The sequence below is a fragment of the Geobacillus thermopakistaniensis genome (assembly GCF_000498995.1).
Classification (GTDB): Bacteria; Bacillota; Bacilli; order Bacillales; family Anoxybacillaceae; genus Geobacillus; species Geobacillus thermoleovorans.
On the sequence record NZ_AYSF01000050.1, the window covers coordinates 1 to 52,140 of the forward strand.

A 52,140-nucleotide genomic window follows, 5' to 3' on the forward strand; every position below is an offset into this window, starting at 1 on the left:
TTCCCTACACGACGCTCTTCCGATCTCGATGAATCGATCGCCAAGCGACCGATGGGGCGGGTGACGAAACCGCTTCGCGAAATGGGAGCGCGTATTGACGGGCGTGAGGGCGGCAATTATACGCCGCTTTCCATCCGCGGCGGCGCGCTTCGCCCGCTTCGCTACACTTCGCCGGTGGCGAGCGCGCAAGTAAAATCGGCCATTTTGCTCGCCGGCTTATTCGCTGACGGCGTGACGTCTGTTGCTGAGCCGCACCGCTCGCGCGATCATACCGAGCGGATGGTTCGGTTGTTTGGCGGTGAAGTGAATGTGGATGGCTTGACCGTCTCGGTGGCCGGTCCGCAACGCTTGCGCGGGACGCACATTTACGTTCCCGGCGATATTTCGTCAGCCGCCTTTTTCCTTGTCGCCGGCGCCATTGTGCCAAACAGCGAAATTACGCTGAAAAACGTCGGCTTAAATCCAACGCGGACCGGCATCATCGATGTGCTTACACAAATGGGGGCGGATATTGCGATTGACAACGTCCGCAACGAGGAAACCGAGCCGGTCGGTGATATTACGGTCCGCACGTCGACGCTTCGGGCGGTCGAAATCGGCGGGGATCTGATTCCAAGATTGATCGACGAAATTCCGATCATTGCCTTGCTCGCGACGCAGGCGGAAGGAACGACCGTCATCAAAGACGCGAGCGAACTGAAGGTGAAAGAGACGAATCGGATCCATACGGTCGTCACCGAGTTGAAAAAACTCGGCGCTGACATCGAAGCAACCGACGACGGCATGATGATCCGCGGCAAAACGCCGCTTTATGCCGACGGGATTGTTGTCGACAGCCATGGCGACCACCGCATCGGCATGATGCTCGCCGTTGCTGCCTGCATCGCCAAAGGGACGGTCCGCCTCGAGCGTTCGGAAGCGGTCGCCGTTTCCTATCCGGCGTTTTTTGCCGACCTCCGTTCGCTGCTGTAAAAGGCCTCCCGCCCCAAGCGGGCGGGCGGTCATATTTTGCGTTGTTCGTTCATATATTGTCAGTGAGAGGAAGGGCTCCGTATTTTTTGAAAGCGGATACATTTCCTGTTTCTAGATGAAAAAACGACGCACCTTCCAGACGGCGAGCGGTTTGGTTGCGGAAACGGCCATGATCGATTATCATCATTCATGTTCCCATTGTAACAGTACATAACGATTTGAATGGCAAAGGCGGATGGCCGCCTGCCGCAAGAGAGGGCTGACGAAACGATGACACGCGTCGAACAAATCATTCGCTTAGTGGAAAACGGAAACGTCGACCAAGCGTTGGCGCTCGTGCCGAAAGTGAAAAAATATGGAAGTGATGAAGAAAAATACGCGCTTGCCGACTGCTTGTACGGATGGGGAATGCCGGAAGAGGCGAAGGAGCTGCTTGAGGAGCTGGCTGCCCGCTATCCGGATGACGGCGACATTCGCCTGTTTTTGGCGGAAGTGTATACGGAGCTTGAAGCCGAAGAGGAAGCGCTCGCCATTTTGTCGGAGATCGACGAAGACGATCCGCAGTTTGTCCGCGCGTGCCTTCTTGCCGCCGATTTGTACGAAATGCAAGGGCTGGCGGAAGTGAGCGAGCGGAAGCTGCGTCAAGCGTACGAGAAAGCTCCAGATGAGCCGATCGTGCAGTTTGCGTTGGCTGAGTTGTATTTTTCGCACGGGGAATACTCAAAAAGCGTGCCGCTTTATGAACAGGTGCGGAAGACGAATAAGGAGATGGCCGGCGTCTTGATCACTGAGCGGATCGCTGAGGCGCTCAGCCGTTCCGGGGAATTCGAGGCGGCGCTTCCGTATTATGAGGAGGCGCTCAATGAAAAAATGGACAGTCGGACGCTGTTCGCCTACGGATTCACCGCGTTGCAGGCCGGCTATACACAAACGGCCATCGATAAGCTCAGCGCTTTAAAAGAGCTCGATCCGGACTACACTCCGCTTTACCTTTATTTGGCGAAAGCGTATGAACAAGAAGGACGGCTCGTGCAAAGCTATGAGACGGCGCTTGAGGGCATCGGCGTCGACGAATGGAACAAAGAGCTCCGTCTTTACGCAGGCAAGCTGGCGCTCAAGCTGAACAAGCCGGAGGAGGCAGAGGAACATTTGAAAAAAGCGCTTGAGATCGATGGCGGGTACATCGAGGCGCTCACGGTTTTATCGGCGCTTTGGCTAAACGAACAGCGCTATGAGGATGTCGTGGCGCTTCTTGAGCAGGCGATGGCCGATGGCGAGTACGATCCGCAGTTTGAATGGGACCTTGGGCGCGCCAAACATCGGCTTGAGATGTACGACGATGCATTAAATCATTACAGCGAGGCATATAATTTCTTTAAGCACAATGTCGAGTTCCTCGAAGAGTACGGATATTTTCTCATCGAGGAAGGAAATCGGGCGGCGGCGAAAGAAATATTTCAACAGATCGTCCGTCTCGACCCAACCCATACGGAGGCGGCGGAGATGCTGCTTGAGCTCGAAGAGTAGGGGAGAAGCGGTGGCCCAACCTCTTTCTTGGAAACCGATCGAGGGGGAAGCGCACAATGACGCACGTATCCGTCAATGAGAAAAAAGAGTTTATCCGTTGGTTTTTAAGCCACTATCAGTTGAAGCGGCGCGAGTGTGTCTGGATTTTAAACTATTTGATGAGCCATGACCAGCTCATGCAAAAGGTGCATTTTGTCGAGAATGCCCAATATTGCCCGCGCGGCATCATTATGTCGACTCACTGCGTCGACGATGTGCCGTTCCGTTTTTACAAAGGCAATGTGATGACAACCGATGCAGAGAAATCGTTCCATGACATCCGTTTAAACCGCGACGAAGATATTTACATTCAACTGAATTTCCGCGCTTCTTTTCACTCGCCACAATATGTCGCTGTGCTTGAGGAAAACCCGTATGCGCCGAAGCAGGCGCAAGTGAGCGAAAACGACCAGCGCCTCGCCGAGCAGTTTTTGGAACGCTCCATTTACGAATTCCGGCGCGGGCGGCTCATGAAGCTGATCGATGAGGCGCTTGACCGCCATGATGAAGAGGCGTTCCGCCGCCTGACCGATGAATTAAACAAATTGTAAAAACCTTGCCGCCGGCAAGGTTTTTCTTTTGCCGAAAAATATGGTATGGTGATGAAGGGAAGAAACTTTGAGGAAAAGGAGAGTACGAATGAAGTGGACAGGCGAGGACGTCGCCCTCTATGAACGAGAGCGCGACTACATCGACACGGCGCTCCTTCCGCTTTTGCCGGTGGCTTTCGGCCAAGGAGCGAAGCGGCTCGCTTCCGGCGGGGAGCTTGTCGGGCTCATCGCGGCCGAGGTCGAGCGGCAGCTGAAGGGCCGGTTGTTTTTGATGCCGTCGTTTGTGTATTTTGCCGATGAGCCGCGGGCGCTGCTTACCGAAAGGCTGGCGGATTGGACCAACCGGCTTAAGCGGGAAGGAATGAAGCATCTGTTTTATGTGACGTGCGACCGTGCGTGGCAAGAGGGCGAAGAAGCTGACCGCGTTTGGTTCGTTCCGGTTGTTCCGCTCGAGAGCATGGGTGAATCGTACAAGCACGAGCTTGTCAGAGAGCAGGCCGCCGAGCTGCTCCGCTTTCTCATCGGTCGATGGGCGCAAGAGTAGACGCGGCAAAGTCCGACGTTTTGCCGCCTGCGATATTGACCTTGTCCAGCAATTGAGCTATCATTAGAATGTCCTAGTTTTCCATATGTGTTATACATACAATCGTCCGGTGCGGACTTGATTTTGCATAGAGGGGGGAAGACGATGAGCGACAACAAACATCGTGTAACGAGACGTCAGTTTTTAAACTACACGCTGACCGGCGTCGGCGGTTTTATGGCGGCAGGAATGCTGATGCCGATGCTCCGTTTTGCTTTCGATCCGATCTTGAAGGATGAAGCAGGGACGGAGATGGTCGCGGTAGCAGACGTCAAAGAGATTACGACCGAACCGAAGCGCTTCGACTTTAAAGTGAAGGTGAAAGACGCTTGGTACGAGTCGGAAGAGCCAAAATCAGCATGGGTGTATAAAACGGACAAAGGGGAGATCATCGCCCTGTCGCCGATCTGCAAACACCTTGGCTGTACGGTCGACTGGAACACGGACAAAGAGCATCCGAACCAGTTTTTCTGCCCATGCCACTATGGGCGCTATGAGAAGGACGGCACGAACGTTCCGGGGACGCCGCCGCAAGCTCCGCTTGACCGTTACGAGTACAAAGTGAAAGACGGCAAGCTGTATTTAGGCAAGGCGAAACCAAGAAAGGAGGCGTAATGCGTGTTAAACAAGCTGTATGACTGGGTCGATGAACGCTTAGATATTACGCCTTTATGGCGGGATATCGCCGATCACGAAGTTCCGGAGCACGTCAACCCCGCCCACCATTTTTCCGCCTTTGTCTATTGTTTCGGCGGGCTGACGTTTTTTGTCACGGTCATTCAAATTTTGTCAGGCATGTTTTTGACGATGTACTACGTCCCGGATATTAAAAACGCGTGGGAATCGGTGTATTACTTGCAAAACGAAGTGGCGTTCGGCCAAATTGTGCGCGGCATGCACCATTGGGGGGCGAGCTTGGTCATCGTCATGATGTTTTTACATACGCTGCGCGTCTTTTTCCAAGGGGCTTATAAAAAGCCGCGCGAAATGAACTGGATCGTCGGCGTATTGATCTTTATGGTGATGATGGGTCTTGGCTTCACCGGCTACTTGTTGCCGTGGGATATGAAAGCGCTGTTTGCGACGAAAGTTGGTTTGCAAATCGCGGAAGCGACGCCGCTCATTGGCCCGGCCATTAAGACGCTGTTAGCTGGGGACCCGGAAATTGTCGGCGCGCAAACGTTGACGCGCTTTTTTGCCATTCACGTCTTCTTCTTGCCGGCCGCTTTGCTCGGCTTAATGGCAGCGCACTTTTTAATGATTCGCAGACAAGGCATTTCCGGTCCGCTATGATCGGTCGGCCCGCGTTTAGAGGCGATAGAAAAAAGGAGGGAACCACGCAATGCATCGCGGAAAAGGAATGAAATTCGTCGGCGATTCCCGTGTTCCCGCGGTGAGAAAACCGAATATTCCAAAGGACTATTCGGAATATCCCGGGAAAACGGAAGTGTTTTGGCCGAACTTCCTGCTCAAGGAATGGTTGGTCGGATCGGTCTTTCTCGTCGGTTTCTTATGCTTGACGGTCGCCCATCCGTCGCCGCTTGAGCGGATCGCCGACCCGACGGACACGACGTACGTGCCGCTGCCTGACTGGTATTTCTTGTTCTTATACCAATTGCTCAAATATTCGTATGCGTCTGGTCCGTATACGGTCGTCGGCGCGATCATCATCCCGGGGTTGGCGTTCGGCGCGCTCTTATTGGCGCCGTTTTTGGACCGCGGCCCAGAGCGCCGTCCTTGGAAGCGTCCGGTCGCGACCGGGATGATGCTGTTGGCGCTTGCGGCGATGATTTATTTGACATGGGAAGCGGTCGTCACACACGACTGGAAAAAAGCGGCTGAACAAGGGAAAATTCGGGCGGAAGTGAAAATTGACACGAACGCGGAAGGCTATAAAATCGCCCAAGCGAACACATGTACATCGTGCCACGGACAAAACTTGTCCGGCGGTGCTGGTCCGTCGCTCATCGGCACCGGCTTGAAACCGGAAGAAATCGCGAAAATCGCGAGAGAAGGGAAAGGCAACATGCCGCCCGGCGTCTTTAAGGGCACGGATGAAGAGTTGAAAAAACTGTCCGAATTCATCGCTGGACTGAAAGCGGAATAATCGTTTCGACACGAAAAAGCTGACTCGCGTTAGTCAGCTTTTTTCGTGCCAACATGAAACCGAGGCGAGGTGCAGATGATGGCATGGCTTTATGCGCTGTTGGCTTCCCGGCCGGTTGTTTGGCTGCTCTTGTTCGTCAACGCGGCCGGCACCATCTATGGATATTATTGGTATCGTTATCAACTTGCCGATACGCCGCCCATCTTTTTGCCGTTTGTTCCCGACAGTCCGACGGCGAGCCTTTTTTTTCTTGTCGTCCTTGTGGCATGGCTTTTCGGCAGGTCGGCGCCGCTTTTTGAAGCGTTGGCTTTGGTGACGCTTGTTAAGTATGGAATTTGGGCGGTCGTTATGAATGTGCTCGTTTGGCGCGTCACCGGCACGCTCGATTGGGCCGGGTGGATGCTGATCGTTTCGCACGGGGCGATGGCGATCGAAGGAATGCTGTACGCCCGGTTTTATCGATTCCGCTTCCTTCACCTTATGCTGGCGGCCGTGTGGACGCTGCATAACGATGTCATCGACTACGTTTTTGGCATGATGCCGCGCTATAGTGTGCTGGCTGACTACGCCAACGAAATCGGCTATTTTACGTTTTGGTTGAGCATCGCATCGATTGCCGCTGCGTATCAGCTTGGCGTCCGCCTCCGGCGCCAGCCGCTTCTGCCGGGCGGCATGTCTTTCCGGCAGGCATCAGAGTAGAGCGTTGAACACAAGGAGGAACGTTGGGCGGCAGCTTTCTATTATAGATGCAACGAAGAAGTTTAACATATCCTTGACGGAAAAGCGGTTTGTCCATTTTCGACTGTCGAAGGCAAGCCACAGGCTTGCCTCCGTCACGCCAAGGCGTGACGGAAGACCGAACAACCGCCTGCCCTAAAGACCCATATATGGGTCTTTAAGCGGCGTTGTTCGGTCCCCTGACAGTCGATCAAATACTCGGTAAAAGCTGCAAATGGTAAAGCTTCGAATTGCATCTATATAGCAGTTGCCTGGTCTACTCTTGTCCACTCCTTCATACATTGTACTAGTGGATGAGGGAGGGACGATGATGAAGCGAATCGGGCTAGCCATGTTGTTGTCGCTCGCCTTTTTATGGCCAGCGCCCATTGGCGCGGCTGGACAAACAAACGGTTGGGAGCAGTTGGACGATATTTCCGACGAGGCGCTGCAATTGGCGAAAAACGGTCGTTTTGCCGAAGCAAAAGAAGTGCTCCGCTATTTTTCCAAGCGGTTTTTCGCCCTTGGGGCAAAAGAACGGTTGAAATCGGCCGATGAATTGCGGGCGGTGACCGTGACGCATGAGCAGGCAGTCAAGGCGATGACGGCGCCGATCTCCGCGGAAGACAAAGTGGCGGCGATCACCCAGTTTCGCCTTGTTGTTGACGCCATCCATTCGACATACCAGCCGCTTTGGACGGAGATGGAGCCGGCTGTCATGGAGGCGTTTGCCGCGGTCGAAAAGGCGGCACAACAAGGCGAGCAGAAAGCGTATGCCGCTGCCCTCCGCCAGTTGCTTGACCGCTATACATTGATCGAGCCGAGTGTGAAAATCGACGTGCCGCCGGATATCGCGACAAAGGTCGATGATGATCTTGAGGCGTTGCAGGCCGCCGCGTTTTGGCAACGCGGCGAAGACGAGCAGCGCGAGCAACTTGCCGATGCGCGTCAAGATCTTGAAGCGCTGTTTGCCGGGGTGAAAAAGGACGAAGCTGATCCGTCGCTGATTTGGGTGATGATTTCCACTGGCGGAGTGATCGTGTTGACGCTGACGTACGTTGGCTGGCGGAAGTACAAAGGAGAAAAGGAAGAGAAGCGGGCGCGGCAGCCGGAAGACTAAGCACCGGCGCTTTTTGCGAGGGGGAAACGTTTCCCCCTCTTTTTTGTTTTCCCGTCGCTTTGTGCAAGCACCGCCCCGGCACTTTCAAGCGGCGCTTGCCGGGCTTGTCCCGGTTGGGCTTTCGCGCCAGCGGCTTTTCATGGTTCCAGCGGCCGCTTTTGTTCATCGAGCGTAAACCCTTCGCCGAGCACATCATGCACATCGGTGACGGCGACGAACGCATGCGGATCAACGGATATAATGACACTTTTTAAGCGCGGCAGTTCGTTTTTGGCGACGACGCAATACAAGACGTCGCGGTCGCGCTTCGTATACGAGCCGCGCCCTTTCAGCACGGTGACGCCGCGCTCCATCTCTGTCAAGATCCGGTTGGCGATCTCTTCGCTTTTTTCTGAGATGATGGTCGCCCCTTTTGCCGCATAGCCGCCTTCCTGCAGAAAATCAATGACCCGGGCGGCGATAAAGACGGCGACCAACGTATACATCGCCTCGCGGTATGACAGGTAAAGAAGAAGCGACAATGTGATGACGGTGGCGTCAAAGGCAAACATCGTTTTGCCCATGCTGATGCCTTTATATTTATGGACGAGGCGCGCGATAATATCGACGCCTCCGGTTGTGCCGCCGTAGCGGAAAATAATGCCGAGGCCGACGCCGATAAAGACGCCGGCAAACAAGGCGGCGAGCGTCATGTCATGTCGAAGCGGCATATGAATCATGTAGCGTTGAAAGATGGACAAAAAGACGGAAACGGCGACCGTGCCGATGACGGTATAGAGAAACGTTTGGCGGCCGAGCAGCTTCCAGCCGATGAAAAAGAGCGGAATGTTGAGCGCCAAGTTGGTGATCGCTGGATCCAGTCCGAACAAAAAATAAAGAAGAAGCGTAATGCCGGTAAACCCGCCTTCCGCCAAATTGTTTTGCATGTTGAAATGAACGAGCCCGAAGGCGAAAATAGCGGCGCCAAGCAAAATAAACAGGCAGTTTTTGATCTTTAGTCCAAAAATCATACCGTCCCTCCGTCCGCAAAAATAGTCGGCGCCCTTAATTATAGAGGAACTTGTCCATATAGGCAATGACGAGCGAAAACGGGCGGATTGACAGCGGGCGAAAACATTTGTCAAATGCGCCGCTTTTCGCTAACATGAAAACAGACGAGGTGACAAGCCATGCAGGAGAAAACGATGAAACAAATGCAACAGGAAGTGGATGACTATATCAGTCAATTCAAAGAAGGCTATTTCAGCCCGCTCGCCATGCTGGCGCGGCTGACGGAAGAGCTCGGCGAGCTGGCGCGCGAGGTGAACCATTACTACGGGGAAAAACCGAAAAAGGCGACCGAACAAGAAAAAACGGTGGAAGAAGAGCTGGGCGATTTGCTGTTTGTGCTCATTTGCTTCGCCAATTCGCTCGGCATTGATTTGCAGGCGGCGCACGACCGGGTGATGGACAAGTTTCGCACCCGCGACCGCGACCGCTGGACGCGGAAGGAGGAAGGATCATGACGATTCGCATTGTCATCGCGGGGCCGCGCGGCCGCATGGGCCGAGAAGCGGTTGCGCTCGTGCAGCAAACCGATCACTTTGAACTGGCTGCGGTCATCGACCGCCGTTACGATGGACAAAATTTAGCGGAGATCGACCGATTTTCCGGCGTCAACGCCCCGATTTACACCGATGCGGCCCGCTGTTTTGCGGAGGTGAAGCCGGATGTATTGATCGATTTGACAACGCCGGAAGCCGGAAAGCGGCACACCGAGCTGGCGCTGCGTTACGGCGTTCGTCCGGTCGTCGGCACGACTGGATTTACGCCGGAAGATATCGAGCGGCTCACCAAGCTGGCGGAAGAGAAAGAAATCGGCGCCATCATCGCGCCGAACTTTGCCGTCGGAGCGGTGTTGATGATGAAATTCGCCCGCATGGCGGCCAAATATTTCACTGATGTGGAAATCATTGAATTGCACCATGATCAAAAGCTTGACGCACCGTCCGGAACGGCATTGAAGACGGCGCAGCTCATTGCCGAAGTGCGACCGTCGAAAAAGCAAGGCCACCCGAACGAAAAGGAAACGCTTGCTGGCGCGCGCGGCGCCGCTTACGACGGCATCCCGATCCACAGCGTCCGTCTGCCGGGCTTTGTCGCTCATCAAGAAGTGATTTTCGGCGGCAACGGCCAGACGTTGACGATCCGCCACGATTCGTTCGACCGCCGCTCGTTTATGTCCGGGGTGAAGCTGGCAGTGGAAACGGTGATGCATTTACATACGCTTGTCTATGGGCTGGAGCATATTTTGGAATAGTGTGCAAACTGCGCAAACGGGGGAGAATGGAATGAAAATCGCGTTAATTGCCCATGACCAAAAAAAGGCAGAGATGGTCGCATTTGCGACCGCCTATGCGCCTGTGCTTGCAAACCATGAATTGTACGCCACCGGCACGACCGGCTTGCGCATCCAGGAGGCGACCGGTCTTCCCGTTCATCGCTTCCAATCGGGGCCGTACGGAGGCGACCAAGAAATCGGGGCGATGATCGCCCGCAATGAAATGGATCTGGTCATTTTTTTCCGCGATCCGCTCACCGCCCAGCCGCATGAGCCGGACATCAGCGCATTGATGCGGCTTTGCGACGTCTATGCCGTGCCGTTGGCGACGAACATCGGCACGGCCGAGCTGCTCATCCGCGCGTTGGAGCGCGGCGATTTGGCATGGCGCAGCATTGTGCGCGGCCGAACAAAAGGCGGGGAGGAATCGAAAACAGAAAGGTGACAGCGATGATGGAAACGTGTGACTTGTTGGCGTTCGGCGCCCATCCGGATGATGTCGAAATCGGCATGGGAGGGACGATCGCCAAATACGTACGCCGTGGGTACCGTATTGTCATTTGCGACTTGACGCAAGCCGAGCTGTCGTCCAACGGCACGGTCGACGAGCGGCAGAGAGAGGCGGCCGAGGCGGCCCGCCGGCTCGGTGTATCCGAGCGGTTCAATCTTGGGCTGCCTGACCGCGGCCTTTATGTCGAGGAAGAGGCGATCCGCCAGATCACAGCGGTCATCCGCCGCTGCCGGCCGCGCCTTGTATTCGCCCCCTATTGGGAAGATCGACATCCGGATCACGGGCGATGCGCCCGCCTTGTCGAGGAAGCGGTCTTTTCCGCCGGCATCCGCCGCTATGGCGCCGGAGAGCTTGGCGATGCGCACCGCGTTCGGGCGGTGTATTATTATATGATCAATGCCTTTTGCCGCCCGCATTTTCTCATCGATATTAGCGAAACGATCGATGACAAGCTGGACAGCCTGCGCGCGTACGAAAGCCAGTTTCAAAAACGGCCTGGCTCGGTTGACACCCCGCTGACCAACGGCTACATCGAGATGATTGAAAGCCGCGAGCGCTGGTTCGGTCAACAAATCGGCGCGGCGTATGCGGAAGGGTTTTTGACGAAAACGCCGATTCATCTTTCCAATTTGTTTGAGGAGGAGCGATGAAGCTGAAAATCGGGATTGTTTGCTATCCGACGGTCGGGGGCTCCGGAGTGGTCGCCACTGAGCTTGGCAAGCTGCTGGCGGAGCGGGGGCATGAGATTCACTTTATCTCATCGAGCATGCCGTTTCGTTTGAATAAAGTGTACGGCAACATTTATTATCATGAAGTCAGTGTCAACCAATATTCCGTCTTTCAATACCCGCCGTACGATTTGGCATTGGCAAGCAAAATTGCTGAGGTGGCAAAGCGGGAACGGCTCGATGTGCTTCATGCCCATTACGCCGTTCCTCATGCCGTCTGTGCGGTGTTGGCGCGGCAAATGGTCGGCGAGCTGCCGATCATCACGACGCTGCACGGCACGGATATCACCGTGTTAGGCTATGACCCGTCGCTTTCCGATATGATCAAATTTGGCATCGAGCAGTCGGATATCGTTACGGCGGTGTCTGACGCCCTTGCCCGGCAGACGTATGAACTGCTCGATGTGCAAGCGACGATCCATACCGTCTACAATTTTGTCGATGAACGCGTCTACCGTCGCCGGGAAGCGGGCCATTTACGGCGCGAGTACGGCATTCGCGACGATGAACGAGTTGTGATCCATGTCTCGAATTTCCGGAAAGTGAAGCGTGTGCCTGATGTAGTGAGAGCGTTTGCCATCGTGCGCCGGCACGTGCCAGCCAAGCTCTTGCTTGTCGGCGACGGTCCGGAAATGACCGTCGTCTGCCGGCTTGTGAAAGAGCTTGGGCTGCAAGATGATGTCCGCTTTTTAGGAAAACAGGATAAACTCGAAGAGCTGTATTCGATCAGTGATGTGATGATGCTTTTGTCGGAAAAAGAAAGCTTCGGGCTCGTATTGCTTGAAGCGATGGCGTGCGGCGTTCCGTGCATCGGCACGGCCATCGGCGGGATTCCGGAAGTGATTGAGGATGGGAAAACCGGGTTTTTATGCCCGCTTGGCGATGTCAAAGAGGCGGCAAGACAGGCGATGGCGCTGTTGACAGACTGCCGGTTGCACGCTGAGATGGCAAGACAGGCGGTGCAAACGGTCGAGCGCAAGTTCCGCTCGGCCGACATCGTCGGCCAGTATGAACAGCTGTACGCTTCGCTTGCGGCAAGGAAGGTGAAACGATGAAACCGCCGTTTGAACAGGCGCTCGGCATTATCCGACAATTGAAGCGGCATGGCTATGAGGCGTATTTTGTCGGCGGCGCGGTGCGCGACTTGTTGATCGGGCGTGCGATCGGCGACGTCGATATCGCGACAAGCGCTCTGCCGGAAGAAGTGATGCGCTTGTTTCCGAAAACGATCGACGTCGGTTCGAAACACGGCACGGTCGTCGTCGTGCATGAAGGAACGGCGTACGAAGTGACGACATTCCGCACGGACGGCGATTATGAAGACCATCGCCGTCCGGAGTCGGTGACGTTCGTTCGTTCGCTTGAGGAAGACTTAAAGCGCCGCGATTTCACGATGAACGCCATCGCCATGGATGAACGCGGAACGATCATTGATCCGTTTGGCGGACAAGAGGCGATCGAGCGGCGGCTCATTTGCACGGTCGGGGCGGCGGACGAACGGTTTCGCGAAGATGCGCTCCGCATGATGCGGGCTGTTCGCTTCGTCAGCCAACTTGGATTTGCCCTTGCTGAGGACACGAAGCGGGCGATCGTCCAAAACGCACCGCTTATGGCCCACATTTCTGTCGAACGGATGACCATGGAAATGGAAAAACTGCTCGCCGGTCCGTTCGTTTTTTCGGCCCCATTTTCCTCCGACTTGTNGTGCGGCGCATCAAAACATGGCCGAAAAAAAAAGAGCAGCTGCTGCGCTCGGCCGCCGCCTTTCGCTGGCCGTGGCTTACAAAGCGTGAAGAGCGCTGGGCGCTTCTTTGCCGCGCGCTTGATGTCAAAGACATTCGTCCGTTTTTGCGCGCCTGGAAGCTTCCCAACAAAGTAATCGATGAAGCTGGCGCCATTTTGGCGGCGCTCGATGATGTCCCTAGGCCGGAGGCGTGGACGAACGAACAGTTGTTTTTGGCCGGCCTCGAGCGAGCGCTATCGGTTGAAGCGGTGCGCGCCGCGCTTTGCGGCGCGCCGTCTGAACCTCATCATGAGGAGCTCCGCCGCCGCTTTGCGGCGCTGCCGATCAAAACGAAAGGGGAGCTTGCCGTCAACGGGAAAGACGTCATTCGCTGGGCTGGAAAACCGGCCGGTCCGTGGGTGAAAGAGACGCTGGATGCCATCTGGCGGGCGGTCGTCAGCAGCGAAGTCGAAAATGAGAAGGAGCGGATTTACGCATGGCTCATGGAGCGCAATCGGACACACGAAAAAAACTGTTAGAGTTGTTTGCCGAAGCGAACGGCGAGTTTTTGTCCGGGCAAAAAATCAGCGAACAGCTCGGCTGTTCGCGGGCGGCGGTATGGAAGCATATCGAGGAGCTGCGCAAAGAAGGATTTGAACTCGAAGCAGTGCGCCGCCTTGGCTACCGGATTATCAGCACGCCGGATAAAGTGACGGCCAACGAAATCCAGCTCGGCTTAAAAACGGAAAAACTTGGCCACACGATCCACTTTTTTGACGAAGTCGATTCGACGCAGCGCATTGCGGCAAGGCTCGCGTATGAAGGGGCGCCGGAAGGAACGCTCGTCGTCGCGGAAGAGCAAAAGGCTGGGCGCGGGCGTTTGGATCGGAAATGGTTTTCCCCAAAAGGGACGGGCATTTGGATGAGCCTCATTTTGCGGCCGGCCATCCCGCCGCAGCGGGCGCCGCAGCTGACACTGCTTGCCGCGGTGGCCGTCAGCCAGGCGATTCAGGAAGTGACCGGGCTTGTCCCAGACATTAAATGGCCGAATGACATTTTGCTTGACGGCAGAAAGTGCGTCGGCATTTTAACGGAGCTGCAAGCCGACCCTGACCGCGTCCATTCGGTCATCATCGGCATCGGCATCAACGTCAACCAAACGATCGAGCAGTTTCCGGAGGATATCCGGGCCATCGCGACATCGCTGGCCATTGAAAAGGGCGGGCCCGTAAAGCGCGCCCCGCTCATTCAAGAAATTTTGTTCCGGCTTGAGCGGCTGTATGAGCAATATTTGGCGCATGGCTTCCGTCCGATTAAGCTTCTTTGGGAAGGGTACGCCGTTTCGATCGGCAAGCCGGTGACAGCGAGAACGCTGAACGGCGTGATTCGCGGCATCGCCCGCGGCATCACTGACGACGGGCTGCTCATCCTTGAAGATGAGCAAAAGAACATCCATTACATCCATTCTGCCGATATTCAGTTCTAATTTGCCACTAGAAAAATTGTAACAATTTTGTTAAAATACAAAGCGAGGAAAAGGGCAGTATCTTTCGCAAGAAGAACTGCACCGAGGCCGACAGCACGAATAGGTGAAGGAAATGATCTGCCTTGATCCTTTTTTGAAGGACTAGGACAGAGGGATGAACGAAACCGACGGCGGTTTTATGGCGTCCTTCTTTCTCAAGGCGGGAAAGAAGGACGTTTTGTTTCGGGCGGTTCATCTCCTCTGCAGTCAAAGAGGAGGGAACGAAAATGAAAGCGAAAACCGATTTTTTCCACATGAAGCAGGCGGGCGAGCCGATCGTGATGGTGACCGCCTACGATTTTCCGTCCGCGAAGCTTGCCGAGCAAGCCGGCGTCGACATGATTTTGGTCGGCGATTCGCTCGGCATGGTTGTGCTCGGGTATGATTCAACGATCCCGGTGACGGTCGATGATATGATCCACCATACGAAGGCGGTTCGCCGCGGTGCGCCGAACACGTTTATTGTCACCGATATGCCGTTTATGTCGTACCATGCGTCCAAAGAAGAGGCGCTGCAAAACGCCCGCCGCATCATGCAAGAGTCAGGGGCGAACGCCGTTAAAGTCGAAGGGGCGGATGAAGTCGTCGACATGATTGCCGCGCTGACGAAAGCCGGCGTGCCGGTCGTTGCCCATCTCGGGTTGACGCCGCAATCGGTCGGCGTTCTTGGCGGCTATAAAGTGCAAGGCAAAGATGCCGAAAGTGCGAAAAAGCTGCTCGATGATGCGAAACAATGCGAGCAGGCGGGAGCGATCGCCCTTGTCTTAGAGTGTGTTCCGAAGCAGCTCGGGGCGGCCATGGCCCGGGAACTCACCATTCCCGTCATCGGCATCGGCGCTGGGGCGGAAGTCGACGGTCAAGTGCTCGTGTATCACGATTTGCTTGGCTACGGTGTCACCCGCGTGCCGAAGTTTGTGAAACAATACGCGTCCATCCAAGAGACGATCGTCGAGGCGTTAGCCAACTACGTCGCTGATGTCAAACTGCGCCAGTTCCCGGAGCCGGCGCACACGTTTACGATGAAGGAAGAAGAATGGGTGGCGCTTTACGGAGGAAAGCAAGGATGATCGTGATGGATCAGATTGCAGCGATGCAGGCGCTCATGCGCCAATATCGCCGTGAAGGAAAGACGATCGGGTTCGTTCCGACGATGGGCTATTTGCATGAAGGGCATACCTCCCTCATCGATCGGGCGCGCGCGGAAAACGACATCGTCGTCCTAAGCGTTTTCGTCAACCCGCTTCAGTTCGGACCGAACGAAGACTTTGCCCGCTATCCGCGCGATTTCGAGCGCGACCGGCGCATCGCCGAACAGCATGGAGTCGACGTCTTGTTCCATCCGGAAGCGGACGAGATGTATCCGGAGCCGCTTACCGTACGAGCGATCGTTCAAGCGCGCGCCGACGTGCTGTGCGGACGGTCGCGCCCCGGCCATTTTGACGGCGTGGCGACGGTGCTCATTAAGCTGTTCAACATTGTTATGCCCGACCGCGCGTACTTTGGGATGAAAGATGCCCAACAGGTGGCGGTCGTCGACGGCTTGATCCGCGATCTCAATTTTCCGATCGAGCTCGTGCCGGTGCCGACGGTCCGCGAGGCGGACGGGCTGGCGAAAAGCTCGCGCAACGTCTATTTGTCGCCGCAAGAACGGAGTGAGGCGCCGGCGCTGTATGCAGCGCTTCAAGCGGCCGCTTCCGCCGTCGAACGAGGAGAGCGGAGCGCAGCGGCCATCCGCCGGATGGTTAGAGAGCATATTGAAGCGCATACGCACGCTGAGATCGATTATGTCGAAGTATGTTCATATCCGGATTTGACGCCGCTTGAGACGCTCGCCGGGACAGTGCTGATCGCTGTCGCCGTCCGATTTGCGAGCGCCCGGTTGATCGACAATATCATGATTGAGTTGCCCAAAACCGGCGAACAAGGGGATGGAAAGGGGGAGCAAGCATGTTTCGCACGCTCATGAACGCCAAAATTCACCGCGCTCGTGTAACAGAGGCCAATCTCGATTACGTCGGCAGCATTACGATCGATGAAGATATTTTGGATGCCGTCGGCATTGTGGCTAATGAAAAAGTACAGGTAGTGAACAATAATAATGGAGCCCGTTTTGAAACATACGTCATCCCCGGCGAGCGCGGCAGCGGCGTCTTTTGCCTAAACGGCGCCGCCGCCCGCCTTGTGCAAAAAGGGGACGTTATTATCGTCATCTCATATGTGCTCGTTCCAGAGGAAAAAATCGCCGCCCATCGACCGAAAATCGCGATTATGGACGAAAACAACCGGATTGTGCAGCTCATCGCCGAAGAGCCGGCGCATACGGTTTTATGAGGGCAAAAAGGGGCTTTCCGCCCCTTTTCGTTTTGAGGTGATCGTTTATGGCAACGCGCTTTGTCATCATTGACTTGGAGACAACCGGAAATGGGCCGAAAAAAGGCGATCGGATCATCCAGCTCGGCATGGCGGTCGTCGAAGATGGCCTGATTGTCGAACGGTTTGCCAGCTTTTTTAACCCGGAACGGCCCATTCCGCTGTTCATTCAGCAGCTGACGAACATCAACGAACAGATGGTCGAAGGAGCGCCGCTGTTTGCTGACAAGGCGGGCGAGATCGCCGCCTTGATGCACGGTGCTTACTTTGTCGCCCATAACGTCGACTTTGATTTGCCGTTTTTGCAGGCCGAGCTTGAACGGGCTGGCTGGCCGCCGTTTTCCGGTCCGACGATCGATACGGTCGAGCTCGCCCGCATCGTGTTGCCGACTGCCGAAAGCTATAAGCTCGGCGATTTGGCGAGGCAGCTCGGCCTCCACCACAATCGTCCGCATCAAGCGGACAGCGATGCGGAAGTGACCGCCAAGCTGTTCATTGCCTTGCTCAAGCGGCTCTCCCGTCTGCCGCTTATGACGCTTGAGCAACTGCGCGGTCTTGCCCGCCACTTGAAAAGCGATATTTACTTGCTCCTTGATGCGGTCATCGCCAAAAAGCGGAACAAGGCGCCGGCCGACCGCGCTGTCGCCGTATACCGCGGCATTGCGTTGAAACAACCGGCGCCGGAGCCAGATGAGAGCGATCGGCGCCCCGCTTTGGCTTCGTTCGCTGCCTTTTGCGAACAGGAGCCGCCCCTTCCGCTTCCCGGCTACAAGCGGCGCGCGGGGCAGTGGGAGATGATGCGGCTCGTTTATGAGGCGCTGTCGACGTCCCAGCACGCGCTCATTGAAGCAGGGACCGGACTTGGCAAATCGCTCGCCTATTTGATTCCCGCTGCTTTTTTTGCCTGTGAGCAGCAAGAGCGGGTCGTCATCAGCACGCATACCCTCCAGCTGCAGGAGCAGCTCATTCGCCGCGATTGGCCGGTATTGCGGCAAATCGCGCCGTTTCCGCTCCGCGTTGCCGTTTTGAAAGGGAAGCAAAATTACTTATCCCTTGACAAGTTCGCTTCGTTTTTGTCGGAGCCGTCTGACACGTACGATGCGGCTCTCTTGAAGTGCCAGGTGCTCGTTTGGCTGCTTGAGACCGACAGCGGCGACTTGGACGAATTGAATGTGTCATCCGGCGCCCGTCTCCTATTGTCCGCGCTTGCCATCGGCGAAGAGGAAGACGGCGGGCGGCATCATTTTTTCGCCCGGGCGAAAGAGCGCTCCGAACGGGCGGATGTGGTCATTACCAACCATGCGCTTTTGCTTCATGATTTGACCGGCCCGGCGCCGCTTTTGCCGCCGTTTCGCCATCTGATCATCGATGAGGCGCATCGGCTTGAAGATGCCGCCGCCCGGTGTTTTGGCGAGCAGATTAGCTATGTGTCGTTTCGCCTGCTGACCGCCAAAATCGCGCAGACGATCGCGAAATGGGTAGAAGCAGAACAGGACGCACCGAATGGGGCTCTTGTCCGTTGCCAGCAACGCCTTGAGGAGCTGCAGTTTGAAGGGGACGAGCTGTTCCGCCTGTTGCGCCGCTATGCGTTGGACAAAAAGCCGGCTCGCGCTGGACGTTGCCGCTATCGCTTTTCGCCGACGGACGAACAGAGCCGGGCGTGGCAGGCGGCGGTGGAGTTATGCTGGCGCCTGCGCGATTTGGCGGCGGCGCTATCCGCTGAAGCGAAGCCGCTTCTATCCGCTGATACGAGTGGCGATTTCCCACCATCCGCCTTGCTGTCGGCTGATTTGGCGGCTCTCAACCGGCAAATGGCTGCGCTCGTGCGTTTGCTGACCGAAAAGGAGCCGGGTGTCGTCCGGTGGATCGAAGCGGACGAAAAAGGGGCGGCGAACGCTGTCCGCCTTTACTCGCAGCCGGTTGACCTTGCTGACTTTTTCGCCGATCAACTGTTTATGAAAAAACGGAGCGTCGTTTTGACGTCGGCGACGCTCACTGTCCGCGGCCGGTTCACGTATATGGCGGCGCGTCTCGGTCTTGAGGATTTTTATCCACTTTGCCGCTCGTTTCCGTCGCCGTTTCGTTACGAGGAGCAGGCCGCGCTCTTCGTGCCGGCGGACATGCCGCTCGTTTCTGCCGTGCCGCTTGAAGATTACGCCGAAGCGGTCGCCGCTTCGGTGCTTGCGATCGCCCGACGCCTCGGACGGCGGGTGCTTGTGTTGTTCCCTTCGTATGAACTGTTGAAACTGACGGTTGATGCGTTGAAGACGGAGGAAGAAGGCGAGCCGTTTGTTTTGATCGCTCAAGGGGTGCAAAGCGGCAGTCCGGCAAAGCTCTTGCGGACGTTTTTGCAGTTTGAGCATGCGGTGTTGTTTGGGACGAGCAGCTTTTGGGAAGGGGTCGATCTGCCAGGTTCAGCGCTCGATGTGCTTGTCATCGCCCGCTTGCCGTTTGCGCCCCCGGACGATCCCGTGATGGAGGCAAAAAGCGAGCGCATTCGCCTAGGAGGCGGCGATCCGTTTTCCGAGCTGGCGCTTCCTGAGGCGGTGCTTCGTTTTAAGCAAGGGTTTGGCCGCCTCATTCGCACTGAAGACGACAAAGGAGCCGTATTTGTGCTGGATCGGCGGCTGATGGCTTCCCTGTACGGCGCGGATTTCCTCGCTTCCTTGCCGCCGCTTTCGGTGCATGAAGGCGCGCTTTCTGAGCTGCTCGACAAGGCGGAAACTTGGCTTTCTTAAAGCGCGCTTTATTTCTCATAAAGATGGACGAAACGGCGCAATCTAAAGGTGTCAGGCGGCAAAAAACCCCGCATGAAGCGGGGGGAAAGAAGCAAATTGGCGTTGACGGTGTAGGCGGGCAAATTTGTTATGAAATGATCGGACAAACCTGCTATAATAGGAAAGAAGCACAACTGCGATGACAGTTTGCGCCTTGCCGTTTGGCTTTGTCGGCTTGGCCGCAGAGGTGCGAAGAAGCACGCCTTTGATGTCACCTTCGCTGTATTTGTATTGTTGCCGGAGCCGCCGGCGTGTATAAGTAACAAAATTTGCGCCGCACAGGAGGAAACGACGAAAATGGAAAGCAAAATCGAAGTGCTCGCTACCGTCAAAGTTCAGCACTCCGACGACTTGTACAAAATTGTCGACTGCTTGAACCGAACGCTAAAGCGCGACAATTTGATGTTTGGCCTTGCCTTGGATGAAAACGACAAGCGCCAGGCCATCTTTACGATTTATCGGACGTGATCACGATGAAAAAGTGGGGTTGGTTCACTCTGCTTTTTTTTGGATTCCTCATTTGGCAGGCATGGTCGATTTATGACGAGGCGATGGCGCCCAAACGGCTGATGGTGGAACATGCATTGGCGCGGGCGAAGGAAGCCGCCGGGCTTGCTGATGTGAAGAAAGTCTATACATATTATGGCGACGAAGCGTGCACCGTATTCATCGGAAGAACAAAACAAGGGAAAGCGGTCGTCGTTTGGGTGCCTGAAAAAAAGGGGAGTGTCGTCGTCAAGGGCGTGGACAGCGGCATCAGCGAGGCGGAAGCGCGCGCCATTTTGCAGCGCGACCGCCGACCGCGGCGCATCATCGACGCGACGCTTGGCATGGAAAAAGGCGTGCCTCTTTGGGAGTTGACATATATTGATGCGCAAGGAAGGTATTCGTTTTATTACCTTCACTTTGCGGATGGGGCCTTCCTGAAGAGGTACAGTTTTCAACAGTGAGGACGTGAGGGGGAAGAAGCGATGAAACTGGCAAAACGGGTGGCGTCGCTGACGCCATCGGCGACATTGGCCATTACGGCGAAAGCAAAGGAACTGAAAGCGGCCGGATACGACGTGATCGGCCTTGGGGCCGGCGAACCGGATTTCAACACGCCCCAGCACATTATCGCGGCGGCCATCAAGACGATGAATGAAGGGCATACGAAATATACGCCATCAGGCGGGCTGCCGGCGCTGAAAGAGGAAATCATCAAAAAGTTTGCCCGTGATCAAGGGCTTTCGTACGAGCCGGCGGAAATCATCGTCTGTGTCGGGGCGAAGCATGCGCTTTATACGCTCTTTCAAGTGCTGCTTGATGAAGGCGATGAGGTCATCATTCCGACGCCGTATTGGGTGAGCTACCCGGAACAAGTGAAGCTGGCTGGCGGCGTTCCGGTTTACGTTGAAGGGCTGGAAGAAAACGACTTTAAAATGACGCCGGATCAGCTGAAACAGGCGATTACCCCGAAGACGAAGGCGGTTATTATCAACTCCCCGAGCAATCCGACCGGCATGATTTATACGGCCGAGGAGCTGAAAGCGCTCGGGGAAGTATGCTTGGCGCATGGCGTGTTGATCGTTTCGGACGAAATTTATGAAAAATTGATTTACGGCGGGGCGAAACATGTGTCGATCGCCGAACTGTCGCCGGAGCTGAAGGAGCAGACGATCATCATCAACGGCGTATCGAAATCGCACTCGATGACAGGGTGGCGCATCGGCTACGCGGCTGGACCGAAAGACATCATTCAAGCGATGACCGATTTAGCAAGCCATAGCACATCGAATCCGACATCGATCGCTCAATATGCGGCCATTGCCGCCTACAGCGGGCCGCAGGAGCCGGTCGAACAAATGCGCCAAGCGTTTGAAGAACGGCTCAACATCATTTATGACAAGCTTGTGCAAATTCCAGGCTTCACCTGCATCAAACCGCAAGGAGCGTTTTATTTGTTCCCGAACGCCCGAAAGGCGGCGGATATGGCTGGATGCCGCACGGTCGACGAGTTCGTCGCCGCCTTGTTGGAGGAAGCGAAAGTCGCGCTCGTGCCTGGTTCTGGGTTTGGGGCGCCGGATTACGTCCGCTTGTCGTACGCGACCTCGCTTGAGGCGCTCGAGACAGCGATCGAACGCATCCGCCGGTTTATGGAGGCGCGGGCCTAAGGCGCTTTGCGCCAAGGTGTCAGAGTGGAAAGAAAAGGGCGGCTTTGTTTGGCGCAAAGCCGCTTTTTCCGCGTCGGTGGGAGCGGCGGACTGTCGGCTGGCTCCGGGCGGCTGCGCCGAAGGGCGATGGGGAGGGCAGCATCGTTTTGCACTGCTTTGGCTGGTCGTTGCCGTGACGCCGACGGAACGGTATAATAGCGAATGATGGACGTGTTGATTATTGGAGGGAATCAGTGCGTGAAAACGACGACGATTGCGGAAGTGAATCAATACGTAGGACAACAAGTGACGATCGGCGCTTGGCTCGCGAACAAGCGCTCAAGCGGGAAAATCGTCTTTTTGCAGCTGCGCGACGGCACTGGCTTTATTCAAGGCGTCGTCGAAAAGGCGAACGTCTCGGAAGAGGTGTTTCAACGCGCAAAAACATTGACGCAAGAAACGTCGCTCTATGTGACGGGCACGGTGCGCATCGACGAGCGCTCCCCATTTGGCTACGAGCTGTCGGTTGCCGATTTGCAAGTCATTCAAGAAGCAGTTGACTATCCGATTACGCCGAAAGAGCATGGCGTCGAATTTTTGATGGACCATCGCCACCTTTGGCTTCGGTCGCGGCGCCAGCACGCGATCATGAAAATTCGCAACGAAATCATCCGGGCGACGTATGAGTTTTTCAACGACCGCGGGTTTGTGAAAGTCGACGCCCCGATTTTGACTGGCAGCGCACCGGAAGGAACGACCGAACTGTTTCATACGAAATATTTTGATGAGGATGCCTATTTGTCGCAAAGCGGCCAGCTCTACATGGAAGCGGCGGCGATGGCGCTCGGCAAAGTGTTCTCATTCGGCCCGACGTTCCGCGCCGAAAAATCGAAAACACGCCGCCATTTGATCGAGTTTTGGATGGTGGAGCCGGAAATGGCGTTTTATGAGTTTGAAGACAATTTGCGTCTGCAAGAAGAGTACGTCTCCTACCTTGTGCAGTCGGTGCTCGAGCGCTGCCGGCTTGAACTCGGGCGGCTCGGGCGCGACGTGTCGAAGCTTGAGCTGGTCAAACCGCCGTTTCCGCGCCTAACGTATGATGAGGCGATCAAGCTGCTTCATGAAAAAGGATTGACCGACATCGAGTGGGGCGATGACTTCGGTGCGCCGCATGAGACGGCCATCGCCGAAAGTTTTGACAAACCGGTGTTCATCACCCACTATCCGGCCTCTTTGAAGCCGTTTTATATGCAGCCGGACCCGAACCGCCCCGACGTTGTGTTATGCGCCGATTTGATTGCGCCGGAAGGATACGGGGAAATCATTGGCGGCTCGGAACGGATTCACGATTATGAGCTGCTCAAGCGCCGCCTTGAAGAGCACCATTTGCCGCTTGAAGCGTATGAATGGTATTTGGATTTGCGCAAATACGGTTCTGTGCCGCATTCAGGGTTCGGGCTCGGCTTGGAGCGCACTGTCGCTTGGATTTGCGGCGTCGAACATGTGCGCGAGACGATTCCGTTCCCGCGGCTGCTCAACCGGCTTTATCCGTAAAAAACCCCCTGCAAAAAGGGGGTTTTTTCGCCGCCGTCATGTTATACTATAGTTGAGGTGCATCGGCATGGAAAAGAAAAAGGTGGCCGAATGGCTGGCGCAAGGAAGCATCGCCGTCCCGAAGCTGCTGCTTGGCCACTACAAGCAGCTTGGGTTGGGCGAGGGGGAGCTCGTCTTGCTTTTGCATATGCAGTCGTTTTTCGAAGAAGGCGTCTTGTTTCCGACGCCGGCCGAGCTGGCCGAAAGAATGACGGTCTCGGCAGCGGAATGCATGGATATGGTGCGTCGGCTCTTGCAAAAAGGGATGATCGCGATTGAAGAGCATACGGATGAACAAGGCATTCGCAACGAAAAATATACGCTTGAACCGCTTTGGGAGAAGCTCGTGCATCATTTGTACACCCAAGCCGCTCAACAGGGGGAACTCGGCCGGCAGGAGGAAGAGGAGAGCTTATACACCGTTTTTGAGCAGGAGTTTGGCCGCCCGCTCTCCCCGTTCGAGTGTGAAACGCTTGCGATGTGGATCGATCAAGACGGCCATGAGCCGGCCATCATTAAAGCGGCGCTGCGCGAAGCGGTGCTGTCGGGGAAGTTGAATTTCCGCTACATCGATCGCATCTTGTTTGAATGGAAAAAGAATGGCATTCGCACGATTGAACAGGCGCACGACTACGGCAAAAAGTTTCGCAAGCCGTCCTCCCGTTCGGCGAAACAGACGGCGGGAGAATTTAAACAGACGATCCCGTTTTTCAATTGGCTCGACTCGTAACGAGAGGCGCTGTCTCTCGTTTTTGTTTGTCCAAAAATGGTCAATCGAACCGGTAAAAGGCGTCGTTTTATTCGGGCCAATATGGCAATAAGGAGGAGACGAGGTGCTGACAAAGCAACAAATCCGCTACTGTTTGGATGAGATGGCAAAAATGTTTCCGGATGCGCATTGCGAGCTTTTGCACCGCAATCCGTTTGAGCTGCTGATTGCGGTTGTTTTGTCGGCGCAATGCACCGATGCGCTCGTCAACAAGGTGACGAAACGGCTGTTTGAAAAATATCGGACGCCGCACGATTATATTGCGGTGCCGCTTGAGGAGCTTGAGCAAGATATCCGCTCAATCGGCTTATATCGGAACAAAGCGCGAAACATTCAAAAGCTGTGCGCGATGTTGATTGACAAGTACAACGGCGAAGTGCCGCGCGACCGCGATGAGTTGATGAAGCTGCCGGGCGTCGGGCGGAAGACGGCGAACGTCGTTGTGTCCGTTGCGTTCGGCGTGCCGGCCATCGCTGTTGATACACACGTCGAGCGCGTCAGCAAACGGCTTGGCTTTTGCCGCTGGGACGACTCGGTTTTGGAAGTCGAGAAGACGCTGATGAAAATCATTCCAAAAGAAGAATGGTCGATCACCCACCACCGAATGATTTTTTTCGGCCGCTACCATTGCAAGGCGCAGTCTCCGCAATGTCCGTCATGTCCTCTTCTTCATTTATGCCGTGAAGGAAAAAAACGGATGCGAAAACGGGAGGAAAAAGCGGCAAATCAGAAGTGAACGGAACCGCGAAAGGGCTTGGTGAAGAAGGGCCAGCAGCATGCCGGTCGGTCATGAAAAAACGGATGGCGCAAAAGCCATCCGTTTTTTGGGAATGCAGCTGTTATGGACGGGTGCCAAGACCCGCTCCGGATCCGTTTTTTAACGGCGGGGAGACAGGCGGCGTTCCGCTGTTTGCACCTGTTCCGCCGTTCGTTCCGTTCGTTTGGCCGCTGTTGTTCGTTCCTTGGTTGTTTGTTCCATCCGTTTGGCCATTGTTTTGGTTGGCCCCGCCGCTGTTGCCATTTTCTTGTCCGCCGCTTGCGCCGCCGTTTTGTTCATTGTTGTTTCCCTGACCGTTTTCGTTTCCGTTATTCCCGCTGTTGCCTTGATCGGTGCCGCCGTTTTGCCCGCCGCTGCCTTGGCTGTCATCCCCCGGTTGTTGTGGCGCGGGAGTTTGATCTTCTCCGCCGGGGACATGAACGCTGGCTATGGCCGGTTTGCTCATTCGTTCGCCGTCTTTTGCGTACACGGCGATTGTGTACGTCCATCCTGGCGTCGGATTGGAAATCGTGATCGAACGGTCTTTTGTGGTGATCGTATTCGTTTGACCTTGGCCATCTTTGACGCGCACCTCGAAGATCGTCTCATCGGTTTGCTCATCGTATGACCATGAAACCGAGATGGCGTTCGCCGCTTGGTCGTACACAGCGGTCAACCCTTTCACCGCCGGCAGTTCTTCCGGCGCGTCGTTCGCCGTCTCCGTCGGCTCAGTGCCGCGCACGAACAATTCATACGTAATTTCGCTTGCCGGCGTGTATTTGCCGGCAAGTTTCGGCGGATTTGTGCCTTTTTTGATCGGCAGTCTGACGACGCTCTCCGGCTGCTTGAAGCTTCCGCTGCCGTCATCGATATGGGACATTAAGTTTTTCAACAAGTATTTCGGGATTTTTTGTTCCTCTATACTAAGCTTTGCCGTGCTGCTTCGCTTGCTGAAGCCGACCCAAATGGCCGCCGTATAGTTTGGCGTATAGCCGACAATCCAGCTGTCCGGCACATCGTCTCTTTGGAGGCCAAATTTGGCGCCGTCTTCGCCGTAGTTTGTCGTTCCTGTTTTGCCCGCGAGCTCAAGCCCTGGGACATTAGCCAACACGCCGGTTCCGGAGCGGATGACCGTTTTCAGCACATCGGTGATCATATAAGCGGTATAGTCGTGCATCACCCGTTTCGGCTTTGGCTGCAAATCCATTTCCGTGCCGTCTGGGAAGACGATTTTCGTCACGGCATACGGCTTTGTGTAAATCCCGTTGTTGCCAAAGGCGGTGTAGGCCCCGGCCATTTGCAACGGTGACACATAGTTGGATACCCCCCCGATCGCATATGGCTCATATACTTCACTAAAGCCCATCCCAAGACGATTGGCAAACTCCATCGCCCGTTCTTTGCCGACGGCTTGGAACGTTTTTAACGCCGGGATGTTGCGTGATTTTGCCAGTGCCGTCCGCAAGGTGATCGGCCCCATATATCCCCCGCCGGCGTTGCGGATCGGCGTGCCGTCCGAATACGTATACGGCTCGTCAACAAGAATGTGCGCTGTTGACCATTTTAAATATTCGATCGCTGGACCGTAATCCAAAATCGGTTTGATCGTCGAACCGGGCTGGCCGACCGGTTTGATGGCGTAGTTGAAGCCAAATTCGACGTGGTCGCGGTGGCGACCGCCGCCTAACGCGCGAATGGCGCCTGTTTTTGTGTCGACGACGGCGATGCCGGATTGCAAATCCTTCTTATTGGTAAAGTATTTGTCAGAGTTTAATAGCTTTTCTACGTATGTTTGAACGTCTTGGTCGAGCGTTGTATAAATTTTCAGCCCATCTTCAAAGACGTTGACGTTCGCTTTGTCGGTCACTTCTTTGATCACTTCGTCAATGAAGGCGTCATACGGCACGGAGCTTTGCGATTTTTTCCGCTCAGCGAGCATCGACTGGATCGGCACTTGTTTCGCTTTTTCCGCTTCTTCCTGGCTGATAAAGCCATGTTTCGCCATGAGCGACAATACGGTATCGCGCCGTTTTTTCGCCGCCTCTGGATGGTCATACGGATTATACCGGTTTGGACTTTGCGGCATGCCGGCGAGCAAGGCCGCTTCCGGAAGAGTGAGCTTTTTCAAGTCTGTCTTGCCAAAATAATATTCGGCGGCGCGAGCGACGCCATAAATGCCGTCTGAATAATAAATTTTGTTCAAATACATTTCCAAAATTTCATGCTTCGAATATTTTTGTTCAAGCTGCAGCGCGAGCCATGCCTCTTGCGCTTTTCGCTTCAACGTTTTTTCTGACGACAAAAACGTCATTTTGACGACTTGCTGGGTGATCGTGCTGCCGCCTTCTGCACCAAATCCTTCCTTGATGTTGGCGAGGACGGCGCCAGCCAAGCGGACGACATCGATGCCGTGATGTTCATAAAAGCGGGCGTCTTCCGTGGCCAGCACGGCATCTTCAAGCACTTTGGGCACGTCTTTATACGAAATGTACGTCCGCTTGTAGCCGCCAAGTTCGGCGACTTTCTTCCCATTCATATCGTACACGACGGAAGAGAGCGGGTCTTTAATTTTCGCCTCATCAAGCGGGGGAGCGTCCTTGACGAAGTAGGCGAACGCCGCCACGCCGCCGACAGCGGCGATCACGATGATGAACAATATCGCAATGGCGACTGTTTTCAGCCACGCGATCCCTTTTTTCGTTTTCGCTTTCTTCTGTTTCGTTTGTTTTGCTGCCTGCTTTCGTTCTACGCGAGAACGATATTCACCAGACATAAGCAAATCCTGCCTTTCTTACAAGTTTTCACTTCAACGGGTGAAGTACACGTTGTCTACTACACTAATATAATCAATTCTCGGCTGGTAGCCAAGCGGAATGGAATGTCCATGCCGTTCGATCTCTTGTTTCGGAATTGACTTTCGTCCGCCGGCTTCCTGTTTGTTCCACCAAGCGATCAAATGAGAGGCGTCAAGCAAATACGTTTCATTGAGCAAAGAAAAACGCAAAATCGCAAAACAAATGCCGCCGTGGGCGACGACTTGCTCCATATGGCGGATTTGATGAGCGTGGAAATTTTTCAGCGGAAACGCCGTTTTGTTTTTTGTCTCTTTCGCCTCAAAGTCGATGTACTTGCCGCGGTACACACCGTTGTAGTCGGTCGTCGACGCTTGCCGGAAGTAGGCTTCGGTAATGACGGCGGCGCTCCGTTTCGGATAGTCGACGCGCACGATTTGCACCGGGGTCGGCTTTTTATGGATGACAGCGATGCCGCGTTCCCGGTAATATTCATTCGTCGCGTTTAAGTCGTCTTCGAGCGTCATGCCGCGATTGGCATAATCGGCCGCCGGCCGGCGCGCGGCGTTCGGCTTGTTTCCGCGATACTCTTTTCCGCTCGGGTATTTGAGTGCCATCGCGTTCATCTCCTTTGAATGGTTTTTATTATACCATACGCTCCGGTCATATGCGCTCTTTTTCTTTTCCTCCTTTCGACTGAAGGCAAGCGAAGGAGGTCAATGTCGAATGGCGGCTGCTTGCCACTTTCTTTGCCGAATTCGTTCTACTTTTGTCGCCGCAGCAGGAGTCGTCCTTCCCGCCGCGAATGGAATATCATCATGCGAGAAATGGGGGAGAGGGAATGGAAAAACGGCTCGTGAAAAAAGAGGAGATCGAAAAGCAGCTGCAGGAAATTGTTGCACTCATCGAGCAGGTCGATGCGAAAATGGAAAAAGTGATCGCCGATGTCATCGAAGAGCGTTATACGCAAAATCAAGCACAGCTCGGGCGGCTTGAAGGGCAGATCGCCGGCGTGGAACAGCGGCTTGAGAAGGAGAAGCAGCGTGCTGCACTTCCGCTTTCGTCGAAACTGTATTTGGTGTGAGCCGGTCGGTATGGTATCATCAAACAGAAGCGCATCGCGGCAAAACGCATCCGTTCTCCGGGCCATGGGGCACATGGGCAAACCGGATTTGCCGGCATGGATAAGGAGGAGGCGCCATGGAAAAAGAGCTTAAGGCGTTGACGAAGCGGCTGCAACAATACAACGAACAGTTGCTTTTGATCGCCCGGCGCGCCCGCGAGCGGAACGAGGAGCCGGATTTTTTTGGCGACGTGAAACCGATGGCCGAAGAGGTGCAGGCCGTTGCCGAACGGTGGAAGGACGCCGCTTCCCGCTGGGTCCGCCATGCGCGGCCGAAATATGTCCATGAGCGGCAAATTGAAGCCGCCGCCGACCATATGGCGAAGCTGTGCGTTGAGGCATTTTATCCATCCGTTCCTGAGCGCCGCATCAAGCAATACAGCCAGGCCGTCGCTTATACGCTGGCGCTTGTCAAGGAACGGCTTGACGACACGAGCGAAGCAGGCAAGGAGAGGCTTTGACGGGGCAGGAGAAAGCGGCCGCACGGAAAAAGGGCTGACCCAAAACGCGAGTGCGTTTTGGATCAGCCCCCTTTTTTGTTTTATGTGTCTTTGCCTGTTGTGATCGAGACAGGGCCGCCTTCTGCAGTAGCGACGGTGTTGATCTCGTATTCGACCCGCTCCGTATGCTTGGGCGGCGCTGGTTTTCCATGTTTCGGCTTTTCATGGTCATGGCCTTTCAATTTATGGTTAAAGTGGACGCCTCGACCCATCGCCAATCCCCCCTTGCACGACAATTCCTCTTGCCTCTTTAGGGTGGGAAGAAACATCGTTTTTTATGCGTCTTGAGGAACAGGGGCAAAAAAAAGAAGGGAAAAGCTCCCTCATCGTCCTACAGCCCAGCGTATTCCCCTGCTTCATCCGGCTGAGAGGCGCCGGCTTTTTCGAGCTCACGCACGAGATCACGGTACTCGGCGAGCGAAATTTCCCCGCGCAAATACAGACGGCGGGCAAAATCAAGCAGTTCGTTCGCCTCAGCCGGTTCGCAATGTTTGACCGCCATAAACTTATGCTTTAACTCCGTCACGTTCATTGATGCTTTTCCCCCTTCCCCCTTTTTTACATCGTACCATGAAAATAGGAAGAAAGAATGATTTCGGAAAATTAAAACTTCCGACAAGAGATGACATGTCCGTACACGCCATCGGGCGCCGTCACATATACTAGTGGCAGCCCACCTCTTCGGCCTGGAAGGTTGGTGGCTCATCAGCATGAATGTTGTTCGTTTGCGTGCGAAACAGCGCACGGCCGCATCTTGCCTGTACGAGCCGCTTTCTAGGCAAGGGGGAATGGACACCAACAATGGGGGAGAAGGAATATGCATCGTTACTCGCGCCCGGTTTTACCACCGCCCACGTATGGTCCCTATGGCTTAGGCAGCCATTATCATCCTTACTTCCACTATGGAGGTTCATCTTTTCCATCGGCGCCGGGGCACTGGCCCTTTTTTCCGTCCACCCATGCCGCCCCGCCTCCCCATCCGGCGTCATACCCAAAGCCGGGGCCGCTTTTGCCGCCGCCGCGCCCGTCGTTTCTCGCCCAGTTTAAAAACAGCGACGGAACGTACGATATCAACAAAATGATGAGTACCGTGGGGCAAATGATCAATACGGTCAATCAAGTGAATGGCGTGTTGAAAGGATTGCTCGGTACGTTTAAAAAATGAAACCGCGTCATGGCGCGACGGTCGAGCGCGCTTGAAAAAGGGAAACCGCTCCGCCGTTTGCACGGGGAGCGGTTTTCACGTTGTCAAATGAGCAACTCANAACGTACGATATCAACAAAATGATGAGTACCGTGGGGCAAATGATCAATACGGTCAATCAAGTGAATGGCGTGTTGAAAGGATTGCTCGGTACGTTTAAAAAATGAAACCGCGTCATGGCGCGACGGTCGAGCGCGCTTGAAAAAGGGAAACCGCTCCGCCGTTTGCACGGGGAGCGGTTTTCACGTTGTCAAATGAGCAACTCATACACTTCATTGAGCTGATACACGCGCTCATAATCGCGCTCATCCATCGCATAGCGGATTTCATGGGGCAAAATGCGGTCCAAAAAGGCGCTTTCTTCTTGCGTCAAGTCGCGGACAAATTCCCCTTCGCCTCGGTATGGTTTGCTGATCAGTTTTTTGTAAATGCGTTTTGGGGTGTCGCCGTGGTGATCCAAATAGTTGGACAGCACTTCGCGCAAGTAAGCGAGTGTTTGTTCCATCATCGTCCGCCCCCTTCAAAAAAAGAGACAAACTCTTTGCTTGTGTTTGTGCGGCCTTGGACGTACGGATTTTCTTCCGTCACGCGGTCCGGGTCGAGGTTTGTTTTGATGACAAGCATCGGCTCATCCGACGGCTCGTTGATCAGTCGGTCGTTCAATTGTTTGAAATCGGGCAGTTTCGCCATTCGTTTTGCACCTCCTATCAGTAGCGTAGCTTGTCAGCCGAGAAAGTATGTATGCACATCGTGTTGGCCGCAGCAAGGCAAGCGAATGGCAAACAATAAGGGGGTGATGGCGGTGACAGACCACAACGACAACTGGAAGCGGAAAAACAAATACACGAACAACCGTGAGGAAATCGCCAACGAATGGGTGATCAAAAAAGGAACGCCGGAAGAGGGCGAACGTTCCGGAAATTCACCCCATAAACAATAGAAGCTGGATAAGAAACAAGCCGCTCCCCATGAAGGGAACGGCTTGTTTCACGTCCAAGCGCGGCGCTGGCCGCTGCCAAAATGGTTTTTGAACGCACACACAGGCTGGATCGTCTTCAATCGATATCGATATATTTCCGTTTTTGCGGCAGCTGGATGGTGAGCGTCCCATTTTGAAACGAGGCTTTCACCTCATGCTCAGCGACCGGATACGGAAACGGAATCAGCCTCGCCACGCGCCGCCGTGCGTGGCGGCGTTCGTATACATGGCCGTGATGATCTGCCGATTCAATCGTTTCATTGTGATCGACGATCAGCTGCAGCCCATCTTCCTGCCATTGCAAGCTGATTTGTTCCCTTTTGATGTCAGGCAGCCGGACAATGATTTGGTAATCGTGCTTCGTCTCTTTCACCTCGATCGGAATGTACGCTGCAGCAAACGTTTGTGCGAAATAGTCATCGAGCGTTTCAAACAGTTTTTGCAGCGGCCGTTCATCAAACCATTGATTCATCATTTTCCGCAAATGATGGAACGGGTGATGGCCTCCCCCATTGGCTGGTGGTTGAAACGATTCATTCATTGCGCTCTCCTCCTTTTTTCAAAACAGCGAAATGGTTCTGTCGGGACGCTGCCGATTGGCAAAGCGATTCACTGTCAATGTATGTACAGAGCGCAAAAAAAGCTACTTCATACTTTTTTAGAGAGTTTTCATCTTGTTTTAACCCGGATGGAATATAATGACACCACCATCCATGAGATGCACATCAATAACGCTGTCGGTTGCCCGGCGGCGGGAGGAGGGATGGCGCGATGCATTGGGTTCATTGGCTGGTGACATTGTTTTTTTCGGGAACAGCCGTGTCGCTTCTTTCTTATCAAGTGTTTGAAATCGTTCAAGCCATTGTTGATTGGATCGTTGACCGCCATTCATAAACAGCTGCCTGCGCCGCTTTTTGCCGATTCATTTTTGAGGGCGTCCCTAACAGGCGCCCCATTCCTTTTTTGACTGCTGGCTGCCCGTTGGCGGTGAACGATTTGTTGTGTATAGTTAAAGATGTATAAAGGTGGAAGCAGCAACAGCCGCAAGAGAGGAGGAGCAACTGATGAACGGACGTATTTTATTGATTGAAGATGAAGCCGGGCTCGCCCGGTTTTTGGAGCTTGATTTAAAGCACGAAGGCTTTGACGTGCATGTATGCGCCGATGGACGCGAAGGGCTCGAGCTCGCTCTTTCGGAGCAGTGGGATCTCATTTTGCTTGATGTGATGCTGCCGCGTTTAAATGGCATGGAAGTATGCCGCCGCATCCGGGCGGCGAAATCGACGCCGATCATCATGATCACAGCGCGCGACAGCGTGTTTGACCGCGTCATGGGGCTCGATAACGGGGCCGATGACTACATCGTCAAACCGTTTGCCATTGAAGAGCTGCTCGCCCGCATCCGCGCCTTGTTCCGCCGCGTTCATCCGGAAGCGAACGCCCAAGTGTTGACGTTTAAAGATTTAGTCGTTGACGTGCAGGCGCGCACAGTGAAAAAAGGAGACGAATTTATTGAGCTGACGAAGCGCGAATACGATTTGCTCGTCGCCTTTATGCAAAACATCAATGTTGTCTTGACGCGTGATGCGCTCCTTGACAAAGTGTGGGGGTTCGACGCCGAGGTTGAGACGAACGTCGTTGACGTCTACGTTCGCTATTTGCGGCAAAAGCTTGACGAACACGATAAAGAGCGGTATATCCAAACGGTGCGCGGCACGGGATATGTGATGCGGCCATGAAGAGGGAGGCGATTCGCCGGCTTTCGCTGAAAGGGAAGCTGACCGTTTTGTCGGCCGGGGCGATTTTCATTACGTATTTTGTGTTTACGTTTTTGCAATATCATATGGTCAAACAATGGCTGCTGAAGGAAGAAGAAAAAACGATGGAACAAACGGTGGCGGAAATTGAAACATATTACGCGGAAAAACGTAATCTATCATGGGAAGGGATTCGCCGCAGCCGCGCGTTTTTGGAAAAGCTGAATGAACGCTACCAGCTCATTCGCGTTACGGATGAGAAAGGAAACGTCATCGTCTCCGTTTCAAATGGGGCGGCGGTGTCGCTATCGCCAAGCGAGATGCCCGACAAGCGGAAGATGGATGAGCATTTCATCAACAATGAGCGATTTTTGCTGCTCCGTCAGCCGCTTCATATCGGCAACTTGCATGGAACGATCGAGATCGCCCGTCGGCTGGCGAGGTTCCAGCAAGTGACCAACACACTCTTTCTCATCATGACGGCGATCGGCTTTTTGGCCATGGCGGCAAGCGCTGTCGCCGGCCGGTTCGTGGCGCAAAGCTTCGTCCGGCCGTTGCAAACGCTGGCCAAAACGATGGCGGACATTCAAAACAACGGGCTGAAACGGCGCATTGATGTGCCTCCGGCGCGCGATGAAATCGCGGAACTGATGGTGATGTTCAACGGCATGATGGATGAAATTGAGCGGTCGTTCGCCATGCAGCGGCAATTTGTCGAGGATGCGTCCCATGAACTGCGCACGCCGCTCGCCATTTTGCAAGGCCATCTTTCGTTGCTGCAGCGATGGGGAAAGCACAATCCAGAGATTTTAGAAGAATCGCTCGAGGCGGCGGTGAAAGAAGCGGAGCGGCTGAAGCGGCTCGTTCTCGAGCTCCTTGACTTGTCGCGCGCCGAGGCGATCACGGTGCCGGATGAGGTCGCGCCGATGGATGCCGCGGCGGCTGTCGGACAAGTCGTCAAAAATTTCCGCGTCTTGCACCCGGACTTCCAATTTCTGATTGACCAGCCGGATAAGCCGATTGCGCGCGCGGCGATGGCGAAGCATCATTTTGAACAATTGCTGTTCATTTTGCTTGACAATGCGGTAAAATATTCTCAGCGAGTGAAACAAATCGCGATTTCCTTGCGCGAGGAAGGGCCGTTTGTCATCGTGTCCATCCGTGATTATGGCATTGGCATCCCAAAAGAGGAGCTGAAAAACGTCTTTTTGCGCTTTTACCGCGTCGACAAGGCGCGCAGCCGCGAACAAGGCGGCGCCGGGCTCGGCCTTTCGATTGCCAAGGAGATCATCGATAAGTACGGCGGGCAAATTGCGTTGGAAAGCGAAGTTGGGAAAGGAACGACGGTGGAGCTCGCCATTCCGAAAGCGGAATAGGAGAGGAGCGTGAGGCAATGGGACATCCCCATGAGGAAGAGGCGGCAAGCAAAAAAGTGATTCATCACCTCGTTGAAAAATTCCGCAAGCGCGGGGTGAAAATCGCGACATGCAAACCGCGGACGATGATGTCACTGTCATGCTTAGATGAGATCGACAAAATGAGAGGATGAATCGAAGAAAAGAAAATGGAAGCGAAACAGCGCATCATTCCGGCCATTAAAACGATGAAGCAATTTGACGCCTTTTTGTCAAGCGGTTACACGGTCGGCGTGTTGCTTGAGGTGCATATTGCCCAGTTAAAAAGCATCTTTGCCTATGCGCGCCGGCATGGCAAGGAGTTGATCATTCACGTCGACTTGGTGCAAGGGCTGAGTCATGATGAACATGCGGCGGAATACCTTTGCCAAGAGTTCCGCCCTCATGGCCTCATTTCCACGAAAGCGGGCGTCATTATGAAGGCGCGTCAAAAACGCGTCTTGGCCGTGCAACGCATCTTTTTGCTCGATTCCCACGCTTTAGAGAAAAGCTACCAGCTGATCGCCAAAACGAATCCGGATTGCATTGAAGTCATCCCGGGCGCCATGCCGCACATCATCCGCGAAGTGAAAGAACGGACCGGAAAACCGATTTACGCCGGTGGGCTCATCCGCACGGTCGATGATGTCGAGCGGGCGCTTGCAGCTGGGGCGGCGGCGGTGACCACGTCAAACGAAACATTATGGCGCCACTACAATGGATAATGCGTTGAGCTGGTCAAATCGGCCGCAGTCTGCTACAATAAAGGTAACAAGTTAATCATCAGTCAGGAGACAGGGAGAGACCATGCATGCATGGTAGGCGAAAGGCTTATCGTGTTTGCAATGGTCTCTTTTTGTCTTTTTCAAAGGAGGAATCACGCATGGCGTTCTCAAGCAAACATCGGAGCGATGTTCTTCAAGCGATGAGCGAAAAACAATATGATCTTCTGATCATCGGTGGAGGGATCACCGGCTCTGGCATCGCCCTGGATGCCGTCTCGCGCGGCATGACGGTCGCGCTTGTCGAGATGCAAGATTTTGCCGCCGGCACGTCAAGTCGGTCGACGAAGCTCGTTCACGGCGGCTTGCGCTACTTGAAGCAGTTCGAGGTGAAGCTTGTCGCGGAAGTCGGGCGCGAACGGGCGATTGTGTATGAAAACGGCCCGCACGTCACCACACCGGAGTGGATGCTGCTGCCCATTTACCGCGGCGGGACGTTCGGCAAATGGAGCACGTCGGTCGGCCTTTGGCTGTATGACCGGCTGGCTGGCGTCAAGCCAAGCGAGCGGCGCACGATGCTTGATGCCCGGCAGACGTTGGAAAAAGAGCCGCTCTTAAAGCGCGACGGCCTGATCGGCGGCGGCTATTACGTCGAGTATCGGACCGACGACGCCCGCCTGACGATCGAAGTGATCAAAAAAGCGGTCGAGCTTGGCGCCGACGCCGTCAACTACGTAAAAGCCGAACAGTTTTTGTACGACGAGCGCGGCCGCGCGATCGGCGCCCGCTGCCGCGACCTGATCGGCGGACGAGTGTATGACATCCGCGCCAAAAAAGTCGTCAATGCCGCCGGACCGTGGGTTGATGCGCTGCGCGACAAAGACGGATCGAAAACCGGCAAGCGGCTTCGGCTGACAAAAGGCGTCCATATCGTCATCGATCAAAAGCGTTTTCCGCTCAAGCAGGCAGTCTATTTTGACACCCCGGACGGCCGGATGGTGTTTGCCATTCCGCGGGATGGGAAAACGTATGTCGGCACGACCGATACATTTTATGACGATGATCCCGCTCATCCGGCCATGACCGAAGAAGACCGTGATTACTTATTGCAGGCGATTCACTACATGTTCCCGTCCGTCGGCGTCACTGCCGACGATGTCGAGTCGAGCTGGGCTGGCGTCCGTCCGCTCATTTATGAAGAAGGGAAAAACCCGTCGGAAATTTCCCGCAAAGACGAGATTTGGACATCGCCATCCGGCCTCATTACGATCGCCGGCGGCAAGCTGACCGGCTACCGGAAAATGGCCGAGACCGTCGTCGACCTCGTCGCTAAGCAGCTCGAAAAAGAAGAGCGGAAAACGTTCCGTCCATGCCAGACGAAACAATTGCCGATCTCCGGCGGCGATGTCGGCGGCTCGCACCGCCTCCCTGCCTTCATCGCCGAAAAAGCGGACGAAGCGGTGCGCTATGGATTGACGAAAGAAGCGGGAGCGCGGCTGGCGAGACAATACGGCACAAATGTCGACCAGCTGTTTGCTTTAAGCCAGCAATACGACCGTTCGTCTGGCTTAACGCGCGAAACGTTCATCCGCCTCGTCTACGCCATGGAGGAAGAAATGGCGGCCAAACCGGTCGACTACTTCATCCGCCGCACCGGAGCGCTGTTATTTGACATCGATTCTGTCCGGCGGGAGAAAGAGGCGGTTGTTGCGTTTATGGCGCGGTATTTGGGGTGGACGGGGGAAGAGCGGGACGTGTATGAGAAAGAACTCGACAAGGAACTGCGACGAGCGGTGTTGGCAGAGGAAGGAGCGAAGTGAACCAATGATCATGAAGGAAATGATGAGCGCCTGAATCCAGGCGCTTTTTTGATGGATCTTTTCGTAAAAATTAAGTAAAATTTAAATAAAAAATCAAAGTGAGGGAAGAGGATGGCGGTTACATACAATCCGCAAACGAAGCAGTTTCATTTGCGGGCGGGCAAGGCAAGCTACGTGATGCAGCTTTTCCGCTCCGGCTATTTGGCTCATATCTATTGGGGAAAAGCGGTGCGCGATGTTCGGGGGGAGCGGAGGTTTTCGCGGCTGGATCGCGCGTTTTCCCCCAATCTCGCCCCATCCGACCGCACGTTTTCGCTCGATACGCTGCCGCAAGAATATCCGGCCTATGGGAATACCGATTTCCGTGCTCCAGCGTATCACGTGCAGCTTGAGAACGGTTCGACGGTGACGGATTTGCGCTACAAGACGCACCACATTTACAAAGGGAAGCCTAGACTGAACGGACTGCCGGCGACATACGTGGAGCATGAACAGGAAGCGGAGACGCTCGAAATTGTCCTTGGAGATGCGCTGATCGGTCTAGAGGTCACGTTGCAGTATACGGCGTATGAAAAATGGAACGTCATCACGCGCGCGGCCCGTTTTGAAAACAAAGGCGGCGAGCGGTTGAAACTGCTGCGTGCGCTCAGTATGAGCGTTGATTTCCCAACTGCTGACTATGATTGGATCCATCTCCCCGGAGCGTGGGGGCGCGAGCGCTGGATCGAGCGCCGCCCGCTTGTGACCGGCGTGCAAGCGGCGGAAAGCCGCCGCGGCGCGAGCAGCCACCAACAAAACCCATTTATCGCGCTCGTCGCCAAAAACGCTGATGAGCATCAAGGCGAAGTGTACGGGTTCAGCTTTGTGTACAGCGGCAATTTCCTCGCCCAAGTCGAGGTCGACCAGTTTCACACCGCCCGTGTCTCGATGGGAATCAACCCGTTTGATTTCACATGGCTGCTTCAGCCGGGTGAGTCGTTCCAAACGCCGGAAGTGGTCATGGTCTACTCCGACCAAGGGTTAAATGGGATGTCGCAAACGTACCATGAACTGTACCGCACCCGCCTGGCGCGCGGCGCATTCCGCGACCGCGAACGCCCGATTTTGATCAACAACTGGGAAGCAACGTACTTCGATTTTAACGAAGAAAAACTCGTCAACATTGCGAAAACGGCAGCGGAACTAGGCATCGAACTGTTTGTGCTTGACGATGGCTGGTTTGGCAAGCGCGATGACGACCGTCGTTCGCTCGGCGATTGGATCGTCAACCGGCGCAAGCTTCCGAACGGCTTAGACGGGTTGGCGAAACAAGTGAACGAACTTGGACTCCAGTTCGGCTTATGGGTCGAACCGGAAATGGTGTCGCCAAACAGCGAACTGTACCGGAAACACCCCGACTGGTGTCTGCATGTGCCCAACCGCCCGCGTTCGGAAGGACGAAACCAGCTTGTGCTCGATTATTCCCGCGAAGACGTTTGCGACTATATCATCGAGACGATCTCGAACGTCCTCGCAAGCGCGCCGATCACGTACGTGAAATGGGACATGAACCGCCATATGACGGAAATCGGCTCGGCTGCCCTGCCGCCTGAGCGCCAACGCGAAACGGCGCACCGCTATATGCTTGGACTGTACCGCGTCATGGACGAGATGACCTCGCGCTTTCCGCACATTTTGTTTGAAAGCTGCTCAGGAGGCGGGGGGCGGTTTGACCCGGGGATGCTGTATTATATGCCGCAAACATGGACGAGCGACAATACCGATGCCGTCTCACGCCTGAAAATTCAATACGGCACGAGCCTCGTCTATCCGATTAGTGCGATGGGCGCCCACGTCTCGGCGGTGCCGAACCACCAAGTCGGGCGGGTGGCGTCGCTCAAGACGCGCGGCCATGTCGCGATGTCAGGCAACTTCGGCTATGAGCTCGATATCACGAAATTGACGGAAACAGAAAAACAAATGATTAAGCAACAAGTCGCGTTTTACAAGGACGTGCGCCGCCTCGTCCAGTTCGGCACGTTTTATCGACTGCTAAGCCCGTTTGAAGGCAACGAGGCGGCGTGGATGTTCGTCTCTGCCGACCGCTCGGAAGCGCTCGTCGCCTACTTCCGCGTTCTGGCCGAAGCGAACGCGCCGCTGTCATACCTGCGCTTAAAAGGGCTTGACCCGAATCAAGACTACGAAATCGAGGGACTTGGCGTTTACGGCGGCGACGAGCTGATGTATGCCGGAGTGGCCTTGCCGTACCGCTCTGGCGATTTTATCAGTATGATGTGGCGATTGAAAGCTGTTCAACGATAAGAAGGGATGCTGTCGCTCGAGCCTATGCACCAGTCATAAACGAATTGAACCCGGTGTCTTAGATGCCGGGTTCAAACTGTTTGAGCTTCTCGATGATGCGACGCTTCCGATAGAGCATCTTCCCGGTTTCGGCGATGTCTTCCATAAACGATTTGTTAAACAGCGAACCGAAAATGACACCGATGATCGGAACGGCTTGAAACAGCTTTTTCCACCCGTATTGGTCGCGGAACGTCATCATCACTTCCCGCCAGCCTTGCAGTTCGGAAAAGACGCGCCCGCGTTCATTGGAGAACGACGAAAGTTCGTCCAAAATCGCTTTTTTCCCGACGATGTCCGCCGCGGCAAACTGCAGGCATTTGACGACAAACACGCGCTCCTCTTTTTCCTTCGGGTCATATCCGTACACGATGGCGATCTCTTGCAGCGTTTTCAGCGCTAAGCCGAGAAGCGCTGGAATGTCTACCGCCAGCGTCAGCGCCCCGCCAATTCCAGTTGCCGCCCCTTGCAGCTGGGCGAACGTGACGCGCGCATCGATCAATTCATCGCAGACGCGATCCATTGTCTCAAGCGGCAAGTGCGGCACTTGCGCAAGCGACGATACCCCGAGCCGAGTGAATATTTTCTTTTCATTCACTAAATATTGCCCGCCGCTTTGAATATAGCTGCCCAACTCATCAAGCAGCTGCCCGAGTTTTCGATGGACGACTTTTGGCGTCAGCTTATCCAGCACTTGAAATGGCAAGCGGCCAAGCTTTTCCCAAAACCATAGGTCTTTTTGGGAGTGTTCCCACTGTTCGATTTGCTTTAATTCCTTTTGTAAATGTAGTTTGGCATCCATGTTTTGGGCCTCCATATTCGTTCTATGCTTTAGGATACATCGACCTTTGTGAATTATACGAATGAGTATAATGTTTTGGTTTCGTTTTGAGCGAAATCAAACAAAAAAATAGTAAACATTCAAAAAAAGTTGTTTAAAAATAGTAGACAGATGATTTTGAATTTGTTATGATGAAAGCGTAAACATTTTTACTTAAACAGTTAAGTAAAAACGAGCTTCTTTATAAGTGAATGGATGGAGCTTGGAGATCAAGAGAGTCTATCCTCTTGGGTGTGGCTCTAATAAAAGTTGGTCACTTTGTTAGTGATCAGAATCCCATTGAAGTATATAGAGAATTTCGTTTTAATCATTCAATAAAACTTGTTTGAATTTATCAAGGTTTATAAAAGTAGGTGAATAAATAGTGATGCCAAAGTTGATGGTTGATTCGTCAAATACAGAGGTAGCGACGAGGGTATTAACTACTAATCTAGATGATTTTGTGGAGATTGCCAAAGCTTTGTCGAGTGATTTGCGGGTCGCCATCTTTAAAAAGCTGCTCGAACGTCCGATGAATGTCGTAGAAATTGCCGAAATGTTCAACATTCCCCCATCCACGGCGGCGGTGAATATTAAAAAGCTGGAGGACGCCAACTTAATTCGCACAGAAATGGTTCCAGGTACAAGGGGAACACAAAAAATATGCGCCGCAGTATTTAGCAAGATTATCGTGGAAACAGGGGGACCTGTACAAGTCCATCATCATGATTTTATAGAGATTTCTATGCCAGTTGGACATTTCTTTGATTTTCAGGTTTCGCCGACATGCGGTATTGTAAGCGATTCCAAGATTATCGGCGAGCTTGATGATCCAAGTTCATTTCTTGAGCCTGAACGAACGAACGCCCAGTTAATTTGGTTTCGGCACGGGTTTGTTGAATACCGATTCCCTAATCGCACCCCTCCTGGAGCGAAGGTAAATAATCTTGAGCTCATGATGGAAGTCTGTTCGGAAGCGCCGTTGCATAACCCAAATTGGCCATCTGACATCACGCTCTGGATTAACGGAATAGAAGTGGGAACATGGACGAGCCCAGGTGACTTTGGCGGTGAACGGGGGGTTTTGACCCCTTCATGGTGGAGTGAGGTCAATACACAATTCGGCCTTCTCAAAACATGGCGTGTCACTGATCAGGGAGCGTTTATCGATGGGCGAATCATATCCGATGTGACAGTGGATGATCTCCGGTTGGAGCAAGCCTCATTTATTACCGTCCGCATCGGTGTAAAACCGGACGCAATTAACGACGGAGGAGTCAATTTGTTTGGAAGAAAATTTGGCAACTATGAAACTGATTTGGTGATGCGTCTCCGTTTTACTAGATAGGCCTACTAGTTTTCTTTCATATAGATAACTAGATAGGGATGAATGTTGCGATTTTAAAAGTTAAAAGGGGGTAGTTTTATGAGTTGGTTAAAGAAGACAAAAGGGATTGCGGTAGCTGCTCTTCTAGGTGCATCGTTGATGGTGGCAGGGTGTAATGCAAAAACATCCGGAGATGCATCTTCCTCTCCAACTTCGGGAGGAAAACAAGAAATTACATTCTGGACGCCGTTCTCCGGACCTGATGGCCCATTTATGAAAAAAATTGTTGATGATTACAATAAGCAATCTGATAAGTACCACGTAAAGTTTCAAATCATCCCAAGCGGAGAGTATTATAAGCAAGTCGACCTAGCTTTAAGCACAGGAAAAAAACGTCCGGATCTTATGATTATGCATGTTGACCAAATACCGACTTATCAAAAGAAGGGGCAATTGCAACCTGTTGATGATATAGCCGCTAAAGCGGGGATTAAAAAAGAAGATTTTGTCGAGGCGCCGGTTAAGTATGCAACAATTGATGGAAAGTGGTATGGAATTCCATTGGATATTCACCCGTTAGTTCTGTATTACAACAAAGATTTATTTAAAGCGGCTGGAATTGATCATCCGCCTACCAATCGAGAAGAATTTATCGAAGCGGCTAAAAAATTGACCGACCCATCAAAGGGGCAATGGGGATATGTCGTTCCAACTCTTTGGCCGCAACAGTTCATTTTCCCGACTATTGTAGGACAGAATGGTGCGAAACTGGCCGATGAACAAGGAAAACCCCGATTGAATTCTCCGGAAGCAGTTGAAGCACTGACGTTTTTAAAAGACTTAGTTTACAAGTATAAAGTGTCGCCGGAAAAAGTAGCCCAAGATGGCGAAGTGACGTTGTTCCTCCAAGGGAAAAACGCCATGCAGCTGAATGGGCCTTGGATGAAGGACCAGTTTGATAAGGCAAAAATTAATTACGGAGTAGCTCCGGTGCCGCAACTTGGTACGAAACAACAGGCCGTGCAAGCAGGGTCTCACACGTTTGTCATTCCGAAGGACGTGAAGGATTCAAAAGTTCTTGAAGGAATTGGTGATTTTTTGAAATATGTAGCAGGTCACTCGATCGATTGGGCGCAGTCCGGCCAAGCCGTAGCATCGAAACAAGTTCTTGCAAGTGACGAGTTTAAGAAATTGACACAACAACAAACGATTGTCGCCCAACAATTTGATTATGTGCAATTTAACCCGCCTATCATCAACTGGGGAGCCATGACGGCTGATCTTTACAAACAAATCAATCTCGTGCTTCTCGGGCAAAAGGATCCACAAAAGGCGTTGGACGAAGCGCAAGAAAAAGCGTTGCAAGTCAAATAACACAATGGATCAGGCAGGTGGCATCACCTGCCTGATTAAATAGTATAGGGTGGTGAGTTAATGAAAAACAATCCCAAGCCGCAATTGACGCCACATTTACCATCTGATCGAGCTTCAGTGAATATAAAAGTCGAACGTTCTAAACAGAAGTGGAAGTCAAAGCTAACGTCTAGTTTATTCGTTTTACCGTACCTCGTCTGCTTTATCGCCTTTTTAGTGTATCCTCTTGTCCACGGGATTATGATGAGCTTTCAAGATTACGAATTGCTGTCAGCAGAACGCCATTTTGTTGGTTGGCAAAATTATATTGATATTTTCACGGAAGGGAACTACCTCCATACAAGTTTTTTTCAAGGACTGCTTGGAACGATTAAGTTTGTCATTTATTCTGTTCCCTTTTTAATCGTCATCGGTTTAGCGTTAGCTTTGTTGGTGAATTCGCTTCCTTCTAAAATTCGCGGAGTGTATCGCACCATCTTTTTTATGCCGTATGCGGTTTCGGCATCCGTAATGGCCGTGATTTTCATTCGTGTGTTTGATACGAACGCAGGACTTCTTAATATCATATTAAGCAAACTCCATCTCGGGTCGCAAATTGGCTGGCTTACCGATCTTCCATGGGTTTGGATTGCCCTTGTCGGCGCTACGCTTTGGTGGACCATTGGGTTTAATATGCTTATTTTTATCAATGCCCTTAACGAGGTGTCGGAGGAAATGTATGAAGCCGCAAAAATCGACGGAGCTAATGCATGGCAGCGGTTCATATACATTACCTTGCCGTCGATCCGGAGAATTATGATTTTTGTAGTGATCACCTCAACGATTGCTTCGTTTAATATTTATGCTCAGCCATTCTTGATGACCCGTGGAGGACCCGGCTCGGAAACAACCGTGCTGCTGATGAACGTCTTCGACGTGGCGTTTGGCCAGCATCGAATGGGAGCGGCATCCGCCATGGCATTATTAATGGCGTTAATGATTATAGGTGTTTCTATTATCCAATTTCGTCTCGCGAATAAAAGGGAGGGGTGAATACGATGAGGTATATGAAATCTGCGCTTCTCATTACAATCGCAAGCATTTTGGCAGTAGTGTTTATCATGCCGCTATTATGGATGGTTTCGATATCTTTCAAGGACGACATCGAAGCCATATTGCCGAATTTGAATGTGATTCCGGACAACCCGACGTTTGCCAATTATAGTAATGTGTTAACGGGGGGAGAATTAAACGTTCCGATCCTTCGATGGATATTCAACTCTTTATTTGTTGGGATCGTTACTACAATATTAGTCGTAACGATTGATGCCTTAGCGGCATACGGATTAGCGCGCTTGGACATTCCGTTTAGAAAAACGATATTTTCAATCATTGTGAGCACGATGATGATCCCGAGTATTGTTTGGTTTCTGCCGCTGTATGCCGAATTCAACAGCCTTGGGTTGATTGACACCTATTGGGCGCTAATTTTGCCTTATACAGCGGGAGCGTTTGGGGTATTTTTGCTTTACCAGTTTTTCTCTTCCTTCCCCAAAGAAATTGAAGAAGCAGCCTATTTGGATGGCGCGAATAAATTCCAAATTTTTTATCGGATCTTATTGCCATCAGCGAAACCCGCACTATGGACGCTTGCCATTTTAACGTTTATGGGAGTATTCAATGATTTCGTCTGGCCGCTGTATGCGACTAACTCGGATGAAATGAGAACGTTGACAGCGGGAATTGCGATTATGACACAGGGAAGTTATGTCAATATGCCAAATAAACTAATGGCTTTATCGACAATTGCAACCATTCCCGTTATGGTGATTTTCTTAATTGGCCAAAAGTCGTTCGTGAAAGCTGTCACACAAGCCGGGATTAAATAATGATCAAGGAAAGGGAAGAGAATGTGAAAGACAAAAAACGAATCGTGTACACGTTGGCATCTCTTCTCGTTATCGGTGCTATCGGAGGAGTTTGGCTGTTGCTGAGGCCAGAACGCTATCAAAATCCTATTTTCGGTCCGACGTTTGCTGACCCATCCATTATTAAAGGAAGTGACGGATACTATTATGCTTACGGCACGGAGGACGACTGGGGAGATGGACATGGACCGCACCTGATTCCGATTATTCGCTCGAAAGATTTGATTCATTGGACATTTTATCGAGATGCGTTTGCACAAAAACCTGGTTGGAAAGAAGGAGGAGGAGGCTTATGGGCTCCCGATATTTCCTGGCATCAGGATGGAAAATATTATTTATATTACGCCTTCTCTATTTGGGGAGATCCGAATCCTGCCATTGGGGTAGCTACTGCTGCAAAGCCGGGCGGTCCGTTTACAGACCACGGTCCGTTGTTTACAAGCGAAAGTATCGGCGTGGATAATTCGATTGACCCTCAATTTTTTCAAGACGAGGACGGAAAATCGTATTTGTTTTGGGGGAGTTTCCATGGGATTTATGGAGTTCAGCTGACTGACGACGGGCTCCATACCGTTGGCCAAAAGTTTCAAATCGCTGATACAAGTTACGAAGCGCCCTATGTAATCAAGCGAAATGGATTTTATTATCTTTTTGTTTCAGCAGGTACTTGTTGTGATGGGGAGAATAGTACGTACCATGTAAGAGTTGGACGTTCCGAGTCAGTGAAAGGACCGTATAAAGACCGGAAAGGAATTCCTCTTCTAGAAGGTGGTGGCACCACGATCCTAGCTTTCAACGAAAAGCCTGGAAAAAATGGCAAGCAATTTGTCGGTCCTGGCCATAATGCTATCGTTACAGATGATAAAGGCAATGATTGGATCGTATATCATGCCATTGATGAAGATGATCCAAGATTGTTAAACGGGGCAACAAAGCGCCCTTTGATGATTGATCCGATCATTTGGGAAGATGGATGGCCTAGCGTTAGAAACCAAGAACCAAGTACAGACCTAACGGAAGGGCCTTACATCAAGTGATTGGCGACAGTATTAAACCGAAAGAACCAAAGGGAGGACAGCATGGAGAAGGGGTTTCGAACGATAAGAAAATGGAAGACAAACGATATTCATATAAGGGATCCATTTGTTTTTCCTTATGCTAAAGAGGGGAGATACTACTTGTTCGGTACGACATTTGCTGATGGATGCGGGGATCAAGATCCGGTTTTCGAAGTGTACGCGAGTGACAACTTGGATGATTGGGAGGGCCCGTACATTGCTTTTCGGCCTCCAAAAGGTTTTTGGGGAGTAAGGCAGTATTGGGCGCCTGAAGTATTTGAAATAGACGGCCGCTTTTACATGTTTGCCACATTCAAAGGAGGAATTGGGGAACACAGGGGCACTGCCATTCTCGTATCCGACCATCCGGCTGGCCCGTACCAACCTCATAGTGAAGGCCCGGTCACCCCTAGGGACTGGGAGTGTTTAGACGGAACGTTTTATGAAGACCGTCATGGTCAGTGGTGGCTCGTATTTTGCCATGAGTGGACGCAAGAGTACGATGGAAAAATTAAAGCCATTCGTTTAACGAAAGATTTAAAGAGGTCATATGGCGAAGTAATTGATATTTTACACGCCTCATCAATGAAATGGATTCGCCTTTTTGGCGACCCACGAATTGAAAAGGAAGGATTTTTAACTGATGCCCCCTTTATGTATCAAGCAAAAAACGGGGAGTTAATCATGCTCTGGTCGAGTTATTCTAAGCCTAGTTATGGGGGGGATGGGGGATACGTAGTGGCTGTTGCCCGATCGAAAAGTGGTGATATTGCTGGGCCATGGGTCCATGACGAACCATTGCTGTTGGATCGAAACGCAGGGCATGCGAGTCTGTTTAGAGACTTTCAAGGGAGATTATATATGTCGGTGCATTATCCAGATACCCCTCATGGGAGCGAAAGGCCATTGTTTATCGAAATGGCTGAGACGGAAAACGGGTTGAAAGTTGCAGAGGAAGCTTGTTCTTTTTAAGGGTTCCCATCTGGTTTTATTAACGATATAAAACAAGGAATAGGAGAGGGCAATAATGAACATTCCACGTCCAGAATACCCACGTCCGCAATTTGTTAGAACAGATTGGATCAATTTAAATGGCGAATGGAAATTTGAATTTGATGATGAAAATCGAGGCATTCAAGAAAAATGGTATGAAAACCATGAATATAGCCAAACGATCCGCGTTCCGTTCTGCTATCAGAGCGAGTTAAGCGGGATTGGCGTGACCGACTTTCATGATATTGTTTGGTATAAGCGAACGTTTGAACTGCCAGATGAATGGAAAAACAAACGGCTTCTTTTGCATTTCGGGGCGGTCGATTATCGCTCTTCTGTATGGGTGAACGGGCAGTTTGTTTGTTCCCATGAAGGCGGACATACCCCATTCCATGCGGAGATTACGCATGTTGTGAAAGAAGGGGAAAACGAAATTGTTGTACGGGCCGAAGACTACTCAAAAGAGTTGGATCAACCGCGCGGAAAACAATATTGGAAGGAAAAGTCAGAGTCAATTTTTTACACAAGAACAACCGGCATTTGGCAAACTGTCTGGATCGAGGCAGTAGCCGCGACGTATCTAGAAAAGGTAAAAATGACACCGAATGTGGATACAGACGAAATTTTGATTGAATATGCAATAAATAACGTCCAAGAAAACCAAAAACTAGAGATTGAAATTTCTTTTGATGGACAGTTAATTGCCAAAGATGAAGTACACCTTGTTGAAGGAAAGGGGAGCCGCCGCATTTATTTGCATGATTTCAATGTTCACGGTCCTGGAAGACTGTGGAGTCCGGAACACCCAAATTTATATGATATTGTCTTTACAATTCGGGAAAATGGGCATGTAGTCGATCGTGTGGAAAGTTATTTCGGCATGAGAAAAATCTCTGTGGAAAATGGCGTCATTATGCTAAACAATCGCCCGTACTATATGAAGCTTGTTTTAGATCAAGGCTATTTTCCAAAAGGAATTTTGACTCCGCCGTCTGACGAAGACATTAGAAAAGATATTGAGTTGACGAAAGAAATGGGCTTTAACGGTGTAAGGAAGCATCAAAAAATTGAAGATCCGCGTTATTTATATTGGGCCGATAAACTTGGGCTTCTCGTTTGGGGGGAAATGGCCAACAGCTATATATATACAGACGAGGCGGTAAAGCGTATCACGAGCGAGTGGCAGGAAGCCATCGAGCGCGATTACAACCATCCGTCGATTGTTGTTTGGGTGCCGCTCAATGAAAGTTGGGGGGTGCCGCGCCTGCTTGCTGATCAACGCCAGCAAGCCCATGCCTTAAGTCTTTACTATTTAACAAAATCGTTAGATCCGACAAGACTTGTTGTTTCGAATGACGGATGGGAACATACGAAATCCGATCTTTGCACCATTCACGATTATGAGCCGAATAAAGAAATCCTTAAGGAACGTTACCGTACACTTGAAACGATTTTGCATTCCCAGCCTGGCCATCGGTTGATTTACGTGCCAGGGTATGAGTATCGTGGAGAACCAATTTTAGTCACGGAATTTGGTGGAATTGCCTACAAGAAGAGCCATTGGGACGGTTGGGGATATTCAGGCGCCGAAAATGATGAGGACTTTGCGGAACGCTATTATCAGGTTGTTTCCGCTATGCTGGAATCACCTCTTGTCCAAGGTTTCTGTTACACGCAGCTGACAGATGTAGAACAAGAAATTAACGGGTTGTTGACGTATGATCGGCAACCGAAAATCGATCTTCAGATTATTCGGGCTATTAATGAGGGAAAGGATTATAAGCGCATTCCGTACGGAATTAAGCAATGAGGAGCTTTATGCAGCAGGGCAATTCAGTTTGAAAGGGAGAGAAAAATGGAATATCGGACGCTTGGAAAATCTGGGATAAAGGTATCGGAAATTGGCTTTGGAGCTTGGGCTATTGGCGGAGATGCGTGGGGTCCTGTAGATGATCAACAATCGATCCAAGCGATGAATCACGCTTTGGAGTTAGGTGTTAATTTCTTCGATACAGCTGACGTCTATGGGAACGGTCATAGTGAAACATTAATAAGTCAAATCATAAAAGGTAAAAGGGATCGAATTATTCTTTCTACAAAAGGCGGGTTAATGGGCCATAGCCGGAAACCAGAACCGATTTATGATCAGCCTGAAAAAGTGATTCAGGCGTTTGAGGATAGTTTGAAACGATTACAGACCGATTATATAGATGTATATTTCTGTCATATTTGGTGGCATGTTGAACAAGAGACAGAAGCCTTTCTCGAAGCGTTTGACAAGTTGAAACGGGATGGAAAGGTTCGGGCTGTTGGCGTCTCTACTGACGATTTCGAGTATTTAAAAACGTTTAATCGCCATAAATCTATAGACGTGTTACAGATCGATTACAGTATTTTAAATCGGGCGGCGGAAAAGGAAATTCTTCCATACTGCCAAGAGGAGAACATTGGAGTAGTTGTACGAGGGCCACTGCAAAAAGGTTTATTAACGGGGAAATTCACAAAAGCAACGACTTTTACAGGAAATGATGTCCGGCAGTACTGGGATCGAAAGTGGTTTGAAGAACAAGTCGAGAAGGCAGGGAAGTTAAAATCGTTAGAGCGGGAAGATCGAACCCTTGGGCAATTGGCACTGCAGTTTGTTCTTTCTCATTCGGCTGTTTCAACAGCCATTCCGGGAGCCAAAACGGCAAAACAGGTTACAGAAAATGTCGGAGCTTCTACCCGGCCATTATTAACTGAAGGGGAACTTGCTTATATTAATGAAATTAGCCCAGTTTGGTAATGCAGGGAATAAAGAGGTTATGGTTTTACTAAATTATTAGTTGGTAGGAGTTCCTGCCCGTAATCAAACTGATAAGATATGGATGAAGGACGTCAGTTCGTGAAGAGTGTCCTGTAAAGGTTGGTCGATATCGACTTGTATTAAGAGAGCGCGTCAATGAATAACAATAACAGCCTTAGGGAAAAGGTGTCAGACCATTTGTTTCCCTAAGGCTTTTTATATCGCTATCCACTCAAGCCTTCTTCTCTCATGATGCGAGCGACCGTCTCTTGAGACACACGAATCCCTTGTTTGCGTAGTTCTTGCGTAATTTTTGGGCTTCCGTAAATCTTACGGGACTTTAGATACTCATTTCGAATTTGTTGAGTGAGTTGTTCTTTTCGTTCTTCTGTTTACTTTTCGCACGCTTGAGCCAGTCGTAATACCCACTTCTTGAAACACCGAAAATTTGGCACATCTTCACCACGCGAAATTCATTCGGTGTTGAAAAATGAATGCGTAAATTACTTCTAGTTTCTGGTGAAGATGCCTAATGTCTTTTTTAGGATCGCTAATTCCTTCTCCAACTCTTGATTGCGACGGCGTAACTCGATGATTTCTTGATTTTGTGGCTTGATGTTGCCTGAACCTACAAAGCTTGTTCCATTGCTTTCTTTGTATTCTTTGACCCAACGATGAAGAGTGTTGTAAGCCAAACCTAACTCTTTTTTGACACTTGGGCGATGGACTTGTCCCCCTCCAAGCATAACTCAACCGCTTGAATCTTGTATTCTTGATCAAATGTTCTCTTTTTCATGATTGGACACCTCGAACCTGTTGTAATTTATTATAATCCCCCTGTTCTCCGTGTCCAATTTTTAGACTAACATCAAGGAGAATATCAGTAACTTTCTGTGAAAATGTGAGCTACCATTTTCATGCCTAGGTAGAGAGCAAAAGTTGCTCATGAATGTTTTGTTAAGAGAAAGTGCGGAAAATTGTTTATATGGGCGGTTGCTTGATAAGTTAGCCATTTGATTGATACGATCTTAATACTAGACAAGACAAAATGCCTAAACAGAAGAGTTGTGGATACCATCTCCCCTGTTCGTTTTTTGGAAACGAACAGAGGGGATTTATTGTGTCTAAAAAATAGTATTAATTTTTATTGATCTTTGATAAAATATTAACTAAAATATTTACTAAAGAAAAAGTTTAAGGAGGCCCTCTCATGATCCCCATCTTAAAACAGCAATTTATCGAACTTTTTAGCGGCTTAGGCGAAGGCATCCGCACTTTCTTCGCCCCCGGCCGCGTCAATTTGATCGGTGAGCATACGGATTACAACGGCGGGCATGTGCTGCCGTGCGCGCTCGAGATCGGCACGTATGCGCTTGTCCGGCAAACGGATGAGCCGTTTGTCCGCCTTTACTCCCAAAACTTCCCGGAAACGGGAGTGATCACTGTCTCTTACGATGACTTGTCATACCGGAGCGAGCACGGCTGGGCGAACTACCCGAAAGGGATCTTGGCTGCGTTTCAAGCGCTCAGCCCGCTGGAGACCGGATTGGACATTTTGTATTACGGCACGATCCCGAACGGCGCAGGACTGTCGTCATCCGCGTCGATTGAGCTCGTGACCGCGGTCATGCTCAATGAACTGTTCAGGCGCGGGCTTGACCAGCTGGAACTTGTGAAAATGAGCCAAACCGTAGAAAATGAATACGTTGGCGTCCATTGCGGCATTATGGATCAGTTTGCCGTCGGCATGGGGAAACAAGATTGCGCCATTCTATTGAACTGCCAGACGCTCGAGTACCGCTATTTGCCGCTCGTGCTCAACGATTGTTCGATTGTCATCGCGAACACAAACAAAAAGCGCGGCTTGGCGGACTCGGCGTACAACGAGCGGCGGGCGACGTGCGAGGCGGCTCTCGCGAAGCTGCAAAGCGTGCGGAACATCGCCTCGCTCGGCGAGCTGACAAGCGCAGAGCTGGCCCGTTATGAACATCTTCTTTCCCCGCTTGAGCAAAAACGGGCCCGCCATGCGGTGACGGAAAACGAGCGGACTCTTGAAGCCGCCCGGGCGCTTGAGCGCGGAGACCTGATCCGCTTTGGCGAGTTGATGAAACAGTCGCATTTGTCGCTGCGCAATGATTACGAAGTGACAGGTGTTGAACTCGACACGCTCGTTGAAGCGGCATGGTCGCACGAAGGAACGGTCGGGGCGCGCATGACCGGAGCAGGATTCGGCGGCTGCACGGTGAACATTGTGAAAAAGGCATGCGTTCAAGATTTCATTGAACGGGTCGGAAACGCGTATGCCGAAAAAATCGGTTATGAAGCAAGCTTTTATGTCGTTGAAGTTGGTGACGGGGCGAGAGAACTCACGGAACTGGAGGAGATGAGCCGATGATTTTTCGGCATAATTTTAGTGTCATCATG

General features: G+C 52.3%; 56 protein-coding genes and 3 pseudogenes. 48 read left to right on the top strand and 11 right to left on the bottom strand.

Annotated elements, in window-relative coordinates; genetic code table 11:
- The 9 genes from aroA to ypjB form a co-directional block, all read left to right on the top strand.
- A partial coding sequence (gene aroA / locus T260_RS1000000141130; protein WP_023634017.1) for a 3-phosphoshikimate 1-carboxyvinyltransferase occupies positions 1–972 on the top strand: 972 nt, incomplete at its 5' end.
- A gap of 270 nt (positions 973–1,242) precedes the next feature.
- Positions 1,243–2,499, top strand: a complete 1,257-nt coding sequence (locus T260_RS129190; RefSeq protein ID WP_023634018.1) for a tetratricopeptide repeat protein — start codon at positions 1,243–1,245, stop codon at positions 2,497–2,499.
- 56 nt (positions 2,500–2,555) lie between these two features.
- Positions 2,556–3,089, top strand: coding sequence for a ReoY family proteolytic degradation factor (locus T260_RS129185; protein ID WP_013144907.1), 534 nt, complete (start codon positions 2,556–2,558; stop codon positions 3,087–3,089).
- Between the two features lie 88 nt (positions 3,090–3,177).
- Positions 3,178–3,633, top strand: coding sequence for a YpiF family protein (locus T260_RS129180; RefSeq protein WP_011231678.1), 456 nt, complete (start codon positions 3,178–3,180; stop codon positions 3,631–3,633).
- A gap of 144 nt (positions 3,634–3,777) precedes the next feature.
- Positions 3,778–4,287: a Rieske (2Fe-2S) protein gene (locus tag T260_RS129175; protein WP_011231677.1), complete on the top strand. Its 510-nt coding sequence runs from the start codon at positions 3,778–3,780 to the stop codon at positions 4,285–4,287.
- A gap of 3 nt (positions 4,288–4,290) precedes the next feature.
- The gene (gene qcrB / locus T260_RS129170) at positions 4,291–4,965 is read left to right on the top strand and encodes a menaquinol-cytochrome c reductase cytochrome b subunit (RefSeq protein WP_011231676.1); all 675 of its coding nucleotides are present in this window, start codon (positions 4,291–4,293) and stop codon (positions 4,963–4,965) included.
- A 49-nt stretch (positions 4,966–5,014) separates the two neighbouring features.
- On the top strand, positions 5,015–5,779 hold the full coding sequence (locus T260_RS129165; RefSeq protein ID WP_011231675.1) for a menaquinol-cytochrome c reductase cytochrome b/c subunit: 765 nt from the start codon (positions 5,015–5,017) through the stop codon (positions 5,777–5,779).
- A 78-nt stretch (positions 5,780–5,857) separates the two neighbouring features.
- The gene (lhaT, locus tag T260_RS129160) at positions 5,858–6,478 is read left to right on the top strand and encodes a lipoprotein heptaprenylglyceryl N-acetyltransferase LhaT (protein ID WP_011231674.1); all 621 of its coding nucleotides are present in this window, start codon (positions 5,858–5,860) and stop codon (positions 6,476–6,478) included.
- Positions 6,479–6,827: 349 nt separating this feature from the next.
- Positions 6,828–7,616 (top strand): sporulation protein YpjB, encoded by a 789-nt coding sequence (gene ypjB / locus T260_RS129155; RefSeq protein ID WP_015375261.1) that lies wholly within the window; start codon positions 6,828–6,830, stop codon positions 7,614–7,616.
- 137 nt (positions 7,617–7,753) lie between these two features.
- Here ypjB and T260_RS129150 read toward each other — a convergent pair whose 3' ends face one another.
- The gene (locus tag T260_RS129150; RefSeq protein WP_011231672.1) at positions 7,754–8,626 is read right to left on the bottom strand and encodes a YitT family protein; all 873 of its coding nucleotides are present in this window, start codon (positions 8,624–8,626) and stop codon (positions 7,754–7,756) included.
- A gap of 159 nt (positions 8,627–8,785) precedes the next feature.
- Here T260_RS129150 and T260_RS129145 point away from each other — a divergent pair, with 159 nt between their 5' ends.
- From T260_RS129145 to nth, 18 genes and pseudogenes are all read left to right on the top strand, one after another.
- Complete coding sequence (locus T260_RS129145; protein ID WP_011231671.1) at positions 8,786–9,121, top strand: nucleotide pyrophosphohydrolase; 336 nt, start codon at positions 8,786–8,788, stop codon at positions 9,119–9,121.
- The gene (dapB, locus tag T260_RS129140; protein ID WP_014196195.1) at positions 9,118–9,915 is read left to right on the top strand and encodes a 4-hydroxy-tetrahydrodipicolinate reductase; all 798 of its coding nucleotides are present in this window, start codon (positions 9,118–9,120) and stop codon (positions 9,913–9,915) included. Before T260_RS129145 ends, dapB begins: the two co-directional genes overlap by 4 nt.
- A 31-nt stretch (positions 9,916–9,946) precedes the next feature.
- Positions 9,947–10,381 (top strand): methylglyoxal synthase, encoded by a 435-nt coding sequence (locus tag T260_RS129135; protein WP_013144914.1) that lies wholly within the window; start codon positions 9,947–9,949, stop codon positions 10,379–10,381.
- Positions 10,382–10,386: 5 nt separating this feature from the next.
- Entirely contained in the window at positions 10,387–11,097 is a 711-nt protein-coding gene (gene bshB1 / locus T260_RS129130; RefSeq protein WP_014196194.1) for a bacillithiol biosynthesis deacetylase BshB1, read from the top strand.
- Positions 11,094–12,230, top strand: coding sequence for an N-acetyl-alpha-D-glucosaminyl L-malate synthase BshA (gene bshA, locus T260_RS129125; RefSeq protein ID WP_011231667.1), 1,137 nt, complete (start codon positions 11,094–11,096; stop codon positions 12,228–12,230). The genes bshB1 and bshA overlap by 4 nt, the downstream gene beginning before the upstream one ends.
- Positions 12,227–13,437: pseudogene (locus T260_RS1000000138295) on the top strand (CCA tRNA nucleotidyltransferase). Before bshA ends, T260_RS1000000138295 begins: the two are co-directional and overlap by 4 nt.
- Complete coding sequence (locus T260_RS129120; protein ID WP_014196192.1) at positions 13,395–14,384, top strand: bifunctional biotin--[acetyl-CoA-carboxylase] synthetase/biotin operon repressor; 990 nt, start codon at positions 13,395–13,397, stop codon at positions 14,382–14,384. The pseudogene T260_RS1000000138295 and the gene T260_RS129120 overlap by 43 nt, the downstream one beginning before the upstream one ends.
- A gap of 266 nt (positions 14,385–14,650) precedes the next feature.
- The gene (gene panB, locus T260_RS129110) at positions 14,651–15,490 is read left to right on the top strand and encodes a 3-methyl-2-oxobutanoate hydroxymethyltransferase (protein ID WP_011231664.1); all 840 of its coding nucleotides are present in this window, start codon (positions 14,651–14,653) and stop codon (positions 15,488–15,490) included.
- The gene (gene panC / locus T260_RS129105; protein ID WP_014196191.1) at positions 15,487–16,389 is read left to right on the top strand and encodes a pantoate--beta-alanine ligase; all 903 of its coding nucleotides are present in this window, start codon (positions 15,487–15,489) and stop codon (positions 16,387–16,389) included. Before panB ends, panC begins: the two co-directional genes overlap by 4 nt.
- Positions 16,371–16,754 (top strand): aspartate 1-decarboxylase, encoded by a 384-nt coding sequence (gene panD, locus T260_RS129100; protein ID WP_013144919.1) that lies wholly within the window; start codon positions 16,371–16,373, stop codon positions 16,752–16,754. The genes panC and panD overlap by 19 nt, the downstream gene beginning before the upstream one ends.
- A gap of 47 nt (positions 16,755–16,801) precedes the next feature.
- Positions 16,802–19,531, top strand: a complete 2,730-nt coding sequence (gene dinG, locus T260_RS129095) for an ATP-dependent DNA helicase DinG (protein ID WP_023634019.1) — start codon at positions 16,802–16,804, stop codon at positions 19,529–19,531.
- Positions 19,532–19,867: 336 nt separating this feature from the next.
- Positions 19,868–20,038, top strand: coding sequence for a YpmA family protein (locus tag T260_RS1000000138840; protein WP_011231659.1), 171 nt, complete (start codon positions 19,868–19,870; stop codon positions 20,036–20,038).
- Positions 20,039–20,043: 5 nt separating this feature from the next.
- A complete protein-coding gene (locus tag T260_RS129090) occupies positions 20,044–20,520 on the top strand; it encodes a cell wall elongation regulator TseB-like domain-containing protein (protein ID WP_031212755.1) in 477 nt (158 codons plus the stop codon).
- 21 nt (positions 20,521–20,541) lie between these two features.
- Positions 20,542–21,723, top strand: a complete 1,182-nt coding sequence (locus T260_RS129085) for a pyridoxal phosphate-dependent aminotransferase (protein ID WP_023634023.1) — start codon at positions 20,542–20,544, stop codon at positions 21,721–21,723.
- 16 nt (positions 21,724–21,739) lie between these two features.
- The gene (locus tag T260_RS1000000139815; protein WP_023634024.1) at positions 21,740–21,928 is read left to right on the top strand and encodes a hypothetical protein; all 189 of its coding nucleotides are present in this window, start codon (positions 21,740–21,742) and stop codon (positions 21,926–21,928) included.
- The gene (gene asnS / locus T260_RS129075) at positions 21,928–23,256 is read left to right on the top strand and encodes an asparagine--tRNA ligase (protein WP_042380425.1); all 1,329 of its coding nucleotides are present in this window, start codon (positions 21,928–21,930) and stop codon (positions 23,254–23,256) included. Before T260_RS1000000139815 ends, asnS begins: the two co-directional genes overlap by 1 nt.
- A gap of 67 nt (positions 23,257–23,323) precedes the next feature.
- Entirely contained in the window at positions 23,324–24,025 is a 702-nt protein-coding gene (locus T260_RS129070; protein WP_014196183.1) for a DnaD domain-containing protein, read from the top strand.
- Between the two features lie 103 nt (positions 24,026–24,128).
- Positions 24,129–24,800 (top strand): endonuclease III, encoded by a 672-nt coding sequence (gene nth / locus T260_RS129065; protein ID WP_014196182.1) that lies wholly within the window; start codon positions 24,129–24,131, stop codon positions 24,798–24,800.
- Between the two features lie 103 nt (positions 24,801–24,903).
- On the opposite strand, the gene T260_RS129060 is transcribed toward nth, so the two are convergent.
- Positions 24,904–27,594, bottom strand: coding sequence for a penicillin-binding protein 1A (locus T260_RS129060; protein WP_023634026.1), 2,691 nt, complete (start codon positions 27,592–27,594; stop codon positions 24,904–24,906).
- A gap of 33 nt (positions 27,595–27,627) precedes the next feature.
- Positions 27,628–28,230 (bottom strand): Holliday junction resolvase RecU, encoded by a 603-nt coding sequence (gene recU, locus T260_RS129055; RefSeq protein WP_011231652.1) that lies wholly within the window; start codon positions 28,228–28,230, stop codon positions 27,628–27,630.
- Positions 28,231–28,454: 224 nt separating this feature from the next.
- Here recU and T260_RS129050 point away from each other — a divergent pair, with 224 nt between their 5' ends.
- Positions 28,455–28,697 (top strand): hypothetical protein, encoded by a 243-nt coding sequence (locus T260_RS129050; protein ID WP_014196179.1) that lies wholly within the window; start codon positions 28,455–28,457, stop codon positions 28,695–28,697.
- Positions 28,698–28,813: 116 nt separating this feature from the next.
- Entirely contained in the window at positions 28,814–29,197 is a 384-nt protein-coding gene (locus tag T260_RS129045; protein WP_013144929.1) for a YppE family protein, read from the top strand.
- 80 nt (positions 29,198–29,277) lie between these two features.
- On the opposite strand, the gene T260_RS1000000139960 is transcribed toward T260_RS129045, so the two are convergent.
- Entirely contained in the window at positions 29,278–29,448 is a 171-nt protein-coding gene (locus T260_RS1000000139960) for a hypothetical protein (RefSeq protein WP_013144930.1), read from the bottom strand.
- Between the two features lie 119 nt (positions 29,449–29,567).
- Positions 29,568–29,768, bottom strand: coding sequence for a YppF family protein (locus T260_RS129040; RefSeq protein ID WP_011231648.1), 201 nt, complete (start codon positions 29,766–29,768; stop codon positions 29,568–29,570).
- A gap of 285 nt (positions 29,769–30,053) precedes the next feature.
- Between T260_RS129040 and T260_RS129035 the strand changes: the two genes are divergently transcribed.
- Positions 30,054–30,401, top strand: a complete 348-nt coding sequence (locus T260_RS129035) for a YppG family protein (RefSeq protein WP_011231647.1) — start codon at positions 30,054–30,056, stop codon at positions 30,399–30,401.
- 101 nt (positions 30,402–30,502) lie between these two features.
- Positions 30,503–30,607 (top strand): annotated as a pseudogene (locus tag T260_RS1000000138845) (YppG family protein); the annotation flags it as partial.
- 83 nt (positions 30,608–30,690) lie between these two features.
- Here the strand turns inward: T260_RS1000000138845 and T260_RS129030 are convergent.
- Both T260_RS129030 and T260_RS129025 read right to left on the bottom strand, forming a co-directional pair.
- The gene (locus tag T260_RS129030; protein WP_011231646.1) at positions 30,691–30,945 is read right to left on the bottom strand and encodes a sigma-G-dependent sporulation-specific acid-soluble spore protein CsgA; all 255 of its coding nucleotides are present in this window, start codon (positions 30,943–30,945) and stop codon (positions 30,691–30,693) included.
- Entirely contained in the window at positions 30,945–31,130 is a 186-nt protein-coding gene (locus T260_RS129025) for a hypothetical protein (protein WP_011231645.1), read from the bottom strand. Before T260_RS129025 ends, T260_RS129030 begins: the two co-directional genes overlap by 1 nt.
- Before the next feature lie 112 nt (positions 31,131–31,242).
- On the opposite strand from T260_RS129025, the gene T260_RS1000000139965 reads away from it, so the two are divergent.
- Positions 31,243–31,380, top strand: coding sequence for a hypothetical protein (locus T260_RS1000000139965; protein WP_162467483.1), 138 nt, complete (start codon positions 31,243–31,245; stop codon positions 31,378–31,380).
- A gap of 115 nt (positions 31,381–31,495) precedes the next feature.
- Here T260_RS1000000139965 and T260_RS129020 read toward each other — a convergent pair whose 3' ends face one another.
- Positions 31,496–31,960 (bottom strand): Hsp20/alpha crystallin family protein, encoded by a 465-nt coding sequence (locus T260_RS129020; protein ID WP_011231644.1) that lies wholly within the window; start codon positions 31,958–31,960, stop codon positions 31,496–31,498.
- Positions 31,961–32,190: 230 nt separating this feature from the next.
- On the opposite strand from T260_RS129020, the gene T260_RS1000000140510 reads away from it, so the two are divergent.
- From T260_RS1000000140510 to T260_RS128995, 7 genes are all read left to right on the top strand, one after another.
- On the top strand, positions 32,191–32,313 hold the full coding sequence (locus T260_RS1000000140510; RefSeq protein ID WP_011231643.1) for a hypothetical protein: 123 nt from the start codon (positions 32,191–32,193) through the stop codon (positions 32,311–32,313).
- Positions 32,314–32,483: 170 nt separating this feature from the next.
- Positions 32,484–33,158, top strand: a complete 675-nt coding sequence (locus T260_RS129015) for a response regulator transcription factor (RefSeq protein ID WP_011231642.1) — start codon at positions 32,484–32,486, stop codon at positions 33,156–33,158.
- On the top strand, positions 33,155–34,552 hold the full coding sequence (locus tag T260_RS129010) for a HAMP domain-containing sensor histidine kinase (protein WP_011231641.1): 1,398 nt from the start codon (positions 33,155–33,157) through the stop codon (positions 34,550–34,552). The genes T260_RS129015 and T260_RS129010 overlap by 4 nt, the downstream gene beginning before the upstream one ends.
- A gap of 17 nt (positions 34,553–34,569) precedes the next feature.
- Positions 34,570–34,725 (top strand): hypothetical protein, encoded by a 156-nt coding sequence (locus T260_RS1000000139970; RefSeq protein WP_011231640.1) that lies wholly within the window; start codon positions 34,570–34,572, stop codon positions 34,723–34,725.
- Positions 34,726–34,740: 15 nt separating this feature from the next.
- A complete protein-coding gene (locus T260_RS129005; RefSeq protein ID WP_013144936.1) occupies positions 34,741–35,295 on the top strand; it encodes a glycerol-3-phosphate responsive antiterminator in 555 nt (184 codons plus the stop codon).
- Between the two features lie 158 nt (positions 35,296–35,453).
- Positions 35,454–37,112, top strand: coding sequence for a glycerol-3-phosphate dehydrogenase/oxidase (locus T260_RS129000; protein WP_023634029.1), 1,659 nt, complete (start codon positions 35,454–35,456; stop codon positions 37,110–37,112).
- Positions 37,113–37,223: 111 nt separating this feature from the next.
- On the top strand, positions 37,224–39,413 hold the full coding sequence (locus tag T260_RS128995; protein WP_023634030.1) for an alpha-galactosidase: 2,190 nt from the start codon (positions 37,224–37,226) through the stop codon (positions 39,411–39,413).
- Positions 39,414–39,471: 58 nt separating this feature from the next.
- Here the strand turns inward: T260_RS128995 and T260_RS128990 are convergent, their stop codons facing one another.
- Complete coding sequence (locus T260_RS128990; RefSeq protein ID WP_023634031.1) at positions 39,472–40,254, bottom strand: EcsC family protein; 783 nt, start codon at positions 40,252–40,254, stop codon at positions 39,472–39,474.
- A 406-nt stretch (positions 40,255–40,660) separates the two neighbouring features.
- Between T260_RS128990 and T260_RS128985 the strand changes: the two genes are divergently transcribed.
- The 8 genes from T260_RS128985 to T260_RS128950 all read left to right on the top strand — a co-directional run bounded on the left by T260_RS128985 (position 40,661) and on the right by T260_RS128950 (position 49,716).
- On the top strand, positions 40,661–41,620 hold the full coding sequence (locus T260_RS128985; protein WP_227016061.1) for an ArsR/SmtB family transcription factor: 960 nt from the start codon (positions 40,661–40,663) through the stop codon (positions 41,618–41,620).
- Between the two features lie 78 nt (positions 41,621–41,698).
- Positions 41,699–42,973 carry an ABC transporter substrate-binding protein gene (locus tag T260_RS128980; RefSeq protein ID WP_023634033.1) on the top strand — a complete coding sequence of 425 codons (1,275 nt, stop codon included), beginning with the start codon at positions 41,699–41,701 and terminating at the stop codon, positions 42,971–42,973.
- Positions 42,974–43,033: 60 nt separating this feature from the next.
- On the top strand, positions 43,034–44,005 hold the full coding sequence (locus tag T260_RS128975) for a carbohydrate ABC transporter permease (RefSeq protein WP_023634034.1): 972 nt from the start codon (positions 43,034–43,036) through the stop codon (positions 44,003–44,005).
- Between the two features lie 5 nt (positions 44,006–44,010).
- Positions 44,011–44,841: a carbohydrate ABC transporter permease gene (locus T260_RS128970; protein WP_013144942.1), complete on the top strand. Its 831-nt coding sequence runs from the start codon at positions 44,011–44,013 to the stop codon at positions 44,839–44,841.
- A gap of 23 nt (positions 44,842–44,864) precedes the next feature.
- Entirely contained in the window at positions 44,865–45,917 is a 1,053-nt protein-coding gene (locus tag T260_RS128965; protein WP_227016060.1) for a family 43 glycosylhydrolase, read from the top strand.
- Between the two features lie 42 nt (positions 45,918–45,959).
- Positions 45,960–46,910 carry a glycoside hydrolase family 43 protein gene (locus T260_RS128960; protein ID WP_023634036.1) on the top strand — a complete coding sequence of 317 codons (951 nt, stop codon included), beginning with the start codon at positions 45,960–45,962 and terminating at the stop codon, positions 46,908–46,910.
- A 55-nt stretch (positions 46,911–46,965) separates the two neighbouring features.
- Positions 46,966–48,741, top strand: coding sequence for a glycoside hydrolase family 2 protein (locus T260_RS128955; RefSeq protein WP_023634037.1), 1,776 nt, complete (start codon positions 46,966–46,968; stop codon positions 48,739–48,741).
- A gap of 45 nt (positions 48,742–48,786) precedes the next feature.
- Entirely contained in the window at positions 48,787–49,716 is a 930-nt protein-coding gene (locus T260_RS128950; RefSeq protein WP_023634038.1) for an aldo/keto reductase, read from the top strand.
- Positions 49,717–49,940: 224 nt separating this feature from the next.
- Here T260_RS128950 and T260_RS1000000140780 read toward each other — a convergent pair.
- Together T260_RS1000000140780 and T260_RS1000000138855 are read right to left on the bottom strand one after the other, a co-directional pair.
- Positions 49,941–50,090: pseudogene (locus T260_RS1000000140780) on the bottom strand (IS3 family transposase); the annotation flags it as partial.
- Between the two features lie 135 nt (positions 50,091–50,225).
- Complete coding sequence (locus T260_RS1000000138855) at positions 50,226–50,462, bottom strand: transposase (protein ID WP_128738865.1); 237 nt, start codon at positions 50,460–50,462, stop codon at positions 50,226–50,228.
- Positions 50,463–50,926: 464 nt separating this feature from the next.
- On the opposite strand from T260_RS1000000138855, the gene T260_RS128945 reads away from it, so the two are divergent.
- Positions 50,927–52,111: a galactokinase gene (locus T260_RS128945; protein ID WP_023634039.1), complete on the top strand. Its 1,185-nt coding sequence runs from the start codon at positions 50,927–50,929 to the stop codon at positions 52,109–52,111.
- The last annotated feature ends 29 nt before the right edge of the window (positions 52,112–52,140 follow it).

Bases quoted from the DNA above. Each gene is read 5' to 3' on its own strand.
- T260_RS129190 (WP_023634018.1), top strand. From the start codon at position 1,243: ATGACACGCGTCGAACAAATCATTCGCTTAGTGGAAAACGGAAACGTC.
- T260_RS129185 (WP_013144907.1), top strand. From the start codon at position 2,556: ATGACGCACGTATCCGTCAATGAGAAAAAAGAGTTTATCCGTTGGTTT.
- T260_RS129180 (WP_011231678.1), top strand. From the start codon at position 3,178: ATGAAGTGGACAGGCGAGGACGTCGCCCTCTATGAACGAGAGCGCGAC.
- T260_RS129175 (WP_011231677.1), top strand. From the start codon at position 3,778: ATGAGCGACAACAAACATCGTGTAACGAGACGTCAGTTTTTAAACTAC.
- T260_RS129165 (WP_011231675.1), top strand. From the start codon at position 5,015: ATGCATCGCGGAAAAGGAATGAAATTCGTCGGCGATTCCCGTGTTCCC.
- lhaT (WP_011231674.1), top strand. From the start codon at position 5,858: ATGGCATGGCTTTATGCGCTGTTGGCTTCCCGGCCGGTTGTTTGGCTG.
- ypjB (WP_015375261.1), top strand. From the start codon at position 6,828: ATGAAGCGAATCGGGCTAGCCATGTTGTTGTCGCTCGCCTTTTTATGG.
- T260_RS129150 (WP_011231672.1), bottom strand. From the start codon at position 8,626: ATGATTTTTGGACTAAAGATCAAAAACTGCCTGTTTATTTTGCTTGGC.
- T260_RS129145 (WP_011231671.1), top strand. From the start codon at position 8,786: ATGCAGGAGAAAACGATGAAACAAATGCAACAGGAAGTGGATGACTAT.
- dapB (WP_014196195.1), top strand. From the start codon at position 9,118: ATGACGATTCGCATTGTCATCGCGGGGCCGCGCGGCCGCATGGGCCGA.
- T260_RS129135 (WP_013144914.1), top strand. From the start codon at position 9,947: ATGAAAATCGCGTTAATTGCCCATGACCAAAAAAAGGCAGAGATGGTC.
- bshB1 (WP_014196194.1), top strand. From the start codon at position 10,387: ATGATGGAAACGTGTGACTTGTTGGCGTTCGGCGCCCATCCGGATGAT.
- bshA (WP_011231667.1), top strand. From the start codon at position 11,094: ATGAAGCTGAAAATCGGGATTGTTTGCTATCCGACGGTCGGGGGCTCC.
- T260_RS129120 (WP_014196192.1), top strand. From the start codon at position 13,395: ATGGCTCATGGAGCGCAATCGGACACACGAAAAAAACTGTTAGAGTTG.
- panB (WP_011231664.1), top strand. From the start codon at position 14,651: ATGAAAGCGAAAACCGATTTTTTCCACATGAAGCAGGCGGGCGAGCCG.
- panC (WP_014196191.1), top strand. From the start codon at position 15,487: ATGATCGTGATGGATCAGATTGCAGCGATGCAGGCGCTCATGCGCCAA.
- panD (WP_013144919.1), top strand. From the start codon at position 16,371: ATGTTTCGCACGCTCATGAACGCCAAAATTCACCGCGCTCGTGTAACA.
- dinG (WP_023634019.1), top strand. From the start codon at position 16,802: ATGGCAACGCGCTTTGTCATCATTGACTTGGAGACAACCGGAAATGGG.
- T260_RS1000000138840 (WP_011231659.1), top strand. From the start codon at position 19,868: ATGGAAAGCAAAATCGAAGTGCTCGCTACCGTCAAAGTTCAGCACTCC.
- T260_RS129090 (WP_031212755.1), top strand. From the start codon at position 20,044: ATGAAAAAGTGGGGTTGGTTCACTCTGCTTTTTTTTGGATTCCTCATT.
- T260_RS129085 (WP_023634023.1), top strand. From the start codon at position 20,542: ATGAAACTGGCAAAACGGGTGGCGTCGCTGACGCCATCGGCGACATTG.
- asnS (WP_042380425.1), top strand. From the start codon at position 21,928: ATGGACGTGTTGATTATTGGAGGGAATCAGTGCGTGAAAACGACGACG.
- T260_RS129070 (WP_014196183.1), top strand. From the start codon at position 23,324: ATGGAAAAGAAAAAGGTGGCCGAATGGCTGGCGCAAGGAAGCATCGCC.
- T260_RS129060 (WP_023634026.1), bottom strand. From the start codon at position 27,594: ATGTCTGGTGAATATCGTTCTCGCGTAGAACGAAAGCAGGCAGCAAAA.
- recU (WP_011231652.1), bottom strand. From the start codon at position 28,230: ATGGCACTCAAATACCCGAGCGGAAAAGAGTATCGCGGAAACAAGCCG.
- T260_RS129050 (WP_014196179.1), top strand. From the start codon at position 28,455: ATGGAAAAACGGCTCGTGAAAAAAGAGGAGATCGAAAAGCAGCTGCAG.
- T260_RS129045 (WP_013144929.1), top strand. From the start codon at position 28,814: ATGGAAAAAGAGCTTAAGGCGTTGACGAAGCGGCTGCAACAATACAAC.
- T260_RS1000000139960 (WP_013144930.1), bottom strand. From the start codon at position 29,448: ATGGGTCGAGGCGTCCACTTTAACCATAAATTGAAAGGCCATGACCAT.
- T260_RS129040 (WP_011231648.1), bottom strand. From the start codon at position 29,768: ATGAACGTGACGGAGTTAAAGCATAAGTTTATGGCGGTCAAACATTGC.
- T260_RS129035 (WP_011231647.1), top strand. From the start codon at position 30,054: ATGCATCGTTACTCGCGCCCGGTTTTACCACCGCCCACGTATGGTCCC.
- T260_RS129030 (WP_011231646.1), bottom strand. From the start codon at position 30,945: ATGGAACAAACACTCGCTTACTTGCGCGAAGTGCTGTCCAACTATTTG.
- T260_RS129025 (WP_011231645.1), bottom strand. From the start codon at position 31,130: ATGGCGAAACTGCCCGATTTCAAACAATTGAACGACCGACTGATCAAC.
- T260_RS129020 (WP_011231644.1), bottom strand. From the start codon at position 31,960: ATGAATGAATCGTTTCAACCACCAGCCAATGGGGGAGGCCATCACCCG.
- T260_RS1000000140510 (WP_011231643.1), top strand. From the start codon at position 32,191: ATGCATTGGGTTCATTGGCTGGTGACATTGTTTTTTTCGGGAACAGCC.
- T260_RS129015 (WP_011231642.1), top strand. From the start codon at position 32,484: ATGAACGGACGTATTTTATTGATTGAAGATGAAGCCGGGCTCGCCCGG.
- T260_RS129010 (WP_011231641.1), top strand. From the start codon at position 33,155: ATGAAGAGGGAGGCGATTCGCCGGCTTTCGCTGAAAGGGAAGCTGACC.
- T260_RS1000000139970 (WP_011231640.1), top strand. From the start codon at position 34,570: ATGGGACATCCCCATGAGGAAGAGGCGGCAAGCAAAAAAGTGATTCAT.
- T260_RS129005 (WP_013144936.1), top strand. From the start codon at position 34,741: ATGGAAGCGAAACAGCGCATCATTCCGGCCATTAAAACGATGAAGCAA.
- T260_RS129000 (WP_023634029.1), top strand. From the start codon at position 35,454: ATGGCGTTCTCAAGCAAACATCGGAGCGATGTTCTTCAAGCGATGAGC.
- T260_RS128995 (WP_023634030.1), top strand. From the start codon at position 37,224: ATGGCGGTTACATACAATCCGCAAACGAAGCAGTTTCATTTGCGGGCG.
- T260_RS128990 (WP_023634031.1), bottom strand. From the start codon at position 40,254: ATGGATGCCAAACTACATTTACAAAAGGAATTAAAGCAAATCGAACAG.
- T260_RS128985 (WP_227016061.1), top strand. From the start codon at position 40,661: ATGCCAAAGTTGATGGTTGATTCGTCAAATACAGAGGTAGCGACGAGG.
- T260_RS128980 (WP_023634033.1), top strand. From the start codon at position 41,699: ATGAGTTGGTTAAAGAAGACAAAAGGGATTGCGGTAGCTGCTCTTCTA.
- T260_RS128975 (WP_023634034.1), top strand. From the start codon at position 43,034: ATGAAAAACAATCCCAAGCCGCAATTGACGCCACATTTACCATCTGAT.
- T260_RS128970 (WP_013144942.1), top strand. From the start codon at position 44,011: ATGAGGTATATGAAATCTGCGCTTCTCATTACAATCGCAAGCATTTTG.
- T260_RS128960 (WP_023634036.1), top strand. From the start codon at position 45,960: ATGGAGAAGGGGTTTCGAACGATAAGAAAATGGAAGACAAACGATATT.
- T260_RS128955 (WP_023634037.1), top strand. From the start codon at position 46,966: ATGAACATTCCACGTCCAGAATACCCACGTCCGCAATTTGTTAGAACA.
- T260_RS128950 (WP_023634038.1), top strand. From the start codon at position 48,787: ATGGAATATCGGACGCTTGGAAAATCTGGGATAAAGGTATCGGAAATT.
- T260_RS1000000138855 (WP_128738865.1), bottom strand. From the start codon at position 50,462: ATGCTTGGAGGGGGACAAGTCCATCGCCCAAGTGTCAAAAAAGAGTTA.
- T260_RS128945 (WP_023634039.1), top strand. From the start codon at position 50,927: ATGATCCCCATCTTAAAACAGCAATTTATCGAACTTTTTAGCGGCTTA.